Here is a 57671-nt window from a genome sequence, read left to right as displayed (position 1 = left end):
TCGAGCCGATGCTGACTCTCGGGACCTACGACACCGACATTCTGGAAGATGGATGGACCGTCGTCACGACCGACGGATCGCGCTCGGCGCACTGGGAACATACGGTCGCAGTGACCGAGGACGGCCCGCGAATCCTGACGGTTCGGCCCAGTTAGAGTTACCAGGCCAACGATCCGTAACGACGGCCCCCTCGGATGAGTCCGAGGTGGGCAGCCGTCAAACGTAGCCAGAGGCGCGTCGGCATCCGGGTCAGTGTGGTCGGCAGCAGCGGGTTTCGCAGTGCAAGCGCGAGTAGCGCGACGATTGTTGTACGGACTCGGAACGGCGGGCATCCGCTGGCACGGTACATTCCACGGACATGGGCCGACCCGTAGCCGAGTGCCCCCGCTTGTGCCCAATTGTCTCGGTAGCCCGTGCGCAAACGGTATTCGACCAGCGGCTCGGCTATGAAGTGCAGGCGGGCACCCGATTGCTGCGCGCGCCAGGAGAATTCCATGTCCTCGCTGGCATGGACGAATTCGAGCATCCCTCCGAGATCTCGGTAGGTCGACGCGCGGCACGCCATGCTCGCACCGATGACGAACGGTCGGAATGGTGACTTGCCCTGATTCGAAGGTGGGGCGAACGGAACGGCGGCTCGCGTGGATTCCGAGTTCAGTGCCGCGGTGCTCAGACCGGTTCCCACGAGGTCGTAGCAGTCGAGCTCGGTAGTGATGCGTCGCAGCCACGTCGGGTGCACGACGTCGTCGGCGTCGCAGAAAGCCAGAAGTGGGCCGTCTGCTGCCTCCGCCCCACGGTTGCGCGCGAACGATGCGCCTGCGGTACCGGACGCATCGACGTACTTCAGGTTCAGTCGGGTTCGTAGGTCGTGGTTCTTCACGAACTGACGCACGCCGTCGGTCGAGCCGTTGTCGCTGACGATGACTTCGAATGGGCCGTCGTAGTCCTGATGCGCGAGCGCGCTCAATTGCTCGTCGAGTAGGGCCTTGGCGTTGTGTACGGGAATGATCACGGAGACGGAGAGGCCGCCTCCGGACGGGTTGGAACTCAAGAGGGCACCTTGCGGGCTCGGACGCTGCACGATGATGGGCGGACGAAACGTTAGCTTCTTTGGTCGCGCGCGGCCAGCCGAGGTGTTTCGTGCCCGCTTCGCGCGCATTTGGCCAGATGTGTGTTTGCCGGTAACATAGATCGACGGTGCGCCCTGCGTACCGGATGTTCGTATGCCCGCATGGGCTGCGAGCGGTTCCGGCGACACGCAGGCTCGAGTGATCGGGTCGGTCAGTGCGCATCACGGTAACGGAAACAGATGCAATCAACCAGGTGTGAGAGCCAGGATCGCGGAGGATATGGCCAAGAAAGACGGTGCTATCGAGGTAGAGGGCCGAGTCGTCGAACCACTGCCCAATGCGATGTTCCGCATTGAGCTCGAAAACGGCCACAAGGTGCTCGCTCACATCAGCGGAAAGATGCGTCAGCACTACATTCGCATCCTTCCCGAGGATCGCGTCGTGGTAGAGCTTTCGCCCTACGACCTCACGCGTGGACGCATCGTTTACCGCTACAAGTAAGAGCTTCCCCGGCCACGTCCGGTCGGGGGGAACCATGCTTGGAACCGCTGCCTGCAGCGGATTCGAGCTACACACAGGAGATCAACGACGTGAAGGTTCAGCCGAGCGTCAAGAAGATCTGCGAGAAGTGCAAGGTGATTCGTCGTAACGGACGCGTCATGGTGATCTGCGACAACCTGCGTCACAAGCAGCGTCAGGGATAACCACCGAGCTTTTCGCACATCGGCTTGGCAACAGCTAGAAGATGACCTCCCAGCACCAACCGCGACACACGCGTTGCGGCATACCCCCGGCACGGAGGCCGGGGCCCCACTGAGTTGGTTGAAAGACGCTTCACACCCCAGCGGTGAGAAGGACACAGGGGACGGACTGGGAGCAGACCTCCGGACAAGAAAAGGAAATGCCACATGGCACGTCTCGCAGGTGTGGATCTGCCGCGCGAAAAGCGCATGGAGATCGCACTGACTTACATCTACGGCGTCGGCCGTACCCGCTCCAAGGAAATTCTCGCAGCAACCGGCGTCAGCGCCGACCTGCGCAGCAAGGATCTCGGCGACGACGATCTGCGCAAGCTCAGCGATTACATCAACGAGTCCCTCAAGGTCGAGGGCGACCTGCGCCGCGAGGTTCAGGCCGACATCCGACGCAAGATCGAAATCGGCTGCTACCAGGGTCTTCGCCACCGTCGTGGTCTGCCCGTCCGTGGACAGCGCACCAAGACCAATGCGCGTACCCGTAAGGGACCCAAGCGCACCATTGCCGGCAAGAAGAAGGCGAAGTAATGCCCCCCAAAGCACGCGGTACCGGTCCGAAGAAGGCGCAGAAGACGCGTCGCAGGGACAAGAAGAACGTCCCGCACGGATCTGCGCACATCAAGAGCACGTTCAACAACACGATCGTGTCGATCACCGACCCCGCCGGAAACGTCATCTCATGGGCTTCCTCGGGACACGTGGGCTTCAAGGGCTCGCGCAAGTCGACTCCGTTCGCCGCACAGCTCGCAGCCGAGAACGCTGCGCGCAAGGCACAGGAGCACGGCGTCAAGAAGGTCGACGTGTTCGTCAAGGGTCCCGGCTCCGGCCGTGAGACCGCTATCCGCTCGCTTCAGGCCGCTGGCCTCGAAGTCGGCACCATCTCCGATGTCACCCCTCAGCCGCACAACGGCTGCCGTCCGCCCAAGCGGCGTCGGGTCTAGCGGGAAGGAAAGGTTTAGAAAATGGCACGTTATACCGGTCCTATCACCCGCAAGTCGCGTCGTCTGCGCGTCGACCTCGTCGGAGGCGACCAAGCGTTCGAGCGTCGTCCGTACCCGCCCGGCCAGCACGGCCGCGCGCGGATCAAGGAGAGCGAGTACCTCCTGCAGCTGCAGGAGAAGCAGAAGGCTCGCTTCACCTACGGCGTCATGGAGAAGCAGTTCCGCCTGTACTACAAGGAAGCCAACAGGGCCGCCGGCAAGACCGGTGAGAACCTGCTGACCATCCTCGAGACTCGTCTCGACAACGTCGTCTACCGTGCGGGACTCGCACGCACGCGTCGTCAGGCACGCCAGCTGGTCACCCACGGCCACTTCCTCGTGAACAACAAGCGAGTGGACATCCCCAGCTACCGCGTCTCGCAGTACGACATCATCGATGTCCGCGAGAAGTCCGCACAGACACTGCCGATCCAGATCGCCCGTGAGAGCTACGGCGACCGTCCCGTCGCACCGTGGCTGCAGGTCGTTCCCAACCGTCTTCGCATCCTGGTTCACCGGGTGCCGGAGCGCGCACAGATCGACGTGCCGCTCCAGGAGCAGCTCATCGTCGAGTACTACTCGAAGTAAGGCGCAGCACGCATGTGAGTCTCCTCGCGAGGCTCACATGCGTCTTCGCCTCCACACGTGGGCGTCAAATAGCGGACGCCCGTACAGGAGGAACACACAATGCTCATTTCACAGCGCCCGACGCTGACCGAAGAGGTCATCGCCGACAACCGCTCGAAATTCGTCATCGAGCCGCTCGAGCCCGGCTTCGGTTACACACTCGGCAACTCGCTCCGCCGCACCCTGCTCTCGTCGATCCCCGGCGCTGCTGTCACCAGCATCCGTATCGACGGCGTTCTCCACGAATTCACCACGGTCCCCGGTGTGAAGGAAGATGTCACCGACATCATTCTGAACCTCAAGGGCCTCGTCGTGAGCTCCGAAGAAGACGAACCGGTCACCATGTACGTCCGCAAGCAGGGCCCCGGCGCTGTCACCGCAGGCGACATCGTTCCCCCGGCCGGCGTGACGGTGAACAACCCTGATCTGCACATTGCGACCCTGAACGACAAGGGCAAGTTGGAGATCGAACTCGTCGTCGAGCGCGGTCGCGGCTACGTCCCCGCCGTTCAGAACAAGGCATCGGGTGCCGAGATCGGCCGCATTCCGGTCGACTCGATCTACTCACCCGTGCTCAAGGTCACCTACAAGGTGGAAGCCACCCGCGTCGAACAGCGCACCGACTTCGATCGGCTCGTTCTCGACGTGGAAACCAAGAATTCCATCACCGCGCGGGACGCGCTCGCTTCGGCGGGCAAGACCCTGGTTGAGCTCTTCGGCCTCGCCCGTGAGCTGAACGTCGAAGCAGAAGGCATCGAGATCGGACCCTCGCCCGCCGAGGCCGATCACATCGCTTCGTTCGGACTCCCCATCGAGGATCTGGACCTCACCGTCCGCTCCTACAACTGCCTCAAGCGCGAAGGTGTTCACACCGTCGGTGAGCTGGTTGGTCGTACCGAGTCCGATCTGCTCGACATCCGTAACTTCGGGCAGAAGTCCATCGACGAGGTGAAGGTCAAGCTGCATTCGCTCGGCCTCTCCCTCAAGGACAGCCCCGCGTCGTTCGATCCGACCACCGTGCCTGGCTACGACGCCACCACGGGTACGTGGAGTGACACCGACGCCGGCTCCTTCAGCGACACCGAAGGTGCCGAGCAGGACTACGCCGAGACAGAACAGCTGTAATCAGCTCGCTGGAGCTCTTACTAGGAGATTCATCATGCCCAAGCCCACCAAGGGCCGCCGTCTCGGCGGGTCGGCGTCGCACCAGAAGGCCATCCTGGCCAACCTGGCGACGTCACTCTTCGAGCACGGCCGCATCACCACCACCGAGTCGAAGGCCAAGCGCCTTCGTCCCCATGCCGAGAAGCTCGTCACCCACGCCAAAAAGGGTGATCTGGCTCATCGTCGTGAGGTTCTCAAGACGATCAACAACAAAGATGTCGTGCACAAGCTCTTCGCCGAGATCGGGCCTTTCTTCGCCGATCGCGACGGTGGCTACACGCGCATCATCAAGACCGTCCCCCGCAAGGGTGACAACTCGCCGATGGCCATCATCGAGCTCGTCGACGAGCAGACGGTGTCCAACGAAGCCGACCGCGCACGTCGCGTGAAGGCATCGAAGGCTCCCGCTGCCGAGTCGTCCACGGACAACGTCGTCGAGGCCGTCGAAGCCGACGCGACCGACGCCGAGGTTGCGAACGCCGACGCAGTCATCGACGGCATCGAGGACAACGACGCCCACGCGTCCAACGCCGATGATGCTGCCGGAAGTCATGCTGTACTCGAAGACGGCAGCCAGCCCGAGGGGTTCCCGATCAAGGGCAACGCCGACTCGATGCTGTACCACGTTCCCGGAAGTCGCTTCTACGAGTCGACTGTTCCCGAGATCTGGTTCGCCACCGAGGCTGACGCCGAAGCAGCGGGCTACTCGCTGCCGAAGTCGCAGCAGAAGTCCGACGACGCCTGATATTCAGGTGCCCGAGGAACAACGTTCCACAGACGAGCCCGTCACCCGTAGTGGTGGCGGGCTCGTCCGTCTGTCGCCAGGGTCCACTTCGGTAGTCCGTGTGAGACTCGACATCTCTTACGACGGCACGAACTTCTCCGGATGGGCGCGTCAACCGGGTATTCGTACGGTCTGCGGTGTGCTCGAACAAGCTTTCTCGACCGTGCTTCGCCAACCGATCGAGCTGACCGTCGCCGGACGAACCGACGCAGGAGTCCACGCGAGCGGTCAAGTTGCACACTTCGATGCCGTCGACGTTCCGGATGACCACACCCGGTTGGTCCGGCGCATGGCCCGGTTTCTGCCCACCGATGTCCGGGTGCGAGACATCAGTACCGTCCCCCTCGATTTCGATGCGCGTTTCTCGGCGTATCGCCGACACTACGAGTACCGATTCAGTACCGCTCTGTACGGGGTCGACCCTCTCGACGTGGCCGGCGTCGTGTCCTGGCCGCGGCCCGTGGACTTGGACGCCGTACGCGAGGCGTCGCATGCGCTGATCGGACTGCACGACTTCGCAGCGTTCTGCAAGCGGCGAGACGGTGCGACCACGGTGCGAGAACTGCAGCGGTTCGACTGGGAACGCGATGGTGACCGCCTCACCGCGTACGTCAGCGCCGACGCATTCTGCTGGTCGATGGTGCGCAGCCTCGTCGGAGCAATGCAGGCGGTGGGGGAAGGACGTCGAACACCGGATTGGGCGCGGTCTCTGTTGACCCGGCGTGATCGCTCCAGTGAGGTGACAGTGGCTCCGGCACACGGACTCTCGCTGGTCCGCGTCGATTATCCGCCGCCCGACGAGCTCGCCGCACGAAACGCCGCCACCCGAGAGATGAGAACTGCGGTCTCGGCCGAGGAATGCTGTGGGGGAGAGGGCTGACGAACCGTCGCCGGGGCTAATGTCGGAACAATGCAGCCGATACAACTAGCTATCGTCGTCGGTAGTGTTCGCGCCGAGCGCATAGGCCCCACGGTCGCGGGCTGGGTCCGCAGCGTTGCCGCCGAACGCGCGACCATCGAGGTTGTCGACGTGGACCTGGCCGACTTCGAGTTGCCCAGCAGCCTGGTCCCGAACGAGGACACTGAGCGATTCACCGCAACGATCGGGGCATGCGACGCCTTCGTGTTCGTCACGCCCGAGTACAACCACGGCGTTCCCGGCTCGTTGAAGACGGCGCTCGACACAGTGAAGTACGAGTGGCGTGCCAAGCCTGTCGGATTCGTGTCGTACGGAGGCCTCGGCGGCGGCATCAGAGCTACCGAGCAACTACGGCAGATCACTGCCGAATTGCACATGGTGTCCGTCCGAGATGCCGTCTCGCTGCACCGGGTACGTAAGCGGTTCGACGACAAGGGTGGTGTCGACGATGCCGCCGCCGTCGACGCCCTGGGGCGACTGCTCGATCAAGTCGAGTGGTGGGCCGGCGCAGTGGCCGGCGCACGGGAGCGAAGCGACTATCCAGGCTGAGTACCCGTCAGGCGCGCACGGCTGAGCGCAGACTTCGTGGCCGCCCTATGAACGCCGTTTCCTGGGGGATCGTCACCAGCGTCAGCTCGACGTCGAGTGGCCCCGAGATCACCCGGATTCGGTCGCCGGAGGCGTGCGGTTGAATTATCGACACGTTCCACGTCGGCCGTGGTCGCCCGTGCGCCGATTCGATGCTGCCGTGGTGCGGCACATGCTCGGTCAACGACATCACAGTCACTCCCGACAGTGGTTGCTGATCAGTCGGTTCGGATCCATCGCCGAAGTCGTTCAGAATCACGTCGTAATTCGTCCGAGATCGGACTGTGTGGCCGTCGACAGACAGGCGGTCGGGGGCACCTACCGCGTCGACGAGCGAACGCCAGGCATGCGGCCGGTCGCTCCGCACGAGCACCCTTGCTCCCGTCGCGATGGCCCGGAACAGCAGTTGCTGAGCGAGGTAGAGTTCCCCGGCGATCCTGACCCGGGCCAGACCTGGCCCGAACAACCGCACTGCGATACCGTGACCGGCTGCATCGGAACCCAGGAGTTGTCCGCAACCGCTCACCGGAAGGTCGAGATCGTCGAGCCTCGATACCTCGAGAGTTCCGCTGGGGGACAGGGACTTCAGTCCGGGAACGGCCAGAGGTAGTTGAGCGAAGATGCCGTCTCGTTGACTTCCGCTCATCGAGGTCAATCCGCGGACAGAAGGTTTCGCGACCCGGGAGCGGGCGGCGAATCGGCACGATCCACGGATGCGGAGCTTTCCGCTGTCGCGGGTCGGCTGCAGATGGAAGGTCATCGTCGTCCCCAATGATGGAGTCGACCACAGGGTGGCAATGTCCTCGGCAGTGATTGCGCTGCAATCCATTCCGAAACCGACGCTGGACACACCCGGCAAGGGTGCCGTCGACCAGGTCTGTGTCAGATCGTCGGTACTCACCCCCCGACAGAGGTGCACCACCGCCGATCGAAGTTGTGCAGTCGTGAGCAGACGCGAGGACAGTCCATCGGCCTGGAGAGCGCGCACGACGCGTGTGGTCGCCACGACGGCGGTGCGCGCTGCCCCGGCGCGGCTTCCGCCTCTCACCTCGATAGCCCGAGCATTGGCCCGCACATCGAGAGTGACTGCCACCCAGACCGTCCGTATCGCCACAGCCGGCAGCGGACCGATGAGTTCCTCGTACACCTCCGTGGCAGCAGAACCGGGTGAGCTGCGAAACCCGAGTGCGGTGATGTCGATCGACGAGACGGTGATGTCATGTTGCCGAAGACACGACGCCAGGGTCTCGATGGGGAGGGTGTACTGCGTGTCCGCGCTCGCCCTGCCCAGAACCGTCGTCGTGTGCTCGGGCGGGAGGATTTCGATGATGCAGGTGACCGTGTTGCGCTGCCAGTGGACACCGACGGCCCGTCCCGTCGTGTCGTGGTGATCGGTGTTCACACCTACCTCGGGAAAGCGATTCGCGAGGAACCGCCAGAGGACCCGGAACCAGTCGACGATCGGTCTGCGACGAATGGTCACGAACGGAACGAGTGCCACTGCCACGGCGGCGACCAGTGCCCACACAGGCCGCACCTGTGCCGCGAGTAGCGCAAGACCCGTTGCCGCAGCTGCGATCTCGGCCGTGATCACGCGTCGGAGCGTAGGCGCGGCGAAAGGTATCGCGGTTCGCCCGATCGAGCCCGTACGTGCCATCTCGAACCCTCCCCCCGAAGGTTGCGTACACATCGGTTGCCGCCGATGCGGTCGCCGAGGTGTGCGGTCGAACTGTACTGTGTCGCGTGACCCGAATGGGGATCGGGTCGCGATCGAATCCTGGGGAGGAACTGTGGCGTCGACGCCCACGACGAAGTGGCAGGTTGGCGGCTACCGCTTTCTCGTTCGCCGGATGGAACACGCGCTGATCCGGCGTGATGCCCGAATGCTGCACGATCCGATGAAGTCGCAGTCTCGTGCACTGCTGGTGGGCGCGGTGATCGCCTGTATCGGTTTGGCGGGATGCGCTGCGCTGGCTCTGTTTCGGCCGCAGGACAAGATCGGCGATGCGTCGATCGTGGTCGGTAAGGATTCGGCCGCAATGTTCGTGAAAGTGGACGACGTCTTCCATCCGGTACTGAATCTCGCGTCGGCCAGGCTGGTGGTCGGCAAGCCCGACGACCCGTTGATGGTCAAGGAATCCGAGCTCGCGTCCAGGCCTCGCGGCGCGCTGGTGGGGATTCCTGGCGCTCCGTCGGCGCTGCCGCACGATGCAGACGGGCGCGCCGAAGCATGGACTGTGTGCGACACACTCGATCCGATCGCAGGGGTCACGTCGACCACGGTCGCGGCGGGTGATCTCCGATACGGCGACGGCGCAGCGCCACTTGCCGATAACGAGGCATTCCTGTGGACCTCGAACGGAACGGCATACCTCGTGCACGACGGAGCGAAGTCCCCGGTCGATCTGGCCGACCGGGCAGTGATCCGTGCGCTCGGGCTCGAGGATGCCACACCGTCACCGGTCAGTGCCGGTCTGCTCAATTCTGTGCCGCAGTCGCCGGCAGTCGCGGCTCCGTTCATTCCCCGCGCGGGAGAAGTTCCGCAGTTTCCGTTCGGCGGTCGAGCGATCGGTTCGGTGGTCAAGGTCGCCGGTCGTGACCTCCAGTACTACGTCGTTCTCGAGGACGGTATTCAAGCGATCAGCGAAACGGCTGCACTGCTCATCAAGTTCACGGACTCGCAAGGGAGTCCCGACATCGCAGCAGTCAACCCCGACATCCTCCGAGATGCGCCGAAAACGTCTGCGGGACTGGCTGTCTCGACGTTTCCGCCCAGTACTCCCGTGATCGTCGATCCCGGTGAGCGACCTGTCAACTGCCTCACCTGGGAACCGCTCGAGGTGGCCGACGGCGGGCCGACTGCTCGGCTCGTGGAGTCCGCCGGTCGAGGTCTACCGCTCCGATCCGGCGCGCAACCGGTGACCCTTGCCCAAGCCGATGGTGGAGGCGATGCCGTGGATCAGGTATACCTGGCACCCGGCAGCGGCGGATTCGTCCGCAGCACAGGAATCTCGACCTCCAGTACCCGTCAGGACAGCGTCTTCTTCGTGGCCGACACCGGTGTTCGCTACGGGGTCGAGGGAAGCGAAGCCGCGTCGGCGCTGGGATTCGGGCCACCTGCACCTGCGCCCTGGCCGATTCTGCAGTTGCTCGGCACCGGTCCCACTCTCGGACGCGGTCAGGCACTGACGATGCACGACGGGGTTGCTCCCGACCCACAAGCCGCCGCGTTACCGACGAAGTAGCGAAATTCAGCTCGGCCGGCCGCGTCGCCTCAGGGGAATCGACAGCGCAAGACCGAGCGCCAGAATCACCGCGGCGACTACCGAACCTGTCACCGCTGCGTTGCGCGGCCGATGATCCGGTGCAGGCTGTGGCAGCGGAGCGCTCATCGCGACGCTGTCGGCGGGCACTACGCGAGGGACCGGCGTGACGAGATCGGTCACTGCGGCGAGCGGATCGACGACTCCGTGACCGACCGATGGGTTCCATCCCTCGGCCGGTTCGTGTGCCGTTCTCTGGATTCGGTCCACCACTTCCAGCGCCGTCAGCTCGGGCCGGTGGGCGCGTACCAGCGCCGCAACAGCAGCCACCAGCGGTGCCGCGAAACTTGTTCCGGTCATAGGATTCACGCCGTCGGTGCCCCACGTGCCGTTCGCCAATCCGTTGCCCGAAGGCGACAGTGAGGTCATGTTCGAGCCCGGCGCAGCGACGTCGACCCATGGACCCGCGAGACTGAACGCGGACGGCGTGCCATCCGACTCGACCGAACCGACGGTCAACACATCGTCGAACCAGGCCGGCGTCGCGATGGTCGCGAAGCCGTCCCACGGATCCGCATCGGGTCGAAGCGGGTCAGCGTCCGGATTCTGCGTCTGACAGGCCGAGCTACCCAGATTCCCCGCAGCGGCAACGACGACGACATTTCTCTCGCGGACGGCGTACTGGACCGCGGCACCGAGGGGGCCGTCCGGGACTCCGCCTCCCGCGGGTACGCAGGCCACCTCGGAGATGTTGATGACCGACGCTCCCGAGTCGACCGCGGTCCTGATGGCCATGGCCATGGTGCGCACGTTCCCGTACCCCGCGGCGTTCTCCGGCTCGGCGGCCTTCTCCTCCTCGGAGCGATTGTCGACAACCTGAAAAGCATTGCTGGACTGACGAATCGAGAGGATTCGTGCGTCCGGCGCGCCGCCGGCGAATCCGCTGCCCGACGAGGACTGCGCGGCGATCAGACCGGCAACCATGGTGCCGTGCGCATCGCAGTCGAACAACCCGTCTCCCGTACCGACGTAGTCGCCCCCCGGGATCAGGCCAGGCAACCGCGGATGAGCAGTGACACCGGTGTCGATCACGGCAACCACCTGACCGGCCCCTCGAGTGATGGGCCAGACCGACGCGAAGTCCAGCGCCTTCAGTGCGGTCGGAACCTCCTGCGGGTCGGTCGTTTCGGACGGCAGGGCGCAGGCGTTCTTCTGCTCGGTGGGCTCGAGGGGAGCGGGAGGGCTCGGTGCGGGTAGCTGAGTGGGATCGATGAGCGGACGTTCGGCACGAGCGGGAGAAACCCCGAGAACGGCACTGGACGACACGCCGAGAGCAGTGAGTACCGCAACGACGATCGTGTGTCGCCTGCGCCGCATCACAGCGCGCGCACGACGCTGTACAACCCGCACACCCACACGGCGACCGGGATGACCAGAGCGATCACGGCGTACTCCAGGAGCTCGGCGGATCGTCGCATCACCGGCGAGTACGTGCGTGTCGGCACGAACGCGCCGAATATCGAGGCTGTCACGGCCCCGGCCAGTGCCACGCCGAACAAAGCGAGGGCGTATTCGGGCAACGCGATCACGGCACCGACGAAGAGAGACAAGAGAATTGTCGTGCCGCCTGTGACAAGCGGAACAGCATGCACCACAACAGCATAGGTACGACCGCGCAGCAACAGAACGAGAGCGCACAGCGTCGCGAGTGCGACCGCAGGCCACTCGACGCCGCCTCCGGTAGCGTCGGCTGCTGCAACGAGAACGCCGGTCACCACGGCGACCGTGAACGCCAACAGCAGGCCGGTCAGGTAGCTCCGTGCTCGTGCTGCCGCTTCCTGCAGATCCGTGAAGGAGATCGCATCCAATTCGGCTTCCTCGACCGTATCCAGCGGTGCGCCTGCGGTCGGAACCGGCGGAAGCGGCAACTTGGCCTGCATCATCGATACGCGCGCGGAGAGCGCAATACCCGTGAGACCGGCCAGGGCCGCAGCGGTGCCGATTGCCGGTTGCGACATCGTGGTGAACAGCAGGCACACGGCCGCGAGGAACGTCAGCAACGCCAGCACGATCGCGGCGGTGAACAAGGCGAAGCCGGTTCCCCCGATCCGCAAGGACAGCAGGGCTACGGCACCAGCCATGGCCGAGCCCAACATCAGCTGCGCCGCGCCGAATTGTCCTGGCACCAGCAGAGTTCCGCCGGTGAACATGAGCGCGACGGCACACCCGCCGAAAAGCATCGAGACTGCGTCCTGTCGATACAGCCGGCCCAGAATCATCCCAGCGATCGCGAAGAGGATCGAGGCGGTCACCGCAGCGAATCCATCCGCAGGTTCGCCGACATTCTCGGCTCCGGCACGAATCGGTCCACGTAACACCACTGCGCACGCCAGCAACACCATCGATGCGGTCACGACCGAGCCCACGGTTCGCGCAGTGCGCGCGGTCCAGTGTGGGACGTCGTCGCTGCCCGCTCTCGCGACGGAATACATGAGGTCGTCGAAGAGTGGAACCGGTGCAGGCCGCTCGGCGACGCCCAGGACGAGCAATTCGCCGTCGCGAACCGACAGTTCGGCGAAAGTCGCCGTCGGCGAGAGCGGAGGCAAACCGATTCGAGCAAGCGTCCACGCCACTGGCACGCCCTCGGCATCAGGATCTATGTCGTACCCCGCCACCCCGCGTCGTTCCGGAGGCTCCACGGCAGCTCTCGTGGGTCGCTCAGCAATCATGTCGATGATCCCCGGAACGAGAAGCGAGACCGGAACATCCACCGGCAGCGCCATGTCCACCTGAGTGGACCCGGCCAACACCGTCACTCGGCAGACGTCTTGCGCGAATACGGAAGGAGTCCCCGAGGGCCGACGGTTCGATTCTGTTGCAGTGGGCGGCGTTACCGGGCCCACCGTTGGACGGCTGTCGGCGCGTGTCATGAGAATCCCCCCGGATGCGTGCTGTCGACGTGCAGATGCCCGCCCCACTGGGCATCTGCGTGCACACCTTACGACACCGCTACGACACGCAACAGTCGTTCGTACCGACCGCGGTCAGGCTGCGACGAGGTCACTCACCTGTGCAAGCAACTCGAAGGAGCGAAGCCACGACGCTCGATCCGATACCCCGGAGGCGACGATCAGCTCGTCGGCACCCGTACGCTCGGCGAATCGATCGAGATAATCCCTGACCATGTCCGGCGTACCGACGGCCGAATATTTGGTCATCTTCGTGATCTGTTGTCCTGCCGGTGCTTCGAGAACCATGTCGGCTTCTTCGTCGGTGAAGGTCCGACCGCGGCCTAGCAGCAAGCTGACGCGGCTGCGTTTGGTGCGGAGGAACTGCGCCTGCGCATCGGCGAGCGAGTCCGCCGCGATCACGTTGACGCCCACGATCAGGTGCGGTTCGGCCAACTGTGCCGACGGCCGGAACTCACGGCGATAGATCGCGACGGCCTGTTCGAGCGCGTCGGGCGCGAAGTGCGAGGCGAAGGCGTAGGGCAAGCCGAGTGCGGCGGCGAGTTGAGCACCGAACAGCGACGAGCCCAGGATGTACAGCGGTACCTCGGTACCGGCACCCGGTGTTGCGTTCACCCCGGGGATCAACGACTCCGTCGACAGGTACCCCTGCAATTCCTGGACGTCCTGGGGAAAACGATCCGAGGACTGGTGGTCGCGGCGCATTGCGCGCATCGTCACCTGGTCACTACCGGGTGCGCGACCCAATCCCAGGTCGATACGACCTGGATACAGCGTTGCCAACGTGCCGAACTGCTCGGCGATGGTCAGTGGTGCGTGATTGGGGAGCATGATTCCACCGGACCCGAGCCTGATCCGCTCGGTGTGGGCAGCGACGTGGCCGATGAGGACCGACGTCGCGGACGACGCGATGGTCTTCATGTTGTGGTGCTCGGCGTACCAGATGCGTCGGTATCCCCAGTTCTCGGCGTGCTGAGCGAGCGTGACGCTGGCGTCGAAGCTGTCGCGGATCGATTCGCCCTCGCCCACATGTGCAAGATCGAGGATTGACAGGGGTACGGACACGGTGGAATCCAGCCTTTCGTTCGTCGAGCGCACGGCAAGGGAAGCCGCATTGATGTGTAACGGCGTCGGGCAGCGTTCTATTTCTTGCAGCTCCCCGGCCAGTGCCGCCTCGGTGGTGAGCTGAATCGGACACGCGCTCGAAGTGTGCGTGGACCGCCCGGTCTGCGATGCGTTAGCCTGTCGTCCACGTGGCCTCGGGGGGAGGTCGCGGAGAAGTTGTGGGGGCGCGGCCGTGGGGGCTGATCGATGAGTACCGTGCGCTTCGTTCGCGGCGCACGTAGGGCTGTACCTCGGTCGCCGGGGGGTGAGGTCGATCTGCAGCCACCCCCCGAGATTCCGCGGGCAGTTCCCGGCAATCTGCTGATGAAGTTGATGCCGTTGGTGATGGTCGCGGCGATGGTCGGGATGGTGGCTTTGATGTTCACCTCCGGTGCGGCGGCCAACCCGATGATGTTGATGTTCCCGGCCATGATGTTGATGTCCATGGTGGGAATGCTCGCGGGCGGCGGTAGGTCCGGCGGAGCGCGGACGGCCGAGGCGAACGAGGACCGCAAGGACTACCTTCGCTACCTCGATCAGCTGCGACGCGACGTCGCCGAGACGGAGCGCGCGCAGCGCAAGGCCCTCGAATGGAGCCACCCGGCACCCGAGACTCTGTGGTCGGTTGCCGGAACGGAGCGGATGTGGGAGCGGCGGCAGTCGGATCCCGATTTCGCTCATGTACGCGTCGGCCGCGGTGATCAACGGCTGGCCACCCGTCTGGTACCGCCCGAGACGGGACCGGTGGAGGAACTCGAGCCAGTGTCTGCGGTGTCGCTGCGCCGTTTCGTGCGAGCGCATTCGGTGGTGTCCGCGCTGCCGACGGCAGTGTCGCTGAGGGGGTTTGCAGCGCTGTCGATAGCGGGCGATCGCGACTGCGCACGAGCGATGGTGCGCGCAATGTTGGCCTCGCTGTGCAGCTTTCACGGACCGGACCACGTTGCGGTCGCAGTCGTCTGTGGTCCGGACACCGTGGAGCAGTGGGAGTGGACCAAATGGCTTCCCCACACACAGCACGACGCTGTGCGTGACGTTGCAGGTTCGGCGCGGATGATCTTCGGGAGCTTTCTCGAACTCGAAAGTGCTCTGGGAGATGTGCTCGCCTCACGAAATCGGTTCGCACGCGGGGCAGTTCCGGTCGCCGGTGTCGTTCAGCTGGTGATCGTGGTGGACGGCGGACTTCTCGACAACAGGTCGACCGACCTCACCGACACCGGCCTCGATTCCGTCACCATTGTCGACCTGTCCGGTCTCTGCCCCAGACTGGCTGCATCGCGCGGACTCCAGTTGGTTGCCGAGAACGGATCGATCGGTGCCGTGAGCGGGACAGCGGTCGAAATTTTCGCCGTCGCGGATTCGATGAGTACCACTCAGGCGCATGCCGTTGCCCGACGTCTGTCGCCGTTTCGAGTTCCATCGGCGTCTTCGGTGGTCGATGCCACCGGCGACGACGGGGTGCGAGTCTCGGGATGGAACAGTCTGGTCGGGATCGCCGATGTCGGTGCCCTCGATACCGACCGGGCTTGGACGATGCGTCGGGGTCGCGACCGACTGCGGGTGCCGATAGGCGTCGCCCCCGACGGTAGCGCGGTGGAGATCGACCTGAAGGAATCGGCCGAGAACGGTATGGGTCCGCACGGTTTGTGTATCGGGGCAACGGGATCCGGAAAGTCCGAGTTCCTTCGCACGCTGGTGCTCGGATTGGTCGCGACGCACTCGCCCGAGCAACTGAACTTGGTCCTCGTCGACTTCAAGGGCGGCGCGACCTTCGCAGGCCTCGAGTCCGCACCGCACGTCGCAGCGGTGATCACCAACCTCTCGGAGGATTTGGCGTTGGTGGATCGAATGCGCGACGCGTTGGCCGGCGAGATGAACCGTCGCCAAGAGTTGTTGCGCTCGGCCGGAAACTTCGCGAACGTGTCGGACTACGAGAAGGCGCGTGCCACGGGAGCGGATCTGGTGCCGATGCCTGCACTGTTCGTGGTGGTCGACGAATTCTCGGAGCTGCTCAGCCAGCAGCCGGAATTCGCCGAGTTGTTCGTGGCGATCGGCAGGCTCGGGCGTTCACTGCATATGCATTTGCTCCTGGCCAGTCAGCGCCTCGAAGAGGGAAAACTGCGCGGGTTGGACAGTCACCTGTCGTACCGAATCGGCTTGAAGACGTTCTCCGCGAACGAGTCTCGATCGGTGCTCGGCGTTCCCGACGCTTACCACCTTCCCGCGCAGCCCGGCGCGGGCTACCTCAAGTGCGATTCTGCCGAGATCGTGAGGTTTGCGGCAGCGTACGTGTCCGGGCCTTACGAGCCGCCACGCTCGAGCGCCGGCGCACGAGCTGTACTGGGAGCCGACGTCCGACCGAGGCCCTTCACCGCCTATGCGGTACCACTCGACGCCATCGATGTCGGCCGTCTCGCGACCGTGCAGGCTCCTGTGCACGAACCGGAGCCGGTCGAGTCCGAGAACACCGGTGCAACCGTTCTCGATGTGGTCGTCGGTCGAATACGCGGGCGTGGGGTGCCGGCTCACGAAGTGTGGTTGCCACCGCTGGATACTTCTCCCACGTTGAAACAGTTGCTGCCGGAGTCGGTCCTGAGCGGCCGCATCGATCCACGTTCCGGCCTGCGTGCTCCGATCGGCATCATCGACCGGCCGTTCGATCAGCGCCGCGATCTGCTGACTGTCGATCTCTCCGGTGCAGCAGGTCACGTGGCTATTGTGGGAGCCCCACAATCGGGCAAGTCGACGGCTCTCAGATCGTTGATGCTGGCGTTGGCCATGACGCATTCACCCGCGCAGCTCCAGTTCTACTGCTTGGATTTCGGCGGCGGAACATTGGCCGGCCTGGCCGATCTGCCGCACGTGGGATCGGTTGCCAACAGGCTGGACGTCGACCGAGTTCGGCGGACCGTGGCCGAGGTTGCGGGTGTCGTGCGGCAGCGGGAGAAGACCTTCCGTGATCGCGGAATCGACTCGATGGCGGAGTTCCGGCGTCGACGTGCGACGCAGCCGGTCGATCCCGATGATCGGTTCGGGGACGTCTTTCTCGTCATCGACGGGTGGCCGTCCATACGTTCCGACTTCGAGAGCCTGGAACAGTCGATTGCCACCTTGGCCACCCAGGGCCTTGCCTTCGGTCTGCATCTGATCCTCACAGCCTCACGATGGGCCGAAGTCCGTCCTGCGACAAAGGATCTGATCGGTACCCGATTGGAATTGCGCCTCGGCGATCCGTCGGATTCGGACATGGGCCGCGCGAAGGCGGCGAGTGTTCCGGAAGGTCGCCCGGGCCGGGGCATGACCAGAGAAGGATTGCACATGTCGATCGCGCTTCCTCGAGTGGACCAGAGGAGTTCCGTCGACGATCTGTCGCGCGCTGTCGGTGAGTCCGTCGCTGCGATCTGTGCGGCATCGACGGGAAGTTCCGCGCCACAGGTTCGGATGCTGCCGGAGTTGCTCGAGCGGTCCGCAGTCCTCGCCCAGCTGGGCGTTGCCTGGCCTCGCACTCGCGGCGGCACTCCCGAACTCGGAGTTCCCATCGGCATCGACGAGGCCGAGTTGGCACCGGTGGTACTCGATTTCGCGGAGAATCCGCACTTCGTGGTGTTCGGCGACAGCGAGTGTGGAAAGACGTCCCTGCTGCGCGGGATCTGTCGATCGCTCACTCTGGCCAATTCTTCCGATCGGGTCAAGATCATCGTCGCGGACTACCGCCGAACTTTGCTCGGCACAGTCGATTCCGATCATCTCGCCGGTTACGCAGCTTCGCAGGCGGCTCTGACGAGCATGATCGTCGACCTCGCCGGTCGAATGAGCGACCGAATGCCGGGCTCCGACGTGACCCAACAACAGCTGCGCGACCGGTCGTGGTGGGATGGTCCCGAGGTGTTCGTCATCGTCGACGACTACGACCTGGTGGCCACCTCGTCGGGAAACCCCTTGGCGCCGTTGGTGGAACACCTTCCGCACGCCCGAGACATCGGGTTGCACGTCATCGTCGCGCGCCGCTCGGGCGGCGCAGGTCGGGCATTGTTCGACCCGGTCATCGGACGTCTACGCGATCTGGTGACACCGGGTCTGGTGATGAGCGGAAGCCGCGACGAGGGGAACCTGCTCGGGGCGGTACGGCCCAGTGCCATGCCGCCCGGACGCGGCGTTTTCGTCAATCGCGCTGGTCAGGCCCTCGTCCAGCTCGGATATTCCAGTTGACCGACTCGTGGCGCTATGCGGCAGTGCATCTGGGGTACGCCGAGATCTCGGTCGTCGCAACGAGTGGTCCGTTGGAGGGGCCGCGAGAGAGTGTCTGCTCGGCATTCGCCACGGTCGCAGATGGTCGTCTCGTCTACGGGCGTACCGACGCGACAGGGGAGATACCGCCCTTGTTGTGTATCGACGACCCGTACATCGCAGTGGGAGCCTCGGTGTGGGACCGAGGCGAAGTGCTGCACGGGATCGTGTGGTCTGCTCTGCAGAGCGCCGGGGTGCACAGCCGACTCGATGTGCTCGAAATCGCGTATCCATCTATCTGGGGCGACGAACGGACGGGTGTGCTTCGCGCCACGTTCGCGGCGTCGGCAAACGAGGTGGTGCTCGCGGAGACGGCCGCGGCTGCGATCGAGTCGTCGGGTGAACGTGCGCCGTCCGCCGCGGTCGTCGTCGAAGTGGGGGCTCTCGATACGTCCGTGCTCGTCCTGGACTCGACGGGGGCAAACGGTGGTGACACCGGTGGCGTCGTCCCCTTCGGCGTAGGCGATGACGATGCCTGGCGGCGAGCGGTCGGTGACTACGTTCGTTCGTCGGTCTCCCGCTGCCCGGACGATGTGTTCGTGGTGGCCTCGCCGAACGGTGGAGCCGACCCGGTCGTCGATCGCAACAACAAGTGGCTGACCGGACTCGATATCGCCAGGTCGCTGTATCGGCGGGCCGGTGCGGATCTCGATTCGGCACCGTCCGTCCGTGCCGCGACGACTCGGTCGGCGGCGTGGCTCGACGATGTCACCGTGCCGTCTCCTCGGCGGAATCCGGCCTTCTCTCGCATTGCAGTTGCGGTCGGCGCCGCGGTTGCCGTCGTATCGGTATGTGCGGCGGTATTTTTCGTCTCCAATTCACCCGACCGGGTCGAAACCGCAGCAGCGCAGCCGTTTTCGCCGATCGTGGCCCCGACCGACACCGTGTCGGTGTCTGCCGTCGATGCGCCACCGACGCCCACATCGACAGAAGTGCTTCTCCCGGTCCGAACGAAGACATTCGTATCGGGACGGGCCTCGATACGACTGCCGGCCACCTGGACGCGGCTGGACGACCCGAACCGCATGGTGTTGATTCCGTCGACACCCCCCGAGCGGCGCATCGTCGTCACCGTGGCGGACCTGACACCGGGTTCGACGCAGGAGCAGGTGGCTACCGAGCTCCGGACGGCCGTCGATGCCCGCGGCCCGGATTCCACTGTCGGCTCACTCGAACCCGTCCGCAATTTCGGCAGTCGGGTCGGGATCGCTTACACGGAGACGCCCATCGACGATTCCACGGTGCTCTGGCGGGTGTTCGTGGAGTCCGACCTGCAGGTCAGTATCGGTTGCCAGTTCGAGGGCGACGACTCGGCGGCGATCGACGTCGAATGCGATCTGGCCACCCAGAGCCTGGAGATCGTCCCGGCGTCGTGAGAACCGACCACAGTTTTTCGGGTGCAGCCGGAACCGAACCGAGGGGTTGCTGCGTCCAAGGAGATGTAGGGGAGTGAGCAGGCCGGACAAGGCCTCTCGGTCGAAGGGCACGTGTGCCGCGGGTGCACGTGATTCGAGTAACGAGTACAAGGAGTCGAAGTGGGATATCCAGGGGGACCGGAATCTACGGGTTCGTCGAACGGCGTCACAGTCACACCGCAGGAGCTCGTCGCTGCGGGAGCCACGATCGAGGGGCTGAGCGTCTCGATCAACGCGTCCAATTCAGCGGTTCGGTCCATCGTCGAGCAGACCGCCGAGGCGTGGGTCGGCAAGGCGGGCAAGTCTTTTCAGGACGTCATGGCGCAGTGGGACACCAGCGCACAGAAGATGCGCAGCGCGCTGGAACAGATCTCCGCGGACATCAAGACCAACGGCCACGGCTACTCCGACGCCGACGACGACAACGTGTCGGCTGTCAACCAGGTGGCCGGGTCCATGAGCTCGGGCCTGTCCTCCTTCAAGTAACCCCTCGCATCCGGTGACCACGAGACAAACCACACGACCGAGCTCGACCAAGGAGACTGATTCGACATGAAATACGACTTCGCGCAGATCGCGGCGTTGACCGAGGCGATGAACAAGCAGGCGAACGTGACCAAGGACCTCCTCGGGGACGTGGACAGCACTGCGAAGCGACTCTACGAATCGTGGGAGGGCGACGCGATGACGTCCTACTACGAGCTGCAGCGCCAGTGGAACTCTGCATCCGACGAGCTCAATCTCATTCTGTCGAGCCTCGTCGCGGCTGCCCGCACCGGTGGCGAGACCATGCACGGCGTCGAGATGGCCAACAAGGCGCGAATGGCTCGCTGACTTTCTCGACGTGCAGGTGCGACGCACAGCACGAGGTGTCTGCCCCGACCTGGACATCAGGTCGGGGCAGACGCGTTCCTCGGCATCCGAGCCCACCCCGGGGTCTACTGGTGTGGTGACGGATTTCGGAGCAGCACTCGAGGCCGAGCGGTCTCGTTCCGGGCATCGACTCGAGTCCCTGCGCGAGGAACTGGCGTCCGTGATCGAAGGATCGCGGTGGACCACCGACGATGACGAACACGATCCGGAAGGGTCGACGATCGCGTTCGAGCGAGCGAAGATCGCGGCGTTGATAGGCGACGCCGAGTCCGAGATGCGCGAGATCGACGCGGCGTGTTCGCGGCTCGCCGCCGGGACGTACGGTATCTGCGACAGGTGTGGGACCGAGATCCCGGCGATCAGGCTAGAGGCACTGCCGGCGGCCCGCCGGTGCGTGCAGTGCGTGCGTCTGCGTTGAGACGTTTTTGACCTGGGGGACCACTGCCGGTATCGTCTCCCGTTGGCGTGTATGGGCTCGCCGCGCATTCTTGTGTGTATCGAGCTCTTGTCCTCGGGTCTCAACTGGCCGCCGAGGGCATCCACTCGTCTTGGCCAGCAGCGACATCATGAAGACAGGAATTTTCTGTGTCTACTTACGCCCCGAAGGCCGGGGACACCACCCGGACGTGGCATGTGATCGACGCCACGGACGTCGTGCTCGGACGGCTCGCCGTCCAGGCCGCGACTCTGCTCCGCGGTAAGCACAAGCCCACCTACGCACCCAACGTCGACGGTGGCGACTTCGTCGTCATCATCAACGCCGAGAAGGTTGCCATCAGCGGCAACAAGCTCGACGGCAAGTTCCACCACCACCACTCCGGCCACCCGGGCGGTCTGAAGTCGCGCTCCACCCGCCAGGTGCTCGAGAACAACCCCGATCGTCTCGTGGAGAAGGCCGTCGTCGGCATGATCCCCAAGAACAAGCTCGGTAATGCCATCGCGAGCAAGCTGAAGGTCTACGCGGGACCCAACCACCCGCATGCCGCACAGCAGCCCGTTCCGTTCGAGATCAAGCAGGTGTCCCAGTGACGGCGCCGGAGGGAAATGACGTGACGTCGCAGGAGAACATCGAAGAGATCGCCGCTGACGAGTTCGTGGCCGTCGAAGAGCCGGAGGTGACCGCGGACATCGAGGCCGCTGCTGCCGCTCCGGCCCCGATCGTGTTCGATCGTCCGATCCAGACCGTCGGTCGCCGTAAGGAAGCCGTCGCTCGTGTGCGGATGTCGTCCGGCACCGGTGGATTCAAGCTCAACGGCCGCACCCTGGAGGATTACTTCCCCAACAAGGTGCACCAGCAGCTGATCAAGGCTCCTCTCGTGCTCGTCGATCGCGCAGAGTCCTTCGACATCGTTGCCCTGCTGCACGGCGGCGGACCGTCGGGACAGGCAGGCGCATTGCGTCTGGCTATCTCGCGTGCGCTGATCGAGCTCACCCCCGATGATCGCCCGCCGCTCAAGGCAGCAGGCTTCCTCACCCGTGACGCCCGTGCAGTCGAGCGTAAGAAGTACGGCCTGAAGAAGGCCCGTAAGGCGTCGCAGTACTCCAAGCGCTGACGCGTCTTACCCGTTCCATCCTCGAGGGCAGGCTCCATCAGTATCGGATGCCTGCCCTCGAGGCATTTCGCACGACACACTCTCCGCTCGAAGGAGTTCTTGGTTCATGGCGCGATTGTTCGGTACCGATGGGGTTCGCGGACTCGCAGGCGGGCTGCTGACCGCAGAGTTGGCGTTGCAGATCGCGAGAGCTGCGGCCACCGTGTTGGCACCGGACATCGACGGCAGTAGACGCGTGGCAATCGTGGGTCGTGATCCGCGCATCAGCGGAGCAATGCTGAGTGCCGCAGTGTCGGCCGGACTCACCGCCTCGGGGGTCGACGTGATCGACGTCGGTGTGCTTCCCACACCCGCGCTCGCCTACCTGACCGCCGAATACGGTGCGGCGCTCGGTGTGATGATCTCGGCATCCCACAATGCGATGCCCGACAACGGAATCAAGATCTTTGCGGCGGGCGGCCACAAGCTCGACGACGATGTGGAAGACCGCATCGAAGCTGCGCTCGATCCCGAGGCACGCGCCGAGAACGACGGACGTTCGTTCGACGCGACCGGTGCCGCGATCGGTCGAATCGATGTCGCTCAGGATGCGGCCACCCGGTACATCGAGCACCTGACCGCATCGGTCTCGCATCGACTCGACGGCGTCCGTGTCGTTGTCGACTGCTCGCACGGTGCCGCGTCGGTCGTCGGGCCCGAGATCTACCGACGGGCCGGCGCAACGGTGGTGGCGATCAACGCCGAACCCGACGGCATCAACATCAACGACGGATGCGGATCGACGCACCTCGAGGGGTTGCAGAAGGCCGTCGTGGAGCACGGTGCCGACCTCGGTATCGCCCACGACGGGGACGCCGATCGCTGCCTGGCCGTGGACGCATCGGGCTCTGTCGTGGACGGCGACGCCATCATGGCCGTTCTCGCCATCGCCATGCGTGACGCCGATCAGTTGACCGACAACACGTTGGTCGCCACGGTCATGAGTAATCTTGGACTGCACATTGCGATGCGCGAAGCCGGAATCACGTTGCGCACCACGGCAGTCGGCGATCGCTACGTACTCGAAGAATTGCGCCGTGGCGGATTCGCGCTGGGCGGCGAACAGAGCGGTCACGTGGTGCTTCCCGCGGTCGGCACAACGGGCGACGGCATTGCGACGGCGCTGCGATTGATGGAACGGATGGCCGAGACCGGCAGCAGTCTCGCGGACCTGGCGTCGGCGATGCGGACTCTGCCGCAGGTGCTGATCAACGTACGAGTAACGGACAAAGCGGCCGTGGCGTCGGCACCGTCGGTGTCCGACGCGGTGGCCGTGGCCGAGCGCGAACTCGGCGAATCGGGCCGAGTTCTGTTGCGCCCCAGCGGTACCGAGCAGCTGGTGCGAGTCATGGTCGAGGCATCCGAGCTCGACGTGGCGACCCGGCTCGCCGAGGGGTTGGCGGGCCGGGTCGCGTCGGTCTGACGTCTCAGGCGGTGAGTTCGCGCAGCGCTGTCAACTGCGCGACGCGTCCCTCGGTGTTCTCGGCCAGCGGCGCGACGTTGAGAGTGGTGACTCCCGCTTCGGCGAAAGCAGCGACCCGCTCCTTCACATAGCTTTCCGGGCCGATGAGGTTCACTGCGCGAGCCAGCTCGTCGGGGACCGCAGCGGCGGCTTCTTCTTTCTTACCGGCGAGGTACAGGTCCTGGATCTTCTCGGCCTCGGCCTCGTAGCCGTAACGCTGGGCCAGTGAGTTGTAGAAGTTCTTGCCCTTGGCGCCCATACCGCCGATGTAGAGCGCGAGGTGTGGCTTCACCCAGGGGAGGTACTTCTCTGCGTCCTCACCGATGGCCAGGGTGGGACTTGCGAACACCTGAAGTTCGCCCAGCGACGGGTCACGCTTGGCCTTGCCCGCTGCAAGCGATTCTCCCCAGACGTCGGCTGCCTTCTCGGGGAAGTAGAAGATGGGTTGCCAGCCCTCGGCTATCTCGGCGGTGAGCTCGACGTTCTTGGGTCCGAGAGCGGCGATGACAACTGGAATGCGATCGCGCACAGGGTGATTGATGAGCTTGAGAGGTTTACCCAGGCCGGTGCCCTGGTCGGCAGGCAGTGGAATCTGGTAGTGCTTGCCCTGATACTGCACCTTCTCACGACGCCAGACCTGGCGGCAGATCTCGATGACCTCGCGGGTTCGTGCGATCGGTGCGTCGTACTTGACGCCGTGGAAGCCTTCGACGACCTGTGGCCCGGAGGCACCGAGTCCGAGAACGAAGCGGCCATCCGAGACGTAGTCGAGACCGGCGGCGGTCATGGCAGTCAGTGACGGTGTCCTGGTATAGATCTGGAAGATGCCGGACGCGATCTTGATCGTGCTCGTCTTGGCAGCGAGGAACCCGAGTTGACTGACGGCGTCGAACGAGTAGGCCTCGGGCACGAAGATGATGTCGAGACCTGCCTTTTCGAGCTCGGCGACCTCGGCAACCGTCTCGTTGAAACCACCGCTGTAGTTCAGCATCGTTCCGATGTGCATGGGACTCCTCGTTCGGTGAGCAGCTCGGGCAGCCACTTCAAGTACCTGTTACTGACATTTCACATCGGGACGTTACCGCTCGCTGGGGAACCGATGTGCGTCGGCGCACGTCATAGTGAGAAAGGGGCACATCGAAGGCGAGACGGGGACGTATGAGTGAGGGATTCTGGGTGGACGCGGTCCGCGTTCGCGGAGTCGCAGAAGCCTTGGCGGTATCGGCAGACGCACTCGGCAGTGCGGCGGATTCGGTGGCGGACGCAGGCTTCGGTACGGCCGGTGCGGGACGGAACTACGGCGACCTCGGTGCCGCGTACACCCAGGCTCACCTCGGCCTCGGCCGGGCAATCGAATCGTGGAAATCCTCCGTCGAGGACGTCTCCGACGCGATCGTCGCTGCCATGAACGACTACGAACGCCAGGACGACGCGACTGCGGACTCGATCGAGTCGCCTCGATGACGTCTCCTCCCGTGTCCTCTGGCCAGAACTCGTCGATAGACGAGATTCTCGATGCGAACTCGATCGGGCTGCTGCATTTCGAGCGCTTCCTGCCGCTCGCTGCCCGAGTGTCGAGCATCGGAGCATTCCCGAAGTACGAGCAGATATGTGCGAGGTACGACGAACAACGTGGCTTGAATCTCGGCGCGCTCGGTAGCGATGCCGACGCGGTCGAAGCTGTGTCTGCGGCACTGAGCGACCAACTCGAGGAGCATGTTCAATTACGCAGAGTCCTGGAGATGCGGTGGCGCGGCGAGGCAGGCGACGCCGTGCAGATCCATCTTTCGGCCCAGCATCAGGCCGCGGGCGAGTTCCTGAAATCGATCGAGAACTCTCATCAGACGATGTCCGCTGCCGTCGATGTTCTTCGCGATGCGGTCACCGACAAGGCCGAACTGTTCGGAGGACTCGACATCGATGCGGTGGACGGTCGAACCGTCGACGAGATCGACGCGATCCTGCTTGCGTCGGGAATCGAATGCGTTCCGTTCGATCGAGAGTCGGTGTTTCCTCGGTTGGCGTCGGCGTTCGAGGAACTGGGCGAGCGGGCTCGAAGTGCGGACGTATCGGACGAGTTCGCAGCCGAGGTGGGCGAACGCTGTCGGGCGTGGATCCACGAGGAGTTCGTCCCGAGGATGAAGACCACCTGTGATGCTGTGTTCGGCGCATGCACGGCGACGGACACCGCCGTTCGAGACAGTCTGGCGTTGCTGGTCAAAAACTTGAGCGATGTGCACGACCCGTCTTTCGGCGATCTCGACGAGCCGAGTTGGGAAATTGCGCCCGGCTCGACGTCTGCCGAACCGTGGCCGGCACCCGTCGGCTCGTCGACAATTCCCCCGGCCATTGCCACTGCTCCTGCGACTCCGGCGGTCGGTGCAGCGCCCTCGGCAGCGAGTTCGCCGGCCGCGACACCCCCGGTCACGGCTTCGATAGCGGGTACACCCGTGGACGCGGGGGGTACCGACTCGTCCGGCCCACGTACCCCCGACGGCGGGTCCGCTGCCCGAGCAGGTGAGCTTGTGGACGGACTCGTGGATCGGGTGGTCGCCGAGATCGTGGATCGCGTCGACGAGGTGTTGAGCACCTCCGTCCCGGATGACCGCAGCGCCGATGACCGCAGCGCCGATGGTCGTGGTTCCGCAGACGTTACGGCTCCGACCACTGCAGAATCGGCCGGCGGATCAGCGGTGCGGGACGATCCTGCCGGCCCGCGAACGGAATCGCTGCCACCTGCATTGCCGGAGCAGCCGTTGCCCCCGGAGCAGTTGTTTCCTGTCGATTCGCCATCGCTCGAGCTGAACGGCGAGCGCGGCCATCTCGAGGCCGAGATCGATGGGCATCGCGCCCGCATCGCACTCGCACACGACGGTGCCGTGACGGTCCGACTCGATACTCCGGGGCTGGGGGTTCGCTCGTTCGAGTTGAGAATCGGCCCGTTCGGCCTGCCCGAGATCGTCGAGAAACCCGGTGCTGGAGACACCGTGGACGGGAACCAGCCGTCGGTACCGGCAGCTGCGCCGCCGTCCGAACCTGCGCCGCCGTCCGAACCTGCCACGCCCTCCGAATCTGCCCTGCCATACGCACCTACGCCGCCCTCTGAACCTGCCCTGCCGTCCGAATCTGCACCGACGACCGAGTCGGTGCCGAGTCATTCGTCCGATCCGGTGTCGACGGATTCGCAGGCGCAGTGTCTGCCGGACCCCCGAACAGACGAGCCGATCGTCCGGGAGGATGCAGAGAGGGGCGAGGCCGAGCATCATCCGTCCAGCGGGCAGCAGCCGGTGTCGGCAGATCTCCCGCGTCCTCCGGCCGCATCACAGGATGCGAGCTCCGGTGCCGGCCTGAGTGAGGCGGGAACACTGTGAGCGCAGCCGACGGGTGGCGGCGTGAGCTGCATCGAATTCGCGAAGAACACCGCCATGCGATGGCGCGTGCGACCGACGCGCTCGAGCGGGCTCAGACCCCCACAGCAGTGTCGGGCCGATCGAACTCGCTCACCGTGTCGGCCGCGGATCCGGACGTCGAGCCGATGCGAGGCTCGGTCCTTCGACCGGCTCACCTGGACCGGAGAGAGCCGTTACCGCACGTCGAGACCGGGCCCGAAGAACAGCCGCGGTCCTGGCTGATCTGACGTGGCGAGCAGATTCAGCCTCGGCCGAGCAGAGCCTTGATCGACGCGGACGCCTTGGGCTTGGGTTGGGCATCGAGCGGCGCGTGGGGATCGACCGCTCTGGTTCCGTCGATCTCACCGGCCGATCCGGCCAGCTCCTCGTAGTCGGAGTCGCCCGTGAGGTGGAACAGCAGAAATGCGGTGAGCACGGCCCGGGTGCGCTGCTGGGTCTTGCGGTCGGAGCTGTTGATTCCCAGTGAGCGGAGCATTCGTCGGCCTTCGACGAATCCGTCTGCTGTGGAACCGTCGATTCGGCGGAGGATGGATGGTCCGTGCCAGGCCTGGGCCAGAGCGAGTGAATTGTCGTTGAGCGAATCGGCGTTCGAGTTGTCGCCGACGACGAGACCGGGTACGGCGAGGCCTGCGGCGGCGTCCTCGGACGACGGTGCCGTCGGTGCCGGGAACAGTGCAGCGACGGCCTTGATGTCCGATCGCTTGGAGGCTGCGAGAACAGCGGTTCCGGCACCCATGGCGTGGCCGGCTGTGGCGAGTTTCTCCGGATGCACGCTGATGTTGCCTGGACCCAGACGCACGCCGGTCATGATGTCGAGCACAGTGCCCAGATCGGTGGCGAGTCCGCGGTGCGACGGCACGAGACCACGCTCGGTGTCCGGGGCCGCTGCGACGATGCCCCAGGACGCCAGGTGCTTCAGTGTGTCGGTGTAATGGTCGGGTCGGAGCATCCAGCCGTGTGCGAAGGCCACGCCGGGCAGGCCGAAGCCCTCGGCCGGGGTGTAGACGACGCCGGGTTGTCCGGCGAGGGCAAGGTTGCCTCTCAGCACTGTGTGCGGGCCACGCTTGGAGAGAGCAGATGCCAGCTTCTTCGGTTTCGCCACGAGAGATGACGCTACCGAATGCGGACCGGCGAGGGGGACGGGGACACGTCGACCCGAGCGAATGGGTCGTGCGCGCCGTGCCGAGTACCCTGAACCACCATGTGCGGAATCGTGGGTTATGTCGGCCACCGCCCAGCTCTGGGTGTGGTGGTCGAAGCGCTTCGGCGTATGGAATATCGGGGCTACGACTCTGCGGGTATCGCAATTCTCGACGGAGCAGGGGCGACGGCAGTCGAACGAAAAGCAGGTCGGCTCGCGAATCTCGAAGCCGAGCTGGACGACATCGGCACCGACACGTTCGTCGGCACCACCGGCATGGGTCACACCCGGTGGGCGACACACGGCCGTCCGACCGACCGCAACGCTCACCCCCACCGGGATGCGTCGGGCACGGTTGCCGTGGTGCACAACGGCATCATCGAGAACTTCGGTCCGCTTCGGGCCGAATTGGAAGCTGCCGGGGTCGAGTTCCTGTCCGATACCGACACCGAGGTCGCAGTGCACCTCGTTTCGCGGGCCTACGCAGACGGTCCGACCGCGGGCAACTTCGTGGCCAGCGCCAAAGCTGTCCTGCGTCGACTCGAGGGTGCGTTCACCCTGGTGTTCACTCATTCCGATCACGCCGACACGATCGTTGCGGCACGCCGGTCCACGCCGCTGGTGTTGGGCGTCGGTGACGGTGAGATGTTCCTCGGTTCCGATGTCGCGGCGTTCATCGAGCACACGCGCGACGCCGTCGAACTCGGCCAGGATCAGGTTGTCGTGATCACTGCAGACGGATACGACATCAGTGATTTCGAGGGCAACGAGGCGCAGGGGCGCCCGTTCCGAATCGACTGGGATCTGGCGGCCGCCGAGAAGGGCGGTCATGACTACTTCATGCTCAAGGAGATCCAGGAGCAGCCTGCCGCCGTGGCGGATACGTTGCTCGGCCACTTCGACAACGGTCGGATCGTGCTCGACGAACAGCGGTTGTCCGATCAGGAACTGCGCGACGTCGACAAGGTGTTCGTCGTGGCCTGCGGCAGCGCATACCACTCGGGTCTGCTCGCCAAGTACGCGATCGAGCACTGGACCAGGCTGCCGGTCGAGGTGGAACTGGCCAGCGAATTCCGCTACCGCGACCCGGTCCTGGACCGATCGACCCTGGTCGTGGCCATCTCGCAGTCGGGCGAGACCGCAGACACCCTCGAAGCCGTGCGGCACGCCAAGGATCAGAAGGCGCGTGTCCTCGCCGTTTGCAACACCAATGGGTCACAGATTCCTCGTGAGGCCGACGCCGTCCTCTACACCCGGGCAGGCCCGGAGATCGGCGTCGCGTCGACCAAGGCATTCCTCGCTCAGGTGACCGCGAACTACCTGGTCGGCCTCGCTCTGGCACAGGCGCGCGGCACCAAGTACCCCGACGAGGTCGCCCGCGAATTCGCCGAACTCGAAGCCATGCCCGAGTTGGTGCAGCGAGTTCTCGAGACCGTCGAGCCGGTCCGGGCACTCGCCCGAGAGCTGTCGACGGCGACGACCATTCTCTTCCTCGGTCGACACGTCGGGTATCCGGTTGCTCTCGAAGGCGCGCTCAAGCTCAAGGAGCTCGCGTATATGCACGCGGAAGGTTTCGCGGCGGGCGAGCTCAAGCATGGGCCGATCGCTCTGATCGAGGACGGTGTTCCGGTGATCATCGTGATGCCCTCGCCGAAGGGCCGCGCGGTGCTGCACTCGAAGATGTTGAGCAACATTCGAGAGATCCAGGCGCGTGGTGCCCGGACCGTCGTCATCGCCGAGGAAGGTGACGAGGCAGTGCGGCCGTTCGCCGACAACTTGATCGAGATACCGGCCGCCTCCACACTGTTGCAGCCGTTGCTGTCGACGATCCCGTTGCAGGTGTTCGCTGCCGAGGTCGCCCAGGCGCGGGGTTACGACGTGGACAAGCCGCGCAATCTGGCGAAGTCCGTCACCGTCGAGTAGCGCGTGATCATCTGACTACTACTGCACCCTTCATCTGCGGATGGAGGGTGCAGTAGTAGAGGTAGGTGCCGGGCTCGTCGAAAGTCTGCACGTAGTCGCCGTATCCGAGCATGGGGCTGTGTAGGAGGGTCGAGGCCGCTCCGAGACCGACCACGTTGTGTCCGACGCCGCGATCGGCGAAATGCCAGGCCACACTCTGGCCGGCGTCGATCGTGACCGACGCAGGAGAGTAGGCCGTTCCGGCCACCTGCACGGTGGCGTCGGCGATCGATTCGTGCACCGTCAGAGTCGACGGGTCCTCGGTGCAGCCGGTCGTGGCGAGAACGATCGGGAGCAGGACCGTGAGCGTGAACGCTGCCGGTCCACCGCCGCGAGGTGTCATCCTTCGAGGCTAACCGGCTACGTCGCGGGGCTCCGATCGGACGCACGTAGGCTCGAGGTTCACGCCAGCGGGTAACGAGAGGACCTCGGCATGCGCGCCTACTACACACCCGAGCAGATACGGAATGCGGAAGCGCCGCTATTGAATTCCCTGCCGAACGGCGTTCTCATGCGTCGCGCTGCCTACGGCTTGGCAACAGTGGTGGCGGCCGAGCTCACGGCGCGCACGGGCGGCGTCGCGGGACGGCGCGTGACGATTCTGGTGGGCACGGGTGACAACGGTGGCGACGGTCTGTGGGCGGGGGCCTATCTGCGTCGACGGGGCGTCTCGGTGTCCGCGCTGCTTCTCGATCCGGCACGTGCGCATGCCGAAGGGCTGGAGGCCCTGCGCTCGTCGGGCGGACGGGTGGTGACGCAGTGCGGACCGGCCGACGTCGTGATCGACGCCATCGTGGGGATTTCCGGACGGGGTCCACTGCGGCCCGATGCAGCTGCGGTCGTTGCGCAGATCACCGCACCGATCGTGTCGGTGGACGTACCCAGCGGTGTGGACGCCGAGACCGGTGCCGCGCCGGGCCCGGCGGTGACGGCCGATGTGACGGTGACGTTCGGCGCGCGCAAGCCCGTCCATGTTCTCGCTGTACCTCGTTGTGGCCGAGTCGAACTGATCGACATCGGGCTGTCGCTTCCGGCACCGATGCTGGCATCGTTCGAGCCGGCCGACGTCGGGCAGATCTGGCCCATCCCTACCGCCTCGGACGACAAATATTCGCAGGGCGTGGTGGGAATCCTCGCCGGCAGCGCCACGTTCCCGGGTGCCGCACTGCTCTGTGTCGGGGCGGCGGTCGCGGCCACCTCCGGAATGGTCCGCTACGTGGGAAGCGCCGGTGCAGAGGTCGTTTCGCATTATCCGGAGGTGGTCGCCGCTCCAAATCTCGACGCAGCGGGGAGGGTGCAGGCATGGGTGGTGGGTCCAGGCTTCGGCACCGACGAGCCCTCGGCGGAGACAGTGCGCCGGGTGCTGGAATCGGATCTGCCGGTCGTCGTCGATGCCGATGCTCTGACCATTCTCGCGGGCAACGAACACTGGGTCGCCGGGCGCACCGCACCGACTCTGCTCACCCCGCACGCCGGAGAATTCGCACGCCTTACCGGGACGGACCCGAGCCCCGACCGCGTGGGGGCGGTGCGCGATCTTGCCGCGCGCTGGGGTGTGACCGTGCTGCTCAAGGGACGCGCAACGATCATGGCCGATGCCGACGGCACCACCTTGGTCAGCGACGCCGGGGGATCGGCCGCATCGACCGCCGGATCCGGCGACGTTCTCTCCGGAATCCTCGGGGCCCTGCTCGCGTCCGGGATGTCGCCCTCCACCGCGGCGGCCTGCGGGGCGAAGGTCCATGCGCTCGCTGCAGCGCGCGCGGCACATGGATCACGCGGGGAGTTCGCGGCGCCCGTGTCGGCGAGCCCACTGTGCGCATCCATCTCGGACGCGATCCGTACCGTGCGCTCGCTCACGGACTGATCGAGATAGTTGCAGGTCCCACTCGCGTAACCGGATGTGTCACGAGTTGTGCCACCCTGATCCGTCGTAGTACCGGCTCGGATGGCACTATCGAATGTTGTGAGTATCGGCTGCGGTGACGAGAGGACCGGTTCGGGCGCGGTGGCGTCCGTCGACCTCGACGCAGTGGGCCACAACGTGCGCGTGTTGCAACAGTTCGCCGGCGACGCCGGCGTGATGGCCGTGCTCAAGGCCGACGGGTACAACCACGGTGCCGTCGAGGTCGCCCACGCCGCAGTCTCAGCAGGCGCGCAGGAGATCGGCGTCACGACGATCGGCGAGGCCCTCGAACTCCGTGCAGCGGGAATCGGCGTTCCGGTGCTGGCATGGTTGCATCGAACGGATTCCGACTTCGACGCCGCTGTCGCTGCACAGGTGGGGATCGGGGTGTCCACGGCAGCCCAGCTCGACGCCGTGGTGGGAGCAGCGCGCAGAGTCGGTCGGGCCGCAGACGTCTCGCTCAAGGTCGATACCGGACTCAATCGCAACGGGGTCGCGGAAGCAGATCTCGATGTCGTTCTCGACGCGACGGCGGCCGCTGTCGCGGAGGGAGCCGTGGACTTGGTCGGTATGTTCTCGCACTTGGCGTGCGCCGACGAACCGGGGCACCCGGCCAACGACGCCCAAGCTGACCGGCTGCGTGACGCGGTGAGCCGCGCCACCCGGCGCGGAACGCCTCCAGCCGTCGTGCATCTGTCCAATTCGGCGGCCACGTTGACCAGACCCGATCTCTGTTTCGACATGGTCCGTCCGGGTATTGCTCTGTACGGTTTGTCGCCTGTGCCGCAGTTGGGAATGTTCGGTTTGCAGCCGGTGATGACGTTGTCGGCGCAGGTAGCGAACATCAAGAAGGTGAGCAAGGGTGAATCGGTGTCGTACGGATACACCTGGACCGCTCAGGCCGACACCGTGGTCGCGCTCATCGCTCTCGGGTATGCAGACGGCGTCGTCCGCAGTCTCGGTGGGCGGTTCGAAGTGACGATCGCTGGGCGACGTTTCCCGTCGGTGGGGCGTGTGTGCATGGACCAGTTCGTCGTCGACCTCGGCGGCAGCGGCTCGGGTGTCGCTGTCGGCGACGAGGCGTTACTCTTCGGGCCAGGGGACAAGGGGGAGGCGCACGCCCAGGATTGGGCAGATGCGCTCGACACGATCAGCTACGAGGTCGTCACCGGCATTCGTGGACGTGTTCGACGCCAGTTCGTCGGCGCGCGCTCAGGGGAGGCGACTGAATAAACATGCTCGGATTGCTGGAGAGTATTGCAATTGTGGTGCGCGAGACGGCGTTCCGATCCAACAAGGACCCGCTCGCCACGGAGAACCTCGACCTCATGGACGCGGACCGCGGCAGCATCGTCACCGCGGACGACGGTGTGCCGTTGGCGGTGCGTGAGGTCGGTCCGACCGACGCAGAGCTGACCGTGGTTTTCGTGCACGGTTATTGTCTGCGCACATCGTCCTGGCATTTCCAGCGCCGTGCTCTCGAACAGCAGTGGGGTTCCACGGTTCGGATGGTCTTCTACGATCAGCGCGGGCACGGTCGCTCGGGGGTGCCGACCCCGGAGAGCTGCACGATCGGTCAGCTCGGCCTCGATCTCGATGCGGTCATCCGTTCGGTGGTGCCGAAGGGACGCATCGTCCTGGTCGGTCACTCGATGGGCGGAATGTCGATTCTGTCCATGGCACGGCAGCGGTCGGAGGTGCTCCGTCAGCGAGTCATCGGCGCGGTGCTGATCTCGACGACCGCTGCCGGTCTCGCACAATCCGGAGTCGGTCGTAGTCTGCAGAATCCGGCCGTCGATGCGTTCCGCCTCGCGGTCCGAACTTCGCCGGGCGTCGTACAGTTCGGCCGTGGTGCGGTGCGCGCCCTGATTTCACCGGTACTGCGTGCGGCGTCCTACGGCACCCGAGTTTCCCCGCGCCTGGTGGCATTCTCTCAATCGATGATCGACGACACCTCGGTTGTCACGATCGTCAACTTTCTCGAGACACTCGAGCTGCACGACGAGTCCGAGGCGCTCGTGGAATTCGAGAACATTCCAGTGTCGGTGGTGTGTGGCGACGAGGACTGGATCATCCCGTTCGCCAGTTCCGAGGCGCTCGCGCAGGCCTTGCCGCGTTCGGAGACGGTGCGCGTCCGGCAAGGCGGACATCTCGTTCAGCTGGAGTTTCCCGAGCAGGTCAACGGCGCAATACTGCGGCTCGTGGCCCGAGCGTCGGAAGCCGCAGGCAAGAAGCGGCGGTGGGGCGTTGTCTGACGTGCAGTTCACGCTGCCGGTGGACGCCGAGTTGGTCACTGCCGCAGACACTGCCGAGTTCGGCGCACGGTTGGCAGATGTTCTGGTCGCGGGTGATCTGGTGATTCTCGACGGTCCGTTGGGCGCAGGGAAGACAGCGATGACCAAAGGTATTGCCGAGGGTCTCGGTGTGCAGGGGCGCGTGACGTCGCCCACCTTCGTCATTGCCCGGGAGCATCGGCCCGGACCGCGGCCGCATGGCCTACCGCCGGTTGCGCTCGTGCACGTCGATGCCTATCGGCTCGGGATGACCGGACAATCGGCGCTCGACGAACTCGATGCGCTGGATTTGGACACCGACCTCACCGATGCGGTGGTCGTGGTCGAGTGGGGCGAGGGCTTGGTCGAAAAACTGACCGACGGACACGTCTCGGTTCGATTGGCGCGCGATCCGGAATCGGATATTCGACGCGTGAGCGTTCGCCGAGTCGGCAAGGCCGGGATCGGCCCTGTGTCGCCGCCCGGCCCGAACGTGCGCGAAGTGCCTTAACAGACGACGTTCGTTTCGCACACCACGTGAATGCGTACATGCCCGCGTCGACGCGTAACCTGAGTCCTCGTGCTTGTACTTGCCGTCGACACTTCGACTCCCGCCGTCACCGCAGGTGTGGTGCGTCTGACGGAGGCCGCCGGTGCCCCGGTCGAAACCCTCGCCACGCGGGTTCGGGTGGATGCACGGTCGCACGCGGAGATCCTGACGCCCAATATTCTCGAGTGCCTCACCGACGCCCACATCACCGCGGCCGATCTCGGTGCCGTTGTCGTCGGCGTCGGACCCGGCCCCTACACCGGGTTGCGGGTGGGAATGGCGACGGCAGCGGCGTTCGGTGATGCACTCGGGGTACCGGTGTACGGGGTCTGCAGCCTCGACGCCATTGCTGCCGATGTCGCAGAGTCCGGAACCCTGTTGGTGGTGACCGACGCGCGCCGTCGCGAAATCTATTGGGCACGTTATGAATCCGGAGTTCGCACTGCAGGCCCCGATGTGATCGCGCCGGCCGAGCTGGACCGTCTCGGAATCGATGCGGTCGCCGGCTCGGCTCCGCATGCTGCGCAGTTCGACCTTCCGATTCGCGACGTGCAGGCACCGTCGCCGGCCGGTTTGATTCGGGTCGCCGCGGCCGATATCGCGAGCGGAGTCGCGCCCGGTCCGCTCGTTCCGCTGTATCTGCGCCGCCCCGATGCCAAGACCCTCGACGAGCGCGCCGCGGCGAAGGCTCGGCAATGACGCTGTCGATCGAACCCATGACCGTGCAGGACGCGCCTCGATGCGCGTACCTCGAGACCGTGCTCTTCGAGGGCGACGACCCATGGTCCGAGGACGCATTCGTCGCGGAACTGGCTGCGCCCCACAACCATTACGTCACGGCGCGCGAGGGCAGCGAGGTGGTCGGCTACGCAGGCATCGCCCTGCTGGGGCAGCCGAGCCGCGGTGCATTCGTGGTCGGTGAGTCCGAGGTGCACACCATCGGCGTCGATCCGGCTCATCATCGAAGAGGGATCGGCGGACGACTGCTCGGCGAGCTGCTTCGTGTGGCCGACGAGCACGGAGGACCGGTCTTTCTCGAGGTCCGCACCGACAACGAGCCGGCCATCGAGTTGTACCGACGGGAGGGGTTCGAGATCGTGGGCACCAGGGCCAAGTACTACCAGCCCAGTGGAGCCGACGCCTTCACCATGCGTCGGCCGGAACGAACCGAAGGATCAGCCCGATGATCGTGATGGGTATCGAAAGCTCCTGCGATGAAACGGGAGTCGGGATCGTCCGGTGGAACGCTGGACAGTGCGAGCTGCTCGCGGACGAGGTGGCATCGAGCGTCGACGAGCACGCCCGATACGGCGGAGTGGTGCCGGAGGTCGCGTCACGGGCGCACCTCGAAGCCATCGTGCCGACCATGCGGCGAGCTCTGGCGACGGCCGACATCGATCGTCCCGACGCCGTCGCGGTGACGATCGGGCCGGGATTGGCCGGAGCGCTACTGGTCGGGGTTGCTGCTGCCAAGGCCTACGCCGCAGCCTGGGGGGTGCCCTTCTATGCGGTGAACCATCTCGGTGGACACGTCGCGGTCGACACGCTCGAACACGGTCCGATGCCGCCGTGTGTTGCCCTGTTGGTCTCCGGTGGGCACACTCATCTGCTGCACGTCGACGATCTGTCTCGGCCGATCGCCGAGCTCGGAACGACGGTCGACGACGCCGCGGGGGAGGCCTTCGACAAGGTCGCACGACTACTCGGATTGGGCTACCCGGGCGGCCCTGCTCTCGATGCTGCTGCGCGCGAAGGGGATCCGTCCGCGATAGCGTTTCCTCGGGGAATGACCGGCCCTCGTGATGCGCGGTACGACTTCTCGTTCTCCGGAGTCAAGACCGCGGTCGCTCGATTCGTCGAGGCCAGGCAACGCGCAGGCGATCCCGTTCCGGTAGCCGACATCGCCGCATCGTTTCAGGAGTCCGTTGCCGATGTGTTGACGATGAAGGCGGTTCGTGCGGCGACCGACGTCGATGTCGACACGATCGTGCTCGGCGGGGGTGCCACGGCGAATTCACGTATCCGGTCTTTGATCGAAAGTCGTTGTGCCGAACAGGGTTTGACCTTACGGATACCGAAGCCGAGGCTGTGCACGGACAACGGTGTCATGATTGCCGCCCTGGGTGCGCATCTCGTCGCCGGCGGCGCTGCGCCGTCCGCGCTCACCGCAGTGACCGATCCGGGTCTGTCGGTTGCGACCAGTCAGGTTCCTGGCTGAACGTCCGGAACGGGCCCGAAGGTCTGGGGTGCAGTCGTGTCCTGCGATGTGCTGGGTTCGACGCTCTCGCCGGACACCGCAGGCGGTGGCGACCAGACGGTCGGCGGAGGGGTCAGTTCCGGAGTGGGATCGGAGCCGCGAATTACCGTCGTCGGAACCGTGACCGATTCGGTCGGTTCCACGCCGCTGTTTTCGGCACCGCTGGATTCCACACCGCTCTGCGGTATCACCTCGGCGGACGGTTGCGGTGTCGGTCCTGGGCTGAGCTCGATGGGGCCGGACGGCGTTGTCGTACCAGGGGTCTCGCCCGCATCGGGGTCGGTGGGCTCGACAGGCAGGGTGGTGGTCGGTCCAGTTGTCGTGGGCTCGGGTGTGATCGGTGTCGGAGGTACGACGGTGACACCGGTGCCGGCTTCGGGTGACGACGACGGCGGCCCGACCGGCCATTCGATGCGCGGGAGGTCGGGAGCGGGTCGCAGCGTCGGCGTGGTGGTCGGTGCGTCGGACGTGGTGAGTCCGGACGATGAATCCGTCGACTCCACCGTGGTTGCCGCCGAGCTTGCGGGATCTCCCGAGGTGCGATTGGAGGTCGATGTGTCACCGGGCGAATAACCCTCGGCTGCAGGTCGTCCCGAGTCGCCGGAGCCCGCGACGGGGTTTGTCGCGCTGCCGGCGGGGGACACGCTCGGGTCGTCCGCCGGCGTCATCGTCTGTAGGCCGTAGGCGAGCACCAGTCCGCCCGCGACCACGGCGGCAGCTATCGCACCCGAGTAGCGACTCATCCGGCCGGCGGTTCGGCGCGCAGCCGAGACCAGTGGGTAGTCGGTGTCGGTCACCGACGCGGCGACCGCAGCGGCACCCACAGCAAGGACGGCGTCGGGTTCGGGGAGGCGAACGACGCGGGCGTGGAACATGTCGGACATGGACGAGGCCAGCAGCGGGATGTGGGCTCCGCCGCCGATGAGCACGATGGCCTCGGGTTCGTGGGTGCTCTCGTCGAACACTCTGCGGACGAACTGGGCTGCTTCGCGCAGGAGCGGAGATGCAGCGGTCTCGAATGCACTGCGGTCGACGGTCAGCGGTACCCCGTTGTAGCGCTCGATCCGGACTTCGTCTTCGCAGGACAGTTGTTCTTTGATCGATCGGCACCGTGCCGATCCGATTCCGCGGTCGTCGCGAATGTCGTCTCGGAGGTTGTCGCGGGTCATGTCCTGGACGAGATTCTTCACGAGAGCGTCCAGTGCGTTACCGCTGACGACATCCGACCGGTCGTGCGCGGACACCGTTCCCGCAGTTCGGTCGGTGACGGTGACCGACAGCCCCGACGCTCCGAGATCGACCAGAGCGATCGTGTCGTAGCCGTCGATCAGGCCGGTGGTCGTCAGGTGCGCAACTGCCGCCGCGGATTCGGGCACGAGTCGAACGTCGCGAGTGGTGTGCGTCAAGGCACCGCGAATTCTCGCGGCGTGCTCCTCGGTGCGGTAGGTGACGGCGATGGCGTCGGGTGACCGACGTCCGGGAATCAGCGATGCCATCAGCTCGATGGCGGAGGTGACGAGCTCACCCATATCGGTGTTCGCCTGGCGATCCGCCGACACGGTCCGGTACTCGACCGTGCGACTGCCGTCGACGTCGACAGTGACGAGGGCTGCGCAGACGACCTCGGATCCGGTGGACACTCCCACTCCTACCCGCATGCTGCACCACCCGCCCCTGTTTGCCTGTCCGGTTCGACTGTCTCGAGCCTCATGTCGCGACCCAGCTGTCGATCGTTATCGTTCTGACAGCCCCGTTATCGTAACGTTACTTGCCGCCTTTATGCGAGCGTTATATTCCATGCGGTCGGTTATCGGGAGGACGTTCGTGGTGGTTCACCTGGCCTTTCGGTGGAGGTGTGATAAGTCGGAAAAACGTGGAAATCGTGAGCAGCATCGGCGTTTCGAGGCTTGATTTTCCGAGTTTTCCGATTGTGGGCGTCCGAGAAACCGCGCATCGTGGACGGCGGAAGACCGTCCGGGTACGCGTCGGCTCGAATCTGGCGAACCCAGCCCTTGAGTGCTGGCACTCTCGTGTATAGAGTGCTAGTTGGCATCGAGCGAAGTCCCGGCACCCGCGACGACGGGAACGAGTTCGAGCCGTTTGTCAGGACCGCACGAGAAGTACTTACACACAGCTGTCCGGGGATCCGACCCCGGACGCGTACCCCATAACTTTGGAGGGCTCAACGTGGCGAGCGTGAAAATCAAGCCGCTCGAGGACAAGATCCTCGTCCAGGCCAACGAGGCCGAGACGACGACCGCCTCCGGTCTGGTCATCCCCGACACAGCCAAGGAGAAGCCTCAGGAAGGCACCGTCGTCGCCGTTGGCGAAGGCCGTGTCACCGAAAAGGGCAACCGCATCCCGGTCGACGTCAAAGAAGGTGACACCGTCATCTACAGCAAGTACGGCGGCACCGAGATCAAGTACGCCGGCGAGGAGTACCTGATCCTGTCGGCACGCGACGTGCTGGCAGTCATCGCCAAGTAGGCCACAACGCACCCCGCCCCGGAAGCCGATCTCGTGTCGGTGCCGGGGCGGTGTGCGTTCGATCGAGTTTCTTTACTCGAAGGAGTAACACCGAAACATGGCAAAGCAAATCCAATTCAACGAGGAAGCGCGCCGGTCACTCGAGCGCGGCGTCGACAAACTTGCCGACGCAGTCAAGGTCACTCTCGGACCACGTGGACGCCACGTAGTCCTGTCCAAGGCATTCGGCGGACCGACCGTCACCAACGACGGCGTGTCGATCGCTCGTGAGATCGACCTGGAAGACCCGTTCGAGAACTTGGGCGCACAGCTGGTCAAGAGCGTCGCGACCAAGACCAACGACGTCGCCGGCGACGGAACCACCACCGCGACGGTTCTCGCGCAGGCTCTCGTGCGCGGCGGACTGAAGAACATCGCCGCCGGTGCGAACCCGATCGCCCTCGGCGTCGGGATCTCCAAGGCTGCCGACAAGGTCGCCGAGGCACTGCTCGCCGCCGCTACTCCGGTCGAGGGCAAGCAAGCCATTGCTCAGGTGGCCACAGTGTCCTCACGTGACCCCGAGATCGGCGAACTGGTCGGTGAGGCGCTCACTCGCGTCGGTGCCGATGGCGTGGTCACCGTCGAAGAGTCTTCGACCCTGCTCACGGAACTCTCGGTCACCGAGGGCGTTCAGTTCGACAAGGGCTACCTCTCGCCGTACTTCGTCACCGACGTCGACACGCAGGAAGCCGTACTCGAAGACGCGTACGTCCTGCTCTACCGCGAGAAGATCACCTCGCTTCCGGACTTCCTTCCGCTGCTGGAGAAGGTTGCCGAGAGCGGCAAGCCGTTGCTCATCCTGGCCGAGGACACCGAGGGCGAAGTTCTCTCGACGCTCGTCGTGAACTCGATTCGTAAGACGATCAAGGCCGTCGCCGTGAAGGCACCGTTCTTCGGAGATCGTCGCAAGGCGTTCCTGGACGACCTCGCCGTCGTGACTGCGGGACAGGTCATCACTGCCGACGTCGGTCTGAGCCTGAAGGAAGCCGGCCTCGAGCTTCTCGGGCGCGCTCGTCGCGTTGTGGTCACCAAGGACGACACGACCATCGTCGACGGTGCGGGTTCCCAGGAAGACATCGATGCTCGCGTCGGCCAGTTGCGCCGCGAAATCGAGAACACCGAGTCCGAGTGGGACCGCGAGAAGCTCGAAGAGCGTCTGGCGAAGCTCTCGGGCGGTATCGCCGTCATCAAGGTCGGCGCAGCTACCGAGACCGAGCTCAAGGAACGCAAGTTCCGCGTCGACGACGCAGTGGCAGCAGCCAAGGCGGCCGTCGAAGAGGGCATCGTTCCCGGCGGTGGCTCCGCTCTGACGCAGGCAGCGTTGTCGCTGGCCGATGACCTGGGCCTGACCGGCGACGAAGCGACCGGTGTCGCCGTGGTGCGTACCGCACTCAACGCGCCGCTGTTCTGGATCGCCACCAACGCCGGCATCGACGGTTCCGTCGTGGTCAGCAAAGTTGCCGAGCTGCCGAAGGGACACGGATTCAATGCCGCGACCCTGACGTACGGTGACCTGCTGGCCGACGGCGTCGTGGATCCGGTGAAGGTGACTCGATCGGCTGTGGTCAACGCTGCATCGGTTGCTCGGATGATCCTGACGACCGAGAGCTCGATCGTGGAGAAGCCGGAAGAGGCCGCCGAGCCTGCTGCCGGCCACGGTCACGCTCACTGACATTCGGTAGAACAACGACGAAGCCCCCAACCCGCACGGGTTGGGGGCTTCGTCGTGCTTGCACTCGCGAGTGCTGCGTCGACTAGACCGCAATTCGGCGACGGTTGTGCCGCGCGTGTAGTTCTCGTTCGGTCTCGGACATTCCGCCCCAGATGCCGTACGGCTCACTGACGTTGAGAGCGTGTGTGCGGCACTGCGCGAGAACGGGGCAGCTGCGGCACATTTCCTTGGCGCGCATCTCGCGCTGCGCTCGTGCGCGGCCTCGCTCGCCGTCCGGGTGGAAGAACATGGACGAGTCGACCCCACGGCACAGGCCGTGCATCTGCCAATCCCAAATATCGGCGTTCGGCCCAGGGAGGTGATTCGGCTGCGGCATGGAAACTCCTAGGGTGGTGTGGCTTCTCGGATTCGTGATCCGAATGCCGACAACGTTATGTGGGTCGACGAAATCGAGTCAATAGTTCTCGGTCGTGGGCAAATGCATAGTTATGCGGCCAAGAATTAACACGGGCGATATTTACTTGAACCGCACCGCGTGCGTGCTGCTCCTGTTGAAGAATCCGCGAACACGGGAGACGATAGGGAGGGGCGCGGCTCGGCGTCCGTCCCGCGGACGCACTGATTCGGCGTCGGAAACTGTGACCGCGAGTGGTCGGTTGGCCGGACATCTTTCGCAGTTCTCCCTGTTCGGGGCCCCGTGGCGGCTCCAGAAGTTCATGTGCTGCCGGCCGGTCGGTTCGGTGTTCTCGGCGGCAACGGGACTGCAAGCGGTTATCGATGCCGGAGTCTGGAATGGCATGTCTCGGGCCGAGGCGTCGGACAACGACCGCTGAGATTTGTCGGCACAGTTCACCGTTTCGGTGGAGCGTTTAACCTATTCGCCACACAGCGTTCAGATCGTTGTTTCCTGAACAGCCTTTTTTGCATTGTTAATTCCTTGAAAACTGCGTTTCGTTCACGAAATGCAGACCTCGCGGAGCGTGCCGGGAGCGATCACGAATTCTCGCCACACGGATGGCGAGGCCTACCCTTGCGTCGTGCCACCAGAGCAGATCTCGCGGTTCACTGCGACGCCCTCCGACCTCTTCGACGTCGCATTCGGTGCCGAACCCGGCCGATTTCCGGTGCCCGCGGCGGTCGGACCACGCGAGAGCTGGTACCGCAGTGTGGCGTTGGCCGGCCAAGGTCGATACGGCGCGGCGGATGTCGAGCTACGGCGGCACCGACCTCACAGCCTCGAACTCCAGTCGTTGCACGCGTCGACCAGAGCCTCGTGGCTGCGTCAACTGGGTCGGCACGAGCGGGCGCGTCGCTTCGACGGAAAGGCGGTGTTTCTCGTCGGTCTCGTAGGACCTCCGCGATCGACAGCCGCGGTCGAAGCCCGCAGTGATGCGTTGATCGGCCTCGCTGCCGACGCGCTCGGCACGGGGCGGTTCGGCGTGGCGCAGACCCTGCTCGAGCGCAGCGAGGAGTATCGACTCGGGCCGAACGGCCATGACCTGTGGCGTCCGGCCCTGCGAGCTGCGTGGGTATCTGCCGAACTGGCGATGGTGCGCGGCGACGCCTCGACGGCCCTCCGACACGCCGAATCGGCGCGGGCTCTCGCCAACGATGCCGATTCGTTACGCCACAGCATCAAGACGGACCTGATACTGGCGGCTGCGCTGAGTTGCGCAGGACAGGCCGCCCGTGCACACGATTCGGCGGTCCAGGTGGCCAGCGCTGCGGCGATGCACGGTCTGCTGCCCTTGCGCTGGGCCGCGACGATGCTCTGCGAAGGAACCGGAATTGCCGACGCGGGCATGGTGACCTCTGTCGCTCTCGCCGCGGCGATCGATCGCCGCGGTGGTTCGTCGATCGGCTGACCAGGACTGCGATCGGACACGGACCGAGCGGTTCGGTTGCGACGGGGTGGTGTCGCTATCCTTGGTCACGTTCCACCACCACGTGGAAGCGCTCCCAGGCGGGTGCGTACCTGTAACGCGGGGAAAATTGTCGACGATGAACACAGCGGGTGAGGAGTTGGACTCTTTCGTCGTTGCCGCAGCGCAAGGCGATCGACTGGCTCTGTCCCGGGTCTTGGAGTTCATTCGACCACTTGTCGTTCGGTATTGCCGGGCACGAGTCGGATCGGCGGAGCGCGGTCAGTTGTCGGCCGACGATGTGGCGCAGGAGGTCTGTTTGGCAGTCATGACCGCCTTGCCGCGTTACCAGGACCAAGGTCGTCCGTTCATGGCATTCGTGTACGGCATCGCGGCTCACAAGGTCGCCGATGCCCATCGCAGCGCCTCGCGTAACAAATCGGACCCGGCCGCCGAAGTACCAGATGTCGTGTCGATGGAACACGGACCGGAGCAACGCGCTCTCGAATCCGAGTCGAGTCGTCAGATGACTGCACTGCTGGACACCTTGCCCGCCAAGCACCGAGAAATTCTGGTGCTCCGACTCATCGTCGGATTGTCGGCCGAGGAAACAGCAGCGGCAGTCGGCAGCACTGCAGGCGCTATCCGCGTGGCTCAGCACCGAGCTATCGCAAAACTGAAGAACGAAGTTGTGAGAGCAGGTGAAATGTATGGCTAGGGACATTGGTCACGGTGGCTCCGGCGAGACTCCGCGTCGCGGAATCTCGCGAATCGGTGAGCACGTGAACCCCACTGGACCGAAGCAGAACGATCCCTATGCCGACATCGGTGCAGACGGTGGTCCCGTGGACCTCGTTGCCGTACGTCGTGACGATGCGTTCATCGACGCGATCAGTGGTGACGGACCGATCGCTACCGATGACGCGGACGAGTATCAACTGGCCCTTCTTCTCGCCAACTGGCGAGCAGATGTGATTGCTCCGGCAATGCCCGCCGGCCCGTCCCTGGACGTGGTCGTGGCATCGGTGGAACGCGAGAAGCTCGCCGCCGACATGGCGCGAAGGAGCTCGGCGAACCGTGGCGGCCGGATGCGTTTGCTGCGTCCCATTGCCGGTGCCGCTGCGGCGATCGCTGTGGTGATGGGTGGCTTGGTTGTCATCTCCTACAACTCGACACCCGACGATCCGCTGTGGAGCGTCAAGTCCGTCGTGTTCTCCGAGCAGGCCGATTCGACTGTGGCGCAGATCGATACGACGTCCAAGCTGCAGGAGGCCGAAAACCTTCTGTCGTCGGGTGATGCCGACGCGGCTCGGGCTCTGCTCGATGGTGCATCGAACCGCACTTCGGCTGTACTCGACGATTCGCAGCGCGCCGAGCTCGACCAGTGGCTGGCGCGTCTGCTGCAGGAGTTGCAGGCGTTGACGGTTCCCGTGCCCGTACCGCCCCCTGCGGCGGTTCCGAGTGCGCCCGCAGCGGCACCCAGCTCCGAGGTTGTCGCCCCGCAGGCCCCGGTGGACGCGTTGGTGCCCGACACCAGCGCAGTTCCGGTCACTCCGATTCCGGAAACGACCACACCGGACAGCCCTCCGGTCACGACGAGTCCGAGTCCGACGACGACCGCTGTCACACCGACAGCCCCTGTCGACCCGAACGAGCCGACGGCTACGGCCGACGGAAGTTCGTCCGCGAATCGCGATCGGATGTCGGTCCCGTCCGGCGGTAGCTGAGCGAGTTCTCGATTCCTCCTGAACAACGAAGAAGCCCGACACGATCATCGTGTCGGGCTTCTTCGTATTGCGGAGTTCGCGCCGAAGCTCAGCTGTCGAAACCGTCGCCGTGCAGGGCGTCGTTCATCGATGCATCCGCGAAGCCGCGGCAGTAATCCCAGGTCACGTAGGCGTCGGGTACGGGGTCGTAGGCCGGCTCGTGCGGCCGTACGGTGCCGTCGACCAAAAGCTGCAACAAGTTCGCGCGGAGCATGTCCCAGTCGTGGTAGTGGTCCTGCTGGCAGTCCTCGCAACACACGACCAGGCCGCGGATGCCGCGGTGGCCGAGCAATGCTTCGTAGACAGCGAGGTCGGCCAGATCTTCCTCGACGGCCAGACGTTCCTGAGGATCCAGGGGCTGGCCGGGCTCGATTGCGTCGAGGGCGGCCGACGGGTCGGCTGGGTCTCCGGCGAAGGGGTCCGGGGGTAAACCGGGAGGCAGTTGATCGCGCACGCCTCCACGGTACGCAGGATTGGTGGGTCTGCGCCAGCTGTTCGAATGCGACATGCCGGACGTCGATGCCGTGTATCGCTGCCGATAGACGAGATTTCCAGGTCTCGGGCAGGCCGTAGTGGGAGGCATTCGCACTGGTTGTGCCCTAGCCGATACCATGGTTCACGGCGCTGAACAGATGAGTGCAAGTGCCGAAACTCCATCCGTTCTCCAATCCCGCATTCCGGTGCGCCTGCGAGCTCTCACCGGCCGCACGCCGCGCCGAAGTGCGACCAGGCTCTAGGGAGGGCCAGATTCGCATGAGTAGTCCCGGAGCCCACGTCCGCACAGGCGGCGACGATCCCACCAAGGTCGCGATGCTCGGCCTCACGTTCGACGACGTCCTGCTGCTGCCGGCCGCTTCGGACCTGATCCCGAGTTCGGTCGACACGTCCAGCCAGATCACCCGTGAGATCCGGTTGCGGGTGCCTCTGGTCAGCTCGGCCATGGACACCGTCACCGAGGCGCGGATGGCGATCGCGATGGCGCGCGCCGGCGGTATGGGCGTGCTGCACCGCAACCTGTCGCTGCAGGATCAGGCGTCGCAGGTGGAAACCGTCAAGCGCTCCGAGGCCGGCATGGTCACCGATCCGGTCACCTGCAAGCCCACCGATTCGTTGGCCGAGGTCGACGCCATGTGCGCGCGCTTCCGCATCTCGGGTTTGCCCGTCACCGACGAGACCGGCGCACTCGTCGGCATCATCACCAACCGCGACATGCGCTTCGAGGTGGATCAGAACCGCCGCGTCGCCGATGTCATGACCAAGGCTCCCCTCATCACCGCGCAGGAGGGCGTCACCGCGGAGGCCGCTCTCGGCCTGCTACGTCGCCACAAGATCGAGAAGCTCCCGATCGTCGACGGCAAAGGCGCACTGACCGGCCTCATCACGGTCAAGGACTTCGTCAAGACCGAACAGCATCCCAACGCCACCAAGGACCGTGACGGCCGATTGCTCGTCGGTGCTGCGGTGGGTGTCGGACAGGACGCGTGGGCTCGTTCGATGGCCCTGACCGATGCCGGTGTCGACGTCGTCATCGTCGACACGGCGCACGGCCACAACTCGCAGGTCCTGGAGATGGTCAGCAAGCTCAAGGCAGAGGTGGGCGATCGGGTTCAGGTCGTCGGCGGAAACGTTGCCACCCGTGCAGGCGCACTCGCTCTCGTCGAGGCCGGTGCAGACGCGGTCAAGGTCGGCGTCGGGCCGGGATCCATCTGCACCACCCGCGTGGTCGCAGGCGTCGGGGCTCCGCAGATCACCGCCATCCTCGAAGCCGTCGCCGCGTGCAAGCCGCACGGTGTGCCGGTCATCGCCGACGGCGGTATGCAGTTCTCCGGTGACATTGCGAAGGCCCTCGCCGCAGGTGCCTCGACCGCCATGCTCGGATCGCTGCTGGCGGGAACGGCCGAGTCCCCCGGTGAGCTGATTCTGGTGGGCGGCAAGCAGTTCAAGAGCTACCGCGGCATGGGTTCTCTCGGTGCGATGCAGGGACGCGGGGGAGCGAAGTCGTTCTCCAAGGACCGCTACTTCCAGGACGACGTGTTGGCCGAGGACAAGTTGGTGCCCGAGGGCATCGAAGGCCGTGTCCCGTATCGCGGACCGCTCAATCAGGTCATTCACCAGCTCACCGGTGGCCTGCGCGCTGCGATGGGGTACACCGGGTCCAACTCGATCGAAGACCTGCAGCAGGCTCAGTTCGTGCAGATCACCGCGGCCGGGCTCAAGGAGAGCCATCCGCACGACATCACGATGACCGCAGAGGCTCCGAACTACACCACCCGATAGTCGCTTCGGCCTCAGTCGGCCGACTCGATTCGCTCCCGAAGTAGAAAGGTGCGCGCGTGCGCGACCTCGTTGAAATCGGCATGGGCAGAGAAGCCCGCCGCACCTACCAGTTGGACGACGTGGACATCGTCCCGTCCCGTCGTACTCGGTCGTCGAAGGAGGTGTCGACGGCGTGGCAACTCGATGCATACCGCTTCGACATCCCGGTGCTCGCCCATCCGACCGATGCCCTGGTCTCGCCCGCGTTCGCGATCGAGCTGGGTCGTCAGGGTGGGCTCGGAGTCGTCAACGGTGAGGGTCTCTGGGCCCGCCACGCGGACGTACAGGCCAAGTTGGATCAGCTGATCCACATCGCCGAGACCGATCTCGATCCCGATGCGCCCATCGCATTTCTGCAGGAGTTGCATGCCGCGCCGCTGCAGCCCGATCTGCTGTCGGCCGCAGTCGGCCAGGTACGTGATTCCGGCGTCACCGTGGCCGTGCGGGTCAGTCCGCAGAACGCACGTGCGCTGACACCCGCTCTGGTTGCCGCAGGCCTCGATCTGCTGGTCATTCAGGGCACCATCATCTCCGCCGAGCACGTGGCACACGGCGACGAGGAGCCGCTCAACCTCAAGACGTTCATCGCCGAACTCGACGTTCCCGTCATCGCGGGCGGCGTCAGCGATCACCGCACCGCGTTGCACTTGATGCGCACGGGTGCGGCGGGCGTCATAGTCGGCTACGGCTCTGTCGAAGGTGGCACGACCACCGGTGAGGTGCTCGGCATCGGTGTTCCGATGGCCACCGCGATCGCCGACGCGGCAGCGGCGCGTCGGGACTACCTGGACGAGACCGGTGGGCGGTACGTGCACGTCATCGCCGACGGCGACATCACCACGTCCGGTGCGTTGGCCAAGGCCATCGCCTGCGGTGCCGACGCTGCGGTTCTCGGAGCTCCGCTTGCCGTCGCCGCGGAGGCTCCCGGCGGCGGCTGGTACTGGCCGTCCGCGGCGGCGCATCCGTCGATGCCGCGTGGCGCGTTGCTGCCGATGTCGGCTGGGGATCGTCCGAGCCTCGATCAGGTGCTGCACGGACCGTCGCGGGAGTCGTACGGGTCGATCAACCTCGTCGGCGGACTGCGTCGATCCATGGCGAAGTCGGGGTACTCCGATCTCAAGGAATTCCAGAAGGTGGGCCTGAACGTCAGGGCTTGATCGACTGCAGTTCAACAGGGGCGCGCACTCCCGTGATCGGGGGTGCGCGCCCTTCGTCGTGTGCGGAACTTCGTAGAGGGCTAAGAGTTCCCGCACACGTAAACCCACCCTGGGTTGGTGATACCTCCCGTAACAGCTAGAATCGCTTGTGGCGGTAGTCACATGGGGGTGTGCATACTGTTCGACAGCATCGGATGTAGCGGAGGTCACCATGGGTTCAGCTGTTCGCGCCACGGATTACGACGTTTTGATCGTCGGCTCCGGCTTCGGCGGAAGTGTCACCGCGCTGAGGCTGGTGGAGAAGGGATACCGCGTCGGGATCCTGGAAGCCGGGCAACGCTTCGAGGACAAGGACTTCGCGAAGAACAGCTGGGATCTCAAGCGCTTCCTGTGGGCACCGAAGCTGGGCCTCTACGGAATCCAGCGCGTGCATCTGTTGCGCGATTGCCTCATCCTCGCCGGTGCCGGAGTGGGCGGCGGATCGCTCAACTACGCGAACACCCTCTACAAGCCCCAGGCCCCGTTCTTCGAGGACAAGCAGTGGGCGCACATCACCGACTGGAGCAGTGAGCTCTCGCCGTTCTACGACCAGGCCACCCGCATGCTCGGCGTCGTGCGCAATCCGCACATGACTCCCGCCGACGAGGTGATGAAGTCGGTCGCCGAGGACATGGGCGTTGCCGACACCTTCATTCAGACGCCGGTGGGCGTGTTCTTCGGAGACGAGCCCGGTAAGACCGTCCCGGACCCGTACTTCGGCGGTGCAGGCCCCGAGCGCACCGGATGTATCGAATGCGGCGAGTGCATGACCGGTTGCCGCCACGGAGCCAAGAACACCCTGCTGAAGAACTACCTCGGCCTGGCCGAGCGCGCAGGAGCCGAGATCGTGCCGATGACGACCGTCACCGGTCTCGTTCCGCGATCCGACGGCACCTGGGACGTCGACACCGAGCGCACCGGTGCTCGGCTCCGCAAGGGCAAGAAGACGTACAGCGCAGCCAATGTCGTGTTGGCCGCGGGCACCTGGGGCACCCAGAATCTGCTGCACAAGATGAAAGACACGGGCGCTCTGCCCAAGCTGTCGGACACACTCGGCGAACTGACTCGCACCAACTCCGAGTCGATCGTCGGAGCGGCCAAGCTCGAGGTCGATCCGAACATGGACCTCACGCGCGGCGTCGCCATCACGTCCTCGTTCCACCCCAGCCCCAACACGCACATCGAACCGTGCCGCTACGGCAAGGGCTCGAACGCGATGGGAATGCTGCAGACCCTGATGACCGACGGCGGCGGAAAGATCCCGCGTTGGCTCAAGTTCGTGTTCGCGTTGATCGCACACCCGGTTCAGTTCGTTCGCGTCGTCAATGTCCGGCACTGGAGCGAGCGCACCATCATCGCGCTGGTGATGCAGAACCTCGACAACTCGATCACCACGTTCACCAAGCGTGGGCCGTTCGGCCGCAAGATCTCCAGCAGGCAGGGCCACGGTGAGCCGAACCCGACGTGGATCCCCGAGGGCAACGACGCCACCCGGCGCATCGCCAAGAAGATCGGCGGCGTCGCGGGCGGCACCTGGGGTGAGTTGTTCAACATTCCGCTCACCGCGCACTTCCTCGGCGGCTGCGCCATTGCCTCGGATTCGGCGCACGGCGTCATCGATCCGTACCACCGCGTCCACGGATACCCGACGCTGAGCGTGGTGGACGGGGCGGCTGTGTCGGCGAACCTCGGGGTCAATCCGTCGCTGACCATCAGCGCGCAGGCCGAGCGGTCCGCCGCACTGTGGCCCAACAAGGGCGAGCTCGATCTTCGTCCGGCACAGGGGCTTCCGTACCAACGTCTCGACCCCATTGCCCCCAACTCTCCCGTCGTCCCGGTGGACGCTCCGGGTGGGCTGAGGTTGCCGATCGTCGAGATCAGGTCCGGCTCTGCGGCGTTGCACGTCGAGCATTCGGGTGTTGCGTAACCTCTGCAGCAGTCCCACTAGACTGACCCGGTGACCGACTCCACTGCACACGATCCCGCACATGCACGCCCGGTTCTCGTCGTCGACTTCGGTGCTCAGTACGCGCAGTTGATCGCCCGCCGTGTGCGTGAGGCCAACGTGTACTCCGAGGTGATCTCGCATACGGCAACCGCCGAGGAGATCGCAGCAAAGGATCCGGTCGCGCTGGTGCTGTCGGGTGGACCCTCCAGCGTCTACGCCGAGGGCGCGCCCGAATTGGATTCCGCGCTGCTCGACCTCGGCATCCCCGTGTTCGGCATCTGCTACGGATTCCAGGCCATGGCTCAGGCCCTCGGCGGAACCGTCGAACACACCGGAACGCGGGAGTACGGCCGCACCCAACTCAGCGTGGACGGCGGTCGACTGCACGACGGCCTGCCTGCGACCCAACCGGTGTGGATGAGTCACGGTGACGCGGTCACTGCAGCTCCCGAGGGCTTCACCGTCACTGCCACCAGCGCCGGCGCACCGGTTGCCGCCTTCGAGAACGAGGCCAAGCAGATGGCTGGAGTGCAGTATCACCCCGAGGTTCTGCATTCGCCGCACGGGCAGCAGGTACTCAGTCGGTTCTTGCACGAGACGGCGGGCATCGCTCCGGACTGGACAGCGGCCAACATCGCCGACGCTCTGATCGAGGCAGTCCAGGAGCAGGTCGGTCCGACGGGCAAGGCCATCTGCGGTCTGTCCGGTGGCGTCGACTCCGCGGTGGCGGCAGCTCTCGTGCAGCGGGCAATCGGCGACCGGTTGACCTGTGTTTTCGTCGACCATGGATTGCTGCGTGCAGGCGAGCGCGAGCAGGTGCAGCAGGATTTTGTGGCTGCCACCGGCGCGAAGCTCGTCACCGTCGATGCGGTCGACACCTTCCTCGGTGCGCTCGAGGGCGTGTCCGATCCGGAGGAGAAGCGCAAGATCATCGGCCGCGAGTTCATCCGTAGCTTCGAGGGTGCCGTCACCGAGGTGCTGGGTGAGAACGCCGAGCACGGCGACTCCGTCGAGTTCCTGGTGCAGGGCACTCTGTATCCGGATGTCGTGGAGTCGGGCGGTGGTTCGGGAACCGCCAACATCAAGAGCCATCACAATGTGGGCGGCTTGCCGGACGATCTGCAGTTCGCCCTGGTCGAGCCGTTGCGGGCGTTGTTCAAGGACGAGGTTCGCGCTGTCGGGCGTGAATTGGGACTACCGGAGGACATCGTCGGCAGGCAACCCTTCCCGGGACCGGGACTGGCAATTCGCATCGTCGGAGAGATCACTGCGGATCGGCTGGCCACGTTGCGTCATGCAGATTCGATCGTCCGAGAAGAACTTACGGTCGCCGGCCTCGATCAGCAGATCTGGCAGTGCCCGGTAGTGCTGTTGGCCGACGTGCGCAGTGTCGGAGTGCAGGGCGACGGTCGTACCTACGGTCATCCCATCGTGCTGCGCCCGGTGTCGAGCGAGGACGCCATGACTGCGGACTGGACCCGACTGCCGTACGACGTGCTGGAAACGATTTCGACTCGGGTGACCAACGAGGTTCCGGAGGTCAACCGAGTCGTTCTCGACGTGACGAGCAAGCCGCCGGGCACCATCGAGTGGGAGTGAGCGCGTCAGCTCTTTCGGCTGGGGCCCAGTAGAAGAGCGGCTCCGACAGCGACCGCAGCGACTACGAACACCCAGCGAAACTGCACGTCGCCGAGGGCAGTGATCGCATCCTGGCCGATGATGGCTGCAACCGCGACGACCATGGCGGCCAGTCCTGCAAGCAAGAGCAGCGCTGACGGTCCCCGTCGGTTCGAGTTCTGCGCCTCGGTGTCGGAGTCGCTGTCGCCGTAGTCGTGGCCGATACGATCGGCGTTGTTCTTCTTCATCGCTGATCCACCTTCAGTTCACCGAGCGCCACATCTCCCACGATCGTCAAGACCGGAGCGTCGGCGCTCGTGGCCGGGCCGAACCGTGTTTCGAAGGGGCAAGTACCCATCAACGCCTCGCACTCCACGATCACGTTCATCGAATCGGGCACGGCGACCGTCGCACTGCCCAGTGCCACATCGATGTTCACGGTGCGGTTCTCGGTGAGTGTCGTGCCGGTGAGGTCGAGGTTCAGCTCGCCTGCGCCGACGTCGTAGGACGGTGCGAGCTCGGCAGCGGTCGACGGGACGATGCTCTGGGTGCCTGACGACTCGTTGCCCAGGTCCACCGGTCCGATCGCCGTTGCCAGTGCGACGAATCCGGCGAGGGGTGCCGCAACCACCAGCAGTCCGTAGCCCTTGCGGAGGAACGCGCCGAGGATCAGCCCGACCGCGATGATCGACAGCGCGACGGCTCCGATGCGGCCCGCTGTGGCCCAGTCTCCGCCGGATGCGGCTCCGACCGCGGCGGTGACAGCAGCACCGAGCAGTGCAAGGCCGAGAAAGCTTGCTGTCCAACGTGATCGACGCTTGCGCTCGATCGCTGCCGGTGGGAATGCCGGTGCCGGTTCGGGGAGATCCCAGGCGAACGGAGCAACTCCGAGGGGGTCCCACGCCGGGGGAGTCACCGCCGGCGCGTCGGCCGGCTTGTGCTTGCTCAGATCCACGGTGCGGTCGGCACCGGGGTCTGCAGAATCGGAGCCGCCGGCCGGTTTCGGCGTCGGAACGTAACTCTTCGGCAGCGTCGTGTACGGGCTGTAGTGCTCCTGCTGAAACTGCGGCGGCCGATACTGCGCGGCCGTCCACTGCTCCGCTGACGTACTGTTCGAGCCGAAAGGCTTGGGTGCGTAGTAGTTTCGGGAAAACTGTTCCGTCCGCAGATACGGTGGCGGCTCCGGGCAACGCTGATGCAGCAACCACAGGCCACCGAGCATGGCCAACAGTGAGATGAGCCCCGAACCTCCGAGCCCGACACCGACCGGGCCGATCGTCGACACCGCGATCACCAACGCCACCGCGACGACCACCATCTTGGTCGTCGAATCGGAGCCGGCACCGCGGCCGACCAGTGACTCCGCGCCCGACGCCGTGTCGCCGGCTCGGTTGAGTACCAACCATGCCGCCAGATACAGCACGATGCCGGTACCACCGAACAGGGTGGATACGACGAATGCGACCCGAATCAGAACAGGATCGACGTCGTAGCGATAGCCGATACCGGCTGCGACACCCGCCACATGTCCGCGTTGCGGCAGTCGGTGCGGACGGGTGCGCCACATCTGCTGAATTTGATCCGAGACGGTCACGTTGCTCATGACAACCATCGTGGCGCTCCCGATCGTGAAACACATCAGGGATACCCCTGATATCGACCCCGAGCGCGATCGGACGTCGGCGAACGCGCGAAACATCAGGGCGAACCCTGATGCGACACTCGCCCCGTACGTGCCAGGATCGAGGCGTGCACCCTGTCGACAATCCCTCCGTTGACGCCGCCCGCAACACACCACCCGACGCCGGCGACGCGCCGGTCACCCCTGCTCTTCCTGTCACTCCTGCACGCTCTGCTCCTGCCCAGTATCGACGACGGGGCGGCGGGCGCATCGTCGGCGGCGTCGCCGGGGGTCTGGCCGACCATCTCGGCGTCGATGTCTTCAAGATTCGGGTGGCCTTCGCGCTGCTCGCGGCCTCGGCCGGTGCCGGAATCGCCGCCTACGGCCTGATCTGGATGTTCACCCCCGTCGGCGACGACACGGCACACCCGAGTGCGGCCGAACGTCAGCGTGCGCTGGGGTTGGCTGCTATCGGTCTCGGCCTCGCGGTGGGGCTCGCCTGGCTCCTCAGCGGCACTGCCGCATCCGTCATCGTGCCGGTCATAGTCGTGGTGGTCGGTGCCGCGCTGGTGTGGCGCGAGTTCGACGTGGAGGGTCCACGGACGGCGTTGGGACTGCCCAAGCATCCGACCGTGCTGAGCTGGGCGCGGGTGGTCGGCGGAGCAACGCTGATCGTCCTCGGGCTGGGGGTGGTGGTCCTTGCTCGCGTCGATCTGGCCGCACTACGTTCCTCGCTGCTGGCGGTGGTGGTCACCCTCGTCGGCGTCGGCCTGTTGACGGTTCCCATCTGGTTGCGCACCTGGCGTGCGCTCGGTGCCGAGCGAGCTGCGCGGATACGAAACGACGAGCGTGAGGAGATCGCCTCGCACCTGCACGATTCGGTGTTGCAGACACTCGCCTTGATCCAGAAGCAGTCCGATCGGCCGCAGGAGGTGATGCGGTTGGCGCGCGGGCAGGAGCGGGAACTACGCAGATGGCTGTTCGACGGCGGCGACACCGACAACTCCAGCTTGGCCGACGCACTCAAGACCATCTCCGGTGAGGTCGAGGATCAACACGGTGTGACCGTCAGACCGATCACGGTCGGGGACGTGCATCTTCTGCCCGACGACGTCGAATCGGGGCTGTCGCGCGAGAGCTTCACCGCGCTGCTGGGGGCCACACGTGAGGCCCTGGTCAACGCGGCCAAGCATTCCGGTGAAACCAACATCGACCTGTTCGCCGAAACCGAAGCCGAGCAGGTCAGCATCTTCGTCCGTGACCGCGGAACCGGGTTCGACGAAACCGAGGTACCCGAGGACCGACAGGGCCTGGCGAAGTCCATCAGGGGTCGGGTCGAACGCCGCGGCGGCACCGTGCAGGTACGGTCGTCCGTCGGCAAGGGCACCGAGGTACGTATCTTCATGCCCCGCAACGGCAGTACTGTGACCACTGAATCGCCCGAATCCAACCAGCAGGAGCAGCCGACGTGACCGACCCGTTCCGAGTTTTCCTGGTCGACGATCACGCGGTCTTCCGCTCGGGCGTCCGAGCCGAACTCGGCCGAGAGGCGGACATCGAGGTGGTCGGTGAAGCGGGCGGCGTCGCCGAGGCGGTATCGGGTATCGACTCGACGAAACCCGATGTGGTGTTGCTCGACGTGCACATGCCCGACGGTGGTGGCGTCGCCGTGCTCGAGCGCATCGCCGAGGGTCCGGTGTGCCTGGCTCTGAGCGTGTCCGACGCGGCCGAGGACGTCATTGCCGTCATCCGCGCGGGGGCCAGGGGATACGTGACCAAGACCATCTCCGGTGCGGAGCTCGCCGATGGTGTTCGACGCGTCGCCGGGGGAGATGCGGTGTTCAGCCCCCGCCTGGCCGGATTCGTCCTCGATTCGTTCACCGGCCGCAGCGCCGCCCCGGAACCGCCGCTCGATCCGGAACTGGATTCACTGACGCCCCGTGAACTCGAGGTGTTGCGGTTGTTGGCCCGCGGATACACCTATCGAGAGATCGCCGAGGATCTGTTCATCTCGGTCAAGACCGTCGAGACACACGCATCGAATGTTCTCCGAAAGACACAGCAGTCCAACAGGAACGCACTCACGCGATGGGCGCACAAGCGCCGAATCGACTAGCCGTCCGCATCAGGCTTGACCTTCGACCAACCCGAAGCCTCAGGATTTCACCATGACTGATTCGGACGAAGAGTTCCTGACCATCGGTGTGTTCGCTCGCTCGAGTGGGCTGACTCCGAGTGCCCTGCGCTTCTACGACGACTGTGGTTTGCTCGTGCCGGCGTCCACCGATTCGAAGTCCGGCTATCGCTACTACACTCGTGCACAGTCCAAGCGGGCCAACATCATTCGACAACTACGTGAGATCGGGATGCCGCTCGACAAGGTGGCCGCCGCCCTCGACGGCGACGAAGCCGCGGCGGTCGAGATCGTCGATCGGCACGTCGAAGAGCTTGCCGCTCGGGCGCGTGCGGCAGCCGAGGCTGCGGCATCCATCCGGCGATTGTTCGACGAAAAATGTTGCACAGCAACGGTATCTGCTGCCGATTTCGCCTCGGCCGTAGCACAGGTCTCGTCGGCGGCCGGGACGAGTGACGACTTTCCGGTGTTGCGAGGCGTCCTGATCCAGGTGGACGGAGGAGCCGTCACGCTCACTGCGACGGATCGGTATCGACTGTCCACCCGAAGTCTCGTTGCGCAGTGCTCGGCCGGCACCTCTTGGTCGAGAATCGCAGCCGTCGGCTCACTCGAGGCGGTGCCCGTAGCCGGCACCCTCGTGCTGACGGCAACCGCCGACTCGATGGTGATCGACTCCGACGGTGGCCGGGCCGAGGTCGATGCGATCGACGGTCAATTCCCCGACTGGCAGGCGGTCATGGACGGTTTGGCCCCGACCGTGACGAGGGTTGTGCTGCAACGAGATTTCGTGCCGCTCGACGGGGGCACTGTGCGCGTAGTTGCCGGGCCGAACGGCGTCTCGGTCGATGATGTTGCAGTTCCCGCGCAGGTGACCGGTCCGGAGACTGTGGTGTTCTTCGACGCGGCCGTTCTGCAGGCGGCCGTCGCGTCGGCTGTCGGTCCCGACCTGATGCTCGATATCGCTGCACCGGATCAGCCGATGCTGGTGCGCTCCGCGCTCGACGGCGCTTTGACGACCCTGGTGATGCCGGTGCTCGGCTGATCGAGTGCTTCCTGTCGTCGACAGTCGCAGAAGTATCGACTTTCGATGACTGGGTACCAGCTCCCGCACTCGATACCGTGAGGGTATGGACGACAAGATGCTCGGGGAGACGCCACCGGCGGTGCTGTGGTTCTCCCGCGGTGATCGGCTCTTCCTGATCGTCGGTGCCGTGATTGTCGGTGGGTTGCTGGGATTCGCGGTGCCGTACGTGGCGGAGTGGGGAGCGTCGCTCACCTGGATACCGTTCCAGGGCCCGTTGGGGTTGATCGCGTCGTGGTCGCAGTGGTGGGTGCGGTACGTGTGCATCGGGGTCGGGGTCCTGCTCGGCTCGGCGCTGGTGGCCGCCGCGTTCTACGACACTGCGCGGGTGGCGGTATCGGAAGCGCACGTACGCATCACCGAGAAGGGCGAGACCGTCACGGTATCCAGGTCGCAAGTCGGTACCGTGTTCGTCGACGGCAAGGAATTGGTGTTGCTCGACGCAGCCTCGCGTCAGTTGGTGCGAGTGCCGAGCGAGGAGAAGCGCGATGCGATCGAGGCGGCATTCGAGCAGCGCGGTTACTCGGTTGCGCCGGGTGATCCCTACGACGATCTCTATCACCTGTGGGTACCCGAGACCCCGG

Annotated in this window: 57 protein-coding genes (2 of these 57 cut by a window edge); 44 read left to right on the top strand and 13 right to left on the bottom strand. The window is 65.1% G+C overall.

The window, feature by feature from the left end; all coding sequences use genetic code 11:
• Window positions 1–155 carry the 3' end of a type I methionyl aminopeptidase gene (gene map, locus ASG84_RS03590; protein WP_057475662.1) on the top strand. Its footprint begins 643 nt before the window's first position, so only the last 155 of its 798 coding nucleotides appear in the window; its start codon lies beyond the left edge, outside the window; its stop codon occupies window positions 153–155.
• A 2-nt stretch (window positions 156–157) separates the two neighbouring features.
• Here map and ASG84_RS03585 read toward each other — a convergent pair whose 3' ends face one another.
• Window positions 158–1051 (bottom strand): glycosyltransferase, encoded by an 894-nt coding sequence (locus tag ASG84_RS03585; RefSeq protein ID WP_327213059.1) that lies wholly within the window; start codon window positions 1049–1051, stop codon window positions 158–160.
• Between the two features lie 298 nt (window positions 1052–1349).
• On the opposite strand from ASG84_RS03585, the gene infA reads away from it, so the two are divergent.
• The 9 genes from infA (at window position 1350) to ASG84_RS03540 (ending at window position 6848) form a co-directional block, all read left to right on the top strand.
• Entirely contained in the window at window positions 1350–1571 is a 222-nt protein-coding gene (gene infA / locus ASG84_RS03580; protein ID WP_005140011.1) for a translation initiation factor IF-1, read from the top strand.
• Between the two features lie 89 nt (window positions 1572–1660).
• Complete coding sequence (gene rpmJ, locus ASG84_RS03575) at window positions 1661–1774, top strand: 50S ribosomal protein L36 (protein WP_025347279.1); 114 nt, start codon at window positions 1661–1663, stop codon at window positions 1772–1774.
• Window positions 1775–1978: 204 nt separating this feature from the next.
• Window positions 1979–2353, top strand: coding sequence for a 30S ribosomal protein S13 (gene rpsM / locus ASG84_RS03570; protein ID WP_057475660.1), 375 nt, complete (start codon window positions 1979–1981; stop codon window positions 2351–2353).
• On the top strand, window positions 2353–2766 hold the full coding sequence (gene rpsK, locus ASG84_RS03565) for a 30S ribosomal protein S11 (RefSeq protein WP_027496331.1): 414 nt from the start codon (window positions 2353–2355) through the stop codon (window positions 2764–2766). Before rpsM ends, rpsK begins: the two co-directional genes overlap by 1 nt.
• Before the next feature lie 21 nt (window positions 2767–2787).
• Window positions 2788–3393, top strand: a complete 606-nt coding sequence (gene rpsD / locus ASG84_RS03560) for a 30S ribosomal protein S4 (protein ID WP_008718223.1) — start codon at window positions 2788–2790, stop codon at window positions 3391–3393.
• A gap of 99 nt (window positions 3394–3492) precedes the next feature.
• Window positions 3493–4557, top strand: coding sequence for a DNA-directed RNA polymerase subunit alpha (locus ASG84_RS03555; protein WP_032376654.1), 1065 nt, complete (start codon window positions 3493–3495; stop codon window positions 4555–4557).
• Window positions 4558–4591: 34 nt separating this feature from the next.
• A complete protein-coding gene (gene rplQ, locus ASG84_RS03550; RefSeq protein WP_057475659.1) occupies window positions 4592–5341 on the top strand; it encodes a 50S ribosomal protein L17, sunset domain variant in 750 nt (249 codons plus the stop codon).
• Between the two features lie 70 nt (window positions 5342–5411).
• Complete coding sequence (gene truA / locus ASG84_RS03545; RefSeq protein ID WP_057475797.1) at window positions 5412–6260, top strand: tRNA pseudouridine(38-40) synthase TruA; 849 nt, start codon at window positions 5412–5414, stop codon at window positions 6258–6260.
• A 30-nt stretch (window positions 6261–6290) separates the two neighbouring features.
• A complete protein-coding gene (locus ASG84_RS03540) occupies window positions 6291–6848 on the top strand; it encodes an NADPH-dependent FMN reductase (protein ID WP_057475658.1) in 558 nt (185 codons plus the stop codon).
• Between the two features lie 7 nt (window positions 6849–6855).
• Here ASG84_RS03540 and eccE read toward each other — a convergent pair whose 3' ends face one another.
• The gene (eccE, locus tag ASG84_RS03535; protein WP_162248309.1) at window positions 6856–8481 is read right to left on the bottom strand and encodes a type VII secretion protein EccE; all 1626 of its coding nucleotides are present in this window, start codon (window positions 8479–8481) and stop codon (window positions 6856–6858) included.
• 196 nt (window positions 8482–8677) lie between these two features.
• On the opposite strand from eccE, the gene eccB reads away from it, so the two are divergent.
• Window positions 8678–10132: a type VII secretion protein EccB gene (gene eccB / locus ASG84_RS03530; RefSeq protein ID WP_057475656.1), complete on the top strand. Its 1455-nt coding sequence runs from the start codon at window positions 8678–8680 to the stop codon at window positions 10130–10132.
• A 6-nt stretch (window positions 10133–10138) separates the two neighbouring features.
• Here eccB and mycP read toward each other — a convergent pair whose 3' ends face one another.
• The 3 genes from mycP to ASG84_RS03515 all read right to left on the bottom strand — a co-directional run bounded on the left by mycP (window position 10139) and on the right by ASG84_RS03515 (window position 14184).
• Window positions 10139–11527: a type VII secretion-associated serine protease mycosin gene (gene mycP / locus ASG84_RS03525; RefSeq protein ID WP_057475655.1), complete on the bottom strand. Its 1389-nt coding sequence runs from the start codon at window positions 11525–11527 to the stop codon at window positions 10139–10141.
• Window positions 11527–13080: a type VII secretion integral membrane protein EccD gene (gene eccD, locus ASG84_RS03520; protein WP_082520759.1), complete on the bottom strand. Its 1554-nt coding sequence runs from the start codon at window positions 13078–13080 to the stop codon at window positions 11527–11529. The genes mycP and eccD overlap by 1 nt, the downstream gene beginning before the upstream one ends.
• A gap of 114 nt (window positions 13081–13194) precedes the next feature.
• A complete protein-coding gene (locus tag ASG84_RS03515) occupies window positions 13195–14184 on the bottom strand; it encodes an LLM class flavin-dependent oxidoreductase (protein WP_057475796.1) in 990 nt (329 codons plus the stop codon).
• Window positions 14185–14430: 246 nt separating this feature from the next.
• Between ASG84_RS03515 and eccCa the strand changes: the two genes are divergently transcribed.
• The 8 genes from eccCa to glmM all read left to right on the top strand — a co-directional run bounded on the left by eccCa (window position 14431) and on the right by glmM (window position 23810).
• The gene (gene eccCa / locus ASG84_RS03510) at window positions 14431–18429 is read left to right on the top strand and encodes a type VII secretion protein EccCa (protein ID WP_057475653.1); all 3999 of its coding nucleotides are present in this window, start codon (window positions 14431–14433) and stop codon (window positions 18427–18429) included.
• Window positions 18426–19883 (top strand): type VII secretion-associated protein, encoded by a 1458-nt coding sequence (locus ASG84_RS03505; RefSeq protein WP_057475652.1) that lies wholly within the window; start codon window positions 18426–18428, stop codon window positions 19881–19883. The genes eccCa and ASG84_RS03505 overlap by 4 nt, the downstream gene beginning before the upstream one ends.
• A 159-nt stretch (window positions 19884–20042) precedes the next feature.
• Window positions 20043–20408 carry a WXG100 family type VII secretion target gene (locus ASG84_RS03500; protein ID WP_057475651.1) on the top strand — a complete coding sequence of 122 codons (366 nt, stop codon included), beginning with the start codon at window positions 20043–20045 and terminating at the stop codon, window positions 20406–20408.
• A 66-nt stretch (window positions 20409–20474) separates the two neighbouring features.
• Window positions 20475–20756: a WXG100 family type VII secretion target gene (locus ASG84_RS03495; protein WP_032376663.1), complete on the top strand. Its 282-nt coding sequence runs from the start codon at window positions 20475–20477 to the stop codon at window positions 20754–20756.
• Window positions 20757–20871: 115 nt separating this feature from the next.
• Window positions 20872–21213, top strand: coding sequence for a TraR/DksA family transcriptional regulator (locus ASG84_RS03490; RefSeq protein ID WP_057475795.1), 342 nt, complete (start codon window positions 20872–20874; stop codon window positions 21211–21213).
• A 167-nt stretch (window positions 21214–21380) separates the two neighbouring features.
• Window positions 21381–21824, top strand: coding sequence for a 50S ribosomal protein L13 (rplM, locus tag ASG84_RS03485; protein ID WP_027496344.1), 444 nt, complete (start codon window positions 21381–21383; stop codon window positions 21822–21824).
• Window positions 21821–22348, top strand: coding sequence for a 30S ribosomal protein S9 (rpsI, locus tag ASG84_RS03480; protein ID WP_032376665.1), 528 nt, complete (start codon window positions 21821–21823; stop codon window positions 22346–22348). Before rplM ends, rpsI begins: the two co-directional genes overlap by 4 nt.
• A gap of 106 nt (window positions 22349–22454) precedes the next feature.
• On the top strand, window positions 22455–23810 hold the full coding sequence (gene glmM / locus ASG84_RS03475; protein ID WP_057475650.1) for a phosphoglucosamine mutase: 1356 nt from the start codon (window positions 22455–22457) through the stop codon (window positions 23808–23810).
• 4 nt (window positions 23811–23814) lie between these two features.
• Here glmM and ASG84_RS03470 read toward each other — a convergent pair whose 3' ends face one another.
• Window positions 23815–24855, bottom strand: a complete 1041-nt coding sequence (locus tag ASG84_RS03470) for an LLM class F420-dependent oxidoreductase (protein WP_057475649.1) — start codon at window positions 24853–24855, stop codon at window positions 23815–23817.
• 152 nt (window positions 24856–25007) lie between these two features.
• Here ASG84_RS03470 and ASG84_RS03465 point away from each other — a divergent pair, with 152 nt between their 5' ends.
• From ASG84_RS03465 to ASG84_RS03455, 3 genes are read left to right on the top strand one after another with little or no spacing between them, the layout of a single operon-like run.
• Window positions 25008–25313, top strand: a complete 306-nt coding sequence (locus ASG84_RS03465) for a type VII secretion target (protein WP_057475648.1) — start codon at window positions 25008–25010, stop codon at window positions 25311–25313.
• Window positions 25310–27220, top strand: coding sequence for a hypothetical protein (locus ASG84_RS03460; RefSeq protein WP_057475647.1), 1911 nt, complete (start codon window positions 25310–25312; stop codon window positions 27218–27220). Before ASG84_RS03465 ends, ASG84_RS03460 begins: the two co-directional genes overlap by 4 nt.
• A complete protein-coding gene (locus ASG84_RS03455; RefSeq protein ID WP_156399368.1) occupies window positions 27217–27486 on the top strand; it encodes a hypothetical protein in 270 nt (89 codons plus the stop codon). Before ASG84_RS03460 ends, ASG84_RS03455 begins: the two co-directional genes overlap by 4 nt.
• A 14-nt stretch (window positions 27487–27500) precedes the next feature.
• Here the strand turns inward: ASG84_RS03455 and ASG84_RS03450 are convergent, their stop codons facing one another.
• Complete coding sequence (locus ASG84_RS03450; RefSeq protein ID WP_057475645.1) at window positions 27501–28361, bottom strand: dienelactone hydrolase family protein; 861 nt, start codon at window positions 28359–28361, stop codon at window positions 27501–27503.
• Window positions 28362–28460: 99 nt separating this feature from the next.
• Here ASG84_RS03450 and glmS point away from each other — a divergent pair, with 99 nt between their 5' ends.
• Window positions 28461–30323, top strand: coding sequence for a glutamine--fructose-6-phosphate transaminase (isomerizing) (gene glmS / locus ASG84_RS03445; protein ID WP_032404684.1), 1863 nt, complete (start codon window positions 28461–28463; stop codon window positions 30321–30323).
• A 7-nt stretch (window positions 30324–30330) separates the two neighbouring features.
• Here the strand turns inward: glmS and ASG84_RS03440 are convergent, their stop codons facing one another.
• Entirely contained in the window at window positions 30331–30705 is a 375-nt protein-coding gene (locus tag ASG84_RS03440; RefSeq protein WP_057475644.1) for a cupredoxin domain-containing protein, read from the bottom strand.
• Between the two features lie 90 nt (window positions 30706–30795).
• Here ASG84_RS03440 and ASG84_RS03435 point away from each other — a divergent pair, with 90 nt between their 5' ends.
• From ASG84_RS03435 to tsaD, 7 genes are all read left to right on the top strand, one after another.
• A complete protein-coding gene (locus ASG84_RS03435) occupies window positions 30796–32229 on the top strand; it encodes a bifunctional ADP-dependent NAD(P)H-hydrate dehydratase/NAD(P)H-hydrate epimerase (RefSeq protein ID WP_057475643.1) in 1434 nt (477 codons plus the stop codon).
• 81 nt (window positions 32230–32310) lie between these two features.
• Window positions 32311–33501: an alanine racemase gene (gene alr, locus ASG84_RS03430; protein ID WP_057475642.1), complete on the top strand. Its 1191-nt coding sequence runs from the start codon at window positions 32311–32313 to the stop codon at window positions 33499–33501.
• A gap of 2 nt (window positions 33502–33503) precedes the next feature.
• The gene (locus ASG84_RS03425; protein WP_057475641.1) at window positions 33504–34523 is read left to right on the top strand and encodes an alpha/beta fold hydrolase; all 1020 of its coding nucleotides are present in this window, start codon (window positions 33504–33506) and stop codon (window positions 34521–34523) included.
• Window positions 34516–35052 carry a tRNA (adenosine(37)-N6)-threonylcarbamoyltransferase complex ATPase subunit type 1 TsaE gene (gene tsaE, locus ASG84_RS03420; protein WP_057475640.1) on the top strand — a complete coding sequence of 179 codons (537 nt, stop codon included), beginning with the start codon at window positions 34516–34518 and terminating at the stop codon, window positions 35050–35052. Before ASG84_RS03425 ends, tsaE begins: the two co-directional genes overlap by 8 nt.
• A 69-nt stretch (window positions 35053–35121) precedes the next feature.
• On the top strand, window positions 35122–35790 hold the full coding sequence (tsaB, locus tag ASG84_RS03415) for a tRNA (adenosine(37)-N6)-threonylcarbamoyltransferase complex dimerization subunit type 1 TsaB (protein ID WP_057475639.1): 669 nt from the start codon (window positions 35122–35124) through the stop codon (window positions 35788–35790).
• A complete protein-coding gene (rimI, locus tag ASG84_RS03410) occupies window positions 35787–36278 on the top strand; it encodes a ribosomal protein S18-alanine N-acetyltransferase (protein ID WP_057475638.1) in 492 nt (163 codons plus the stop codon). Before tsaB ends, rimI begins: the two co-directional genes overlap by 4 nt.
• The gene (gene tsaD / locus ASG84_RS03405) at window positions 36275–37309 is read left to right on the top strand and encodes a tRNA (adenosine(37)-N6)-threonylcarbamoyltransferase complex transferase subunit TsaD (protein WP_057475637.1); all 1035 of its coding nucleotides are present in this window, start codon (window positions 36275–36277) and stop codon (window positions 37307–37309) included. The genes rimI and tsaD overlap by 4 nt, the downstream gene beginning before the upstream one ends.
• On the opposite strand, the gene ASG84_RS03400 is transcribed toward tsaD, so the two are convergent.
• Window positions 37294–38988, bottom strand: a complete 1695-nt coding sequence (locus tag ASG84_RS03400) for an Hsp70 family protein (protein ID WP_162248308.1) — start codon at window positions 38986–38988, stop codon at window positions 37294–37296. The genes tsaD and ASG84_RS03400 overlap by 16 nt on opposite strands.
• Before the next feature lie 547 nt (window positions 38989–39535).
• On the opposite strand from ASG84_RS03400, the gene groES reads away from it, so the two are divergent.
• On the top strand, window positions 39536–39835 hold the full coding sequence (gene groES / locus ASG84_RS03395; RefSeq protein WP_008718149.1) for a co-chaperone GroES: 300 nt from the start codon (window positions 39536–39538) through the stop codon (window positions 39833–39835).
• 97 nt (window positions 39836–39932) lie between these two features.
• Window positions 39933–41546, top strand: coding sequence for a chaperonin GroEL (gene groL, locus ASG84_RS03390; RefSeq protein ID WP_032376738.1), 1614 nt, complete (start codon window positions 39933–39935; stop codon window positions 41544–41546).
• 82 nt (window positions 41547–41628) lie between these two features.
• Here groL and ASG84_RS03385 read toward each other — a convergent pair whose 3' ends face one another.
• A complete protein-coding gene (locus ASG84_RS03385) occupies window positions 41629–41922 on the bottom strand; it encodes a WhiB family transcriptional regulator (protein ID WP_027496361.1) in 294 nt (97 codons plus the stop codon).
• Between the two features lie 262 nt (window positions 41923–42184).
• Here ASG84_RS03385 and ASG84_RS03380 point away from each other — a divergent pair, with 262 nt between their 5' ends.
• The 4 genes from ASG84_RS03380 to ASG84_RS03365 all read left to right on the top strand — a co-directional run bounded on the left by ASG84_RS03380 (window position 42185) and on the right by ASG84_RS03365 (window position 45135).
• Window positions 42185–42379 (top strand): hypothetical protein, encoded by a 195-nt coding sequence (locus ASG84_RS03380; protein WP_057475635.1) that lies wholly within the window; start codon window positions 42185–42187, stop codon window positions 42377–42379.
• Window positions 42380–42583: 204 nt separating this feature from the next.
• The gene (locus ASG84_RS03375; protein ID WP_156399367.1) at window positions 42584–43411 is read left to right on the top strand and encodes a hypothetical protein; all 828 of its coding nucleotides are present in this window, start codon (window positions 42584–42586) and stop codon (window positions 43409–43411) included.
• A gap of 136 nt (window positions 43412–43547) precedes the next feature.
• Window positions 43548–44126, top strand: a complete 579-nt coding sequence (locus ASG84_RS03370; protein WP_032376740.1) for a sigma-70 family RNA polymerase sigma factor — start codon at window positions 43548–43550, stop codon at window positions 44124–44126.
• Complete coding sequence (locus ASG84_RS03365) at window positions 44119–45135, top strand: anti-sigma-D factor RsdA (protein WP_057475633.1); 1017 nt, start codon at window positions 44119–44121, stop codon at window positions 45133–45135. Before ASG84_RS03370 ends, ASG84_RS03365 begins: the two co-directional genes overlap by 8 nt.
• Window positions 45136–45223: 88 nt before the next feature.
• Here the strand turns inward: ASG84_RS03365 and ASG84_RS03360 are convergent, their stop codons facing one another.
• The gene (locus ASG84_RS03360) at window positions 45224–45628 is read right to left on the bottom strand and encodes a DUF5319 domain-containing protein (RefSeq protein ID WP_032378069.1); all 405 of its coding nucleotides are present in this window, start codon (window positions 45626–45628) and stop codon (window positions 45224–45226) included.
• Between the two features lie 299 nt (window positions 45629–45927).
• On the opposite strand from ASG84_RS03360, the gene guaB reads away from it, so the two are divergent.
• From guaB to guaA, 4 genes are all read left to right on the top strand, one after another.
• Window positions 45928–47451 carry an IMP dehydrogenase gene (gene guaB / locus ASG84_RS03355; RefSeq protein WP_200936492.1) on the top strand — a complete coding sequence of 508 codons (1524 nt, stop codon included), beginning with the start codon at window positions 45928–45930 and terminating at the stop codon, window positions 47449–47451.
• 56 nt (window positions 47452–47507) lie between these two features.
• Window positions 47508–48647 (top strand): GuaB3 family IMP dehydrogenase-related protein, encoded by a 1140-nt coding sequence (locus ASG84_RS03350; RefSeq protein ID WP_057475632.1) that lies wholly within the window; start codon window positions 47508–47510, stop codon window positions 48645–48647.
• Window positions 48648–48858: 211 nt separating this feature from the next.
• A complete protein-coding gene (locus tag ASG84_RS03345; protein ID WP_057475631.1) occupies window positions 48859–50613 on the top strand; it encodes an FAD-dependent oxidoreductase in 1755 nt (584 codons plus the stop codon).
• Between the two features lie 30 nt (window positions 50614–50643).
• The gene (gene guaA / locus ASG84_RS03340) at window positions 50644–52233 is read left to right on the top strand and encodes a glutamine-hydrolyzing GMP synthase (RefSeq protein WP_057475630.1); all 1590 of its coding nucleotides are present in this window, start codon (window positions 50644–50646) and stop codon (window positions 52231–52233) included.
• 5 nt (window positions 52234–52238) lie between these two features.
• Here guaA and ASG84_RS03335 read toward each other — a convergent pair whose 3' ends face one another.
• Both ASG84_RS03335 and ASG84_RS03330 read right to left on the bottom strand, forming a co-directional pair.
• Window positions 52239–52499 (bottom strand): hypothetical protein, encoded by a 261-nt coding sequence (locus tag ASG84_RS03335; RefSeq protein ID WP_057475629.1) that lies wholly within the window; start codon window positions 52497–52499, stop codon window positions 52239–52241.
• Window positions 52496–53854, bottom strand: coding sequence for a PspC domain-containing protein (locus tag ASG84_RS03330; RefSeq protein ID WP_235581517.1), 1359 nt, complete (start codon window positions 53852–53854; stop codon window positions 52496–52498). The genes ASG84_RS03335 and ASG84_RS03330 overlap by 4 nt, the downstream gene beginning before the upstream one ends.
• 146 nt (window positions 53855–54000) lie before the next feature.
• Between ASG84_RS03330 and ASG84_RS03325 the strand changes: the two genes are divergently transcribed.
• From ASG84_RS03325 to ASG84_RS03310, 4 genes are all read left to right on the top strand, one after another.
• Entirely contained in the window at window positions 54001–55344 is a 1344-nt protein-coding gene (locus ASG84_RS03325) for a sensor histidine kinase (protein ID WP_057475627.1), read from the top strand.
• Window positions 55341–55988: a response regulator gene (locus ASG84_RS03320; RefSeq protein ID WP_057475626.1), complete on the top strand. Its 648-nt coding sequence runs from the start codon at window positions 55341–55343 to the stop codon at window positions 55986–55988. Before ASG84_RS03325 ends, ASG84_RS03320 begins: the two co-directional genes overlap by 4 nt.
• A 52-nt stretch (window positions 55989–56040) precedes the next feature.
• Window positions 56041–57048 (top strand): DNA polymerase III subunit beta family protein, encoded by a 1008-nt coding sequence (locus ASG84_RS03315; protein ID WP_057475625.1) that lies wholly within the window; start codon window positions 56041–56043, stop codon window positions 57046–57048.
• Window positions 57049–57133: 85 nt separating this feature from the next.
• Window positions 57134–57671: the 5' portion of an alkaline shock response membrane anchor protein AmaP gene (locus ASG84_RS03310; protein ID WP_235581516.1), read on the top strand. It continues 164 nt past the right edge of the window; 538 of the gene's 702 nt are visible here — the first part of the coding sequence; it begins with the start codon at window positions 57134–57136; its stop codon lies off the right edge, out of view.

The sequence above is a fragment of the Rhodococcus sp. Leaf278 genome (genome assembly GCF_001426085.1).
In the GTDB taxonomy this organism is placed as follows: domain Bacteria; phylum Actinomycetota; class Actinomycetes; order Mycobacteriales; family Mycobacteriaceae; genus Rhodococcoides.
The sequence above is the reverse complement of the archived record's forward strand: the minus strand, read 5'-3'. Positions and strand labels throughout refer to the sequence as shown.

Coding starts and splice junctions, on each gene's coding strand:
- ASG84_RS03330 (WP_235581517.1), bottom strand. CDS start 53,854: ATGAGCAACGTGACCGTCTCGGATCAAATTCAGCAGATGTGGCGCACC.
- alr (WP_057475642.1), top strand. CDS start 32,311: ATGGCACTATCGAATGTTGTGAGTATCGGCTGCGGTGACGAGAGGACC.
- ASG84_RS03540 (WP_057475658.1), top strand. CDS start 6,291: ATGCAGCCGATACAACTAGCTATCGTCGTCGGTAGTGTTCGCGCCGAG.
- ASG84_RS03465 (WP_057475648.1), top strand. CDS start 25,008: ATGAGTGAGGGATTCTGGGTGGACGCGGTCCGCGTTCGCGGAGTCGCA.
- ASG84_RS03335 (WP_057475629.1), bottom strand. CDS start 52,499: ATGAAGAAGAACAACGCCGATCGTATCGGCCACGACTACGGCGACAGC.
- ASG84_RS03425 (WP_057475641.1), top strand. CDS start 33,504: ATGCTCGGATTGCTGGAGAGTATTGCAATTGTGGTGCGCGAGACGGCG.
- rpsM (WP_057475660.1), top strand. CDS start 1,979: ATGGCACGTCTCGCAGGTGTGGATCTGCCGCGCGAAAAGCGCATGGAG.
- rplQ (WP_057475659.1), top strand. CDS start 4,592: ATGCCCAAGCCCACCAAGGGCCGCCGTCTCGGCGGGTCGGCGTCGCAC.
- eccCa (WP_057475653.1), top strand. CDS start 14,431: ATGAGTACCGTGCGCTTCGTTCGCGGCGCACGTAGGGCTGTACCTCGG.
- ASG84_RS03385 (WP_027496361.1), bottom strand. CDS start 41,922: ATGCCGCAGCCGAATCACCTCCCTGGGCCGAACGCCGATATTTGGGAT.
- groL (WP_032376738.1), top strand. CDS start 39,933: ATGGCAAAGCAAATCCAATTCAACGAGGAAGCGCGCCGGTCACTCGAG.
- ASG84_RS03345 (WP_057475631.1), top strand. CDS start 48,859: ATGGGTTCAGCTGTTCGCGCCACGGATTACGACGTTTTGATCGTCGGC.
- mycP (WP_057475655.1), bottom strand. CDS start 11,527: ATGCGGCGCAGGCGACACACGATCGTCGTTGCGGTACTCACTGCTCTC.
- eccD (WP_082520759.1), bottom strand. CDS start 13,080: ATGACACGCGCCGACAGCCGTCCAACGGTGGGCCCGGTAACGCCGCCC.
- glmM (WP_057475650.1), top strand. CDS start 22,455: ATGGCGCGATTGTTCGGTACCGATGGGGTTCGCGGACTCGCAGGCGGG.
- ASG84_RS03555 (WP_032376654.1), top strand. CDS start 3,493: ATGCTCATTTCACAGCGCCCGACGCTGACCGAAGAGGTCATCGCCGAC.
- ASG84_RS03440 (WP_057475644.1), bottom strand. CDS start 30,705: ATGACACCTCGCGGCGGTGGACCGGCAGCGTTCACGCTCACGGTCCTG.
- tsaD (WP_057475637.1), top strand. CDS start 36,275: ATGATCGTGATGGGTATCGAAAGCTCCTGCGATGAAACGGGAGTCGGG.
- rimI (WP_057475638.1), top strand. CDS start 35,787: ATGACGCTGTCGATCGAACCCATGACCGTGCAGGACGCGCCTCGATGC.
- ASG84_RS03470 (WP_057475649.1), bottom strand. CDS start 24,855: ATGCACATCGGAACGATGCTGAACTACAGCGGTGGTTTCAACGAGACG.
- glmS (WP_032404684.1), top strand. CDS start 28,461: ATGTGCGGAATCGTGGGTTATGTCGGCCACCGCCCAGCTCTGGGTGTG.
- ASG84_RS03365 (WP_057475633.1), top strand. CDS start 44,119: ATGGCTAGGGACATTGGTCACGGTGGCTCCGGCGAGACTCCGCGTCGC.
- guaB (WP_200936492.1), top strand. CDS start 45,928: ATGAGTAGTCCCGGAGCCCACGTCCGCACAGGCGGCGACGATCCCACC.
- rpsK (WP_027496331.1), top strand. CDS start 2,353: ATGCCCCCCAAAGCACGCGGTACCGGTCCGAAGAAGGCGCAGAAGACG.
- ASG84_RS03495 (WP_032376663.1), top strand. CDS start 20,475: ATGAAATACGACTTCGCGCAGATCGCGGCGTTGACCGAGGCGATGAAC.
- infA (WP_005140011.1), top strand. CDS start 1,350: ATGGCCAAGAAAGACGGTGCTATCGAGGTAGAGGGCCGAGTCGTCGAA.
- ASG84_RS03370 (WP_032376740.1), top strand. CDS start 43,548: ATGAACACAGCGGGTGAGGAGTTGGACTCTTTCGTCGTTGCCGCAGCG.
- ASG84_RS03435 (WP_057475643.1), top strand. CDS start 30,796: ATGCGCGCCTACTACACACCCGAGCAGATACGGAATGCGGAAGCGCCG.
- ASG84_RS03315 (WP_057475625.1), top strand. CDS start 56,041: ATGACTGATTCGGACGAAGAGTTCCTGACCATCGGTGTGTTCGCTCGC.
- rpsD (WP_008718223.1), top strand. CDS start 2,788: ATGGCACGTTATACCGGTCCTATCACCCGCAAGTCGCGTCGTCTGCGC.
- ASG84_RS03460 (WP_057475647.1), top strand. CDS start 25,310: ATGACGTCTCCTCCCGTGTCCTCTGGCCAGAACTCGTCGATAGACGAG.